This window comes from Streptomyces sp. NPDC001507 (genome assembly GCF_042894765.1).
Taxonomy (GTDB): Bacteria; Actinomycetota; Actinomycetes; order Streptomycetales; family Streptomycetaceae; genus Streptomyces.
This window is the reverse complement of record NZ_JBIAVV010000010.1, coordinates 114206-170552: the sequence shown is the minus strand read 5'-3', so window position 1 is coordinate 170552 and position 56347 is coordinate 114206. Positions and strand designations below refer to the sequence as shown.

Here is a 56347-nt window from a genome sequence, read left to right as displayed (position 1 = left end):
CGGTGTCGAGGAGCTGCTGCACGGCTGGATGGACGGCGACGGCCTGTTCCCGGAGGCCGTCGCGATGCTCACCGAGCAGGAGGTCCGGCCGCCGCAGCGGGTCCGCCCCAGCGAGGAGGCCCGCCGGCTCTACCGCGAGCTGGCCCGCAAGGCCCACCCCGACCTGGTGCAGGACGAGGCCGAGCAGGAGCGGCGCGAGGAGTTCCTCAGCCGGGTCAACGCGGCCTACGCCCGCGGCGACGAGGCCCTGCTGCGCGAGCTGGCCGAGGAGTGGGCGGCCGGCCCGGTCCCGCCGGAGCGCAGGCCGAGCCGGGCCGAGGAGCTGTACGCCCGCCTGGAATGGCTCTCCCAGCGCAAGGAGCTGCTCGGCCTGGTCGCCAAGGAGCTGGAGAACGGCCCCATCGCCGGCCTGCTCCGGCTGGCCCCCGACGACCCCGACGGCCTCCTCGACGAGATCGCCGAGCGGCTCCGCAAGGACGTGACCGAACGCGAGGCGGAACTGGCGGCCCTGCTGACCCAGGAGTAGCCCTCCGCTCAGGTCGGGTAGCGTCGGGGACATGAACTTCGCAGCGCGTGTGCCCACGGTCGAGGTCTCGGACCTCAAGGACGGCGACTTCCTGCTGGACGTCCGCGAGGACGACGAGTGGCAGGCGGGCCATGCCGCCGGTGCCCTGCACATCCCGATCAGCGAGTTCGTGGCCCGCTACGGCGAGCTCACCGAGGCCGCCCCCCAGGACGCGCGCGTGCACGTGATCTGCCGCTCCGGCGGCCGCTCGGCCCAGGTCACGATGTACCTGGTCCAGCAGGGCATCGACGCCGTGAACGTCGACGGCGGCATGCAGGTGTGGCAGGCAGCGGGCCGCGAGGTCGTCACGGACAGCGGCGACCCGGGGTTCGTCGTCTGAGGGAACTTGACGGCTGTGGGCACGGGGGGCGTCCTCAGGGGCGCGGGGAACTGCGCGACCGGCCCCCACCGGCCCGCAGATCACACACGGCCGAACGCCCCCTTCCCCGTCCACTACCCCAGTGGATGCGCTGCGAGCAGATCCCCCAACGCCTCCTCGTGAACCCCGGCCCCCCCGAGCGCCAGCTCGATCTGCTTCGCCCACGCGTGATACCGGTGCAGCACATACTCCGTGTCGGCCCCGAACCCCCCGTGCAGATGCTGCGCGGTCTGCACCACCCGCCGCACCCCCTCGGCCGCCCAGATCTTCGCCACCGCCACGTCCCCGGCCGCCGGCAGCGCCCCGGCCGCCCCCGAGGCGATCCGCCACGCCGCCTGCCACAGCGTCGCCTCCATGGCCCGCAGGTCGATGTACCGGTCCGCGGCCTGCACGGCCACCGCCTGGAACGTGGCGATGGGGTGCCCGAACTGCTCCCGCTTGCCGGCGTACTCACCGGTCATCCGCAGCACCCGCTCACCCACCCCGAGCGCCAGCGCGCACGTCCCGGTCACCAGCAGCTCCCGCAGCCACTCCCAGGCCCCGTCCGCCGCCACCACGTCCCGCGCCGCGACCCGCGCCGACTCCAGCCGCAGCTCCCCGAGCCGTTCCCCACTGGTCGACACCTGCTCGGCGACCGTCACCCCGGCCGAGCCCGAGCCCGAGTCCTCGGCGCCGGCCCCCTCGCCACCCGGCGCCACCAGCGCCAGCACGCTCCGGTCCGCCTCGGTGCGCGCCGGTACGACGACGAGGGCGGCGTCGTACGCCCATGGCACCGCCGTCTGCACGCCGTCCAGCACCCACGTGCCGCCGTCCCGCCGTGCGGTCACCGCCAGCTCGGCCGGGTCGTGCCCGGTGCGTCCGCTCGCGGCGACCGTCAGCACCGGCTCGCCCCGCCCCGCCCGCGCCGCCAGCCGGTCCCGCAACTCCGCCGACCCGTACCTCTGCACGGTCGCCAGGGCCGCGCTGTGCTCCAGTAACGGCACCCTGGCCAGCACCTTCGCCGACTCCCGCAGTACCAGGCACAGCGCGATGGCGTCCAGGCCGGCGCCGCCGTACTCCGCGCCCAGCAGCAGACTCAGCAGATCCGCTTGCGCCAGCCGGTCCCACAGCTCCCGGTCGAAGTGCTCGGAGACGGCGCCTGTGGTCAGCGCCGGGCTCGGCACCGCGTCCGGCGCCACCCCGGCGAACACCCCGCGTGCCGCCTCGGCCGCCGCCAACTGCTCCTCGGTGAAGGTGAAGTCCACGGTCCTGTCCTCCCGGCGGGTCACCGCTGATCTGACGGTCCGTCAAGATAGAACAGGTTCTAGAAGAAGGGAACCCAAAATCCCTGCGATCACCGGCTGTTCCCGTCGTAGGCTGACGGCCGCTCTCCGCCGACGGGGGACGGACACACGAGGGAGGACACATGGGGATCCGAAGCCTGACCCGCACCGAGGCCGAGCACCGGGCCGCACTGGTCACGGTCGAGCGGTACGACATCGACATCGACCTCACCGCCCTGCCCGACGGGCCGGAGGTCCGCTGCGTCTCCACGGTCACCTTCAGCTGCTCCGAGCCGGGGGCGGAGACCTTCGTCGACTGTGCGGCCGAGGTGCGCGCCGCCACCCTGAACGGCAGCCCCCTGACCCCCTCCGGCGACGGGCGGATCCCGCTGCCCGGCCTGGCCGCGCACAACGTGCTGCGCGTCGAGAGCGTCCAGGCCGACACCGCCACCGGCGCGGGCGTGCACAAGGCCACCGACCCCGCTGACGGCGAGGTGTACGTGTGGACGAGCTTCGAACCCGACGAGGCCCGGTTCGTCTGGGCCTGCTTCGACCAGCCCGACCTCAAGGCCCCGCACGCCTTCACCGTCACGGCCCCGGCCGCCTGGACCGTTCTCAGCAACTCCGGTGACCCGCGGATCGAGGAGCAGGGCGCGGGCCGCCGCTGGAGCTTCCCGGACACCCCGCCGCTGTCCGTGTACAACACCGTCGTCAACGCCGGCCCCTTCCACGGGATCCGCCGCGAGACCGACGGCCACGACCTCGGCATCTACGCGCGCCGCTCGCTCGCCGAGGTCCTGGAACGCGACGCCGACGACATCCTCACCCTCACCCGGCAGGGCCTCGCCTTCTACGCGGAGGCCTTTGCGATGCCGTTCCCGCAGCGCAAGTACGACCAGGTGTTCATGCCCGAGTTCGGCGGTGCGATGGAGAACTACGGCTGCGTGACCTGGTCGGACGCCTTCCTGCGGCGGGCCGAGCCGACACCCGCCGAACGCGAGCTGCTCGCGGTGGTGCTGCTGCACGAGATGGCGCACATGTGGTTCGGCAACATCGTCACCATGCGCTGGTGGGACGACCTCTGGCTGAACGAGGCCTTCGCCGAGTTCGCCTGCCACTGGTCCGCCGAGGGGGCCACCCGCTACACGGACGTCTGGGCGGGCCACCTCCTCAACGGCAAGGTCAGGGCGTACCTCTCCGACCAGGGCCCGGTCTCGCACCCGATCCACCAGCCCATCCACGACGTCGCCCAGGCCGCGTCGATCTTCGACAGCATCACCTATCCCAAGGGCGCCTCCGTCCTCCTCCAGCTGATGACCTACGTCGGCGAGGACCGCTTCCGCACCGGCATGGCCGCCTACTTCGCCCGCCACGCCTGGGGCACCACCACCCTCCAGGACCTGATCGACGCCCTCGCCGAGGCCAGCGGCCGCGACCTGACCGGCTGGCGCAAGGCCTGGCTGGAGACCGCGGGCACCGACCGCTTCACCCTGGAGCGCGACGGCGACACCGTCACCCTGCTCGCCGACGGCAGCCCCCGCCCCCAGGTCCTCGCGGTCGGCGCGTACGACCGCGTCGGCGACGCCCTGGAACGCACCGCGCTGGTCCGCGTCGAGGTCACCGAGGCCCGCACCCCGGTCACCGGCATTCCCGCCACGTCCGACCTCCTTCTGGTCAACGACGACGACCTCACCTTCGCCACCACCCGCCCGGACCCCACCGCCCGGGACACCCTCTTCCGCGCGGCGGGCCTGCTGCCCACCGCCATCTCGCGGGGCGTCGCCGCCGCCACCGTCTGGGACATGCTCACGGCCGGCGAGGCCACGGCGGCCGAGGCCGGCCGCTGCCTCACCGCGGTCCTCGCGGCCGAGACGTCCGACGCGGTGATCGAGCCCTACCTCACGCTCGTCACCAACATCGCCGAGCTCTGGGCACCGCCCGCCGAACGCCCCGCGCTGACCGAGGCCGTGGCCGCGGCCTGCCGGCGGCTCGCCGCCGACCCGGGCCGCCGTCAGGTCGCCCTGCGCGGCCTCGCCCGCACCGCGACCGGCGCCGAGGATCTGGCCTGGCTCCGCGAGCAGGCCGGCGACGACGTCGACCTGCGCTGGCGCGCCCTCGTCCGCGAGGCCGAGCTCGGCGGCGACGTCACCGCCGAGTCCGCCGCCCTGCTCGAACGCGACACCGACCCCGACGCCTGGATTCGCGCCCTCACCGTCCGGGCGGCCCTCCCCGATACGGCCGCGAAGGCCGAGGTCTGGCAGCGGCTGGCCGTGGACCGCGAGGTCCCGGTCGCAGCGGTCTCCGCGGTGGCGGCCGCCTTCTGGCGTCCCGGCCAGGACACCTGGCTCGCCCCCTACGCCGAGCGCTACCTGGAGGTGATCCCCGACCTGCAGCAGGGCGGCATGATTCCGGCGATGACCTACACCTCCCAGCTCTTCCCGCCGTATGCCGTCGACGCCGTGTACATCGAGAGGGTCCGTCAGGCGGCCCGGGACGCCTCCCCTGTCGTCCGCAACACTCTTCTGGAACGCTCGGACGCCGTCCGCCGCATGCTCCGTGCCCGGGTCGCGAACGTCTGACCCCGGGCGGGGCAGTCCTGCCGGGTCCCGTCCGATCGCTCGGCTCCGGCCGATCTCATGGTCGCGGGGCCCGGTGCCGACGTTCAACCCCTGTGGAAAACCTCGGCCGCGATCTGTGGACAACTCGCGCAAGCGCGGTCTGCGGACGGGACCGGACGACGTATGACCTGCGCTGATCACGGGCCGGGGGCTCCGGTGCCCTGGACCGGAAGGGCCGACGGCCGTGCCCGGAGTGGTGATGGCCACGCCGTCGGCCTCCTCCCCGGGGCTGCGCCCGGTGGCCGGTGCTGAGTACCGTTCCGTGCGAGTGCCGGGCAGCGGCACACCGCGCGGCGCCGGATCGGGGCCGCCCGGGCGGCGTGGCGGAATCGGGGAACGGGGCGGTATGGACGACGCGTACGACGAGGGCGTGGACGCCCGGCACGGGCCGGACGCCCCGAGCGGGACGCGTGCCGAGCCCGAGCCAGCCCCACCGGACCGTCCGGCCCCTCCGGAGCAGCCGTCCTCCGGCCCACCCCTTCCGCCGGAGTCCGCGGCCGTCCCCCGTACCGGCGTCGCCGCCCTGTCCCCCCGCTACCAGGTCGGCGCGGCCCTCGCCCTCGCCCTGGTCGCGGTCACCGCCTGCGTGCACCTCGGAATGGTGTTCCTGAGCGTGGCACCGGCGAACACGGTGACCAAGCAGCACGGCAAGGCGATCGAGGACTGGGTGTACCCGGAGTTCGAGCAGAACTGGAAACTCTTCGCGCCGAACCCGCTGCAGCAGAACATCTCCGTGCAGGTGCGCGCCGACGTGCTGATGCCGGACGGCACCACGACCACCACCGGCTGGAACGACCTGTCCGCGCAGGACGGCCGGGCCATCGACGGCAGCCTGGTGCCCAGCCACACCGTGCAGAACGAACTGCGCCGGGCCTGGGACTTCTTCACCTCCACGCACGGCAACGACAACCGCCCGATCGGCCTGCGCGGCTCCCTGTCCGAGCAGTACCTGCGCCGGATCGTCGTGATGCGCATGTACAAGGGGGACGCCACGAGCGAGAAGGGCACCATCCAGCGCGTGCAGGTACGGTCGAGCACCACCAACGTGACCCCGCCGGACTGGAGCGGCGAGAAGGTCTCCGACACGCCCGTCTACCGGGTGCTGCCCTGGTGGACGGTCACGGCGGACGAAGCGAACGGCGGTGTGCGGTGAACCGTCTCGCCCTGTGCCTGTCCCGCGCCATCGCCCGGGTCACCGATGCTGCGCTCGGCCCGTACCAGACGGCCGTCGTCCGCATCGGCTTCGCCGCCACCTGGCTGCTGTTCCTGCTGCGCGAGTACCCGCACCGCCAGGAGCTGTACGGCCCGCACGCCACCTGGAGCTTCGACCTCGCCCAGCAGCTGACCGCCGACAACCACGCCTTCACGGCGCTGCTGGCCTCCGACAGCAACACCTTCTTCGAGGTCTGCTACTTCCTCGCCGTCCTCGCCGGCGCGCTGCTGCTGGTGGGCTGGCGGACCCGGGCCACGTCCCTGTTCTTCATGATCGGCGTGCTCTCCCTGCAGAACCGCAGCGTGTTCGTGGGCGACGGCGGCGACAACGTGCTGCACCTGATGTCCTTCTACCTGGTGTTCACGCGCTGTGGCCAGGTGTGGTCCCTGGACGCGCGCCGGGCGGCCCGCGCGGGCGCCGCACGCGCGCGTGGCGAGCGCGTGGCCCCCGACCTGGCGGGCCCCGCCCTGTGGGCGGTCTCGGGACTCGTCCTGCTCGCGGCGGCCTTCACCGGCCGTACCGGAGGCGGCTGGCTGGTCCCGGCCGTGCTGTGGGCGACCTGGGCGGGCACCGCCCTGTGGTGGGCTGCCGACCGCTGGGGGCGCACGTCCGAGCCCCGCATCCTGCTCGACGTCATCGCCAACATCCTGCACAACGGCGCCCTGTTCGTGATCATGGCCGAGGCCTGCCTGATCTACGCCACCGCCGGCTGGTACAAGATCCAGGGCTCCCGCTGGCAGGACGGCACCGCCGTCTACTACCCGCTCCACCTGGACTACTTCTCGCCCTGGCCGGCCCTCGCCGACCTGCTGTCCGGCAACGGCACGATGGTGATGCTGGTGACCTACGGGACGGTCATCGTGCAGGTCGCCTTCCCGTTCACGCTGTTCAACCGGCGGGTCAAGAACGTCCTGCTGGCCGCGATGATGACCGAGCACGCGGTGATCGCGGTCGTGCTCGGCCTGCCCTTCTTCTCGCTGGCCATGATCACGGCGGACTCCGTCTTCCTGCCGACGTCCTTCCTGCACCGGGTCGGCGGCTGGGTGGTACGCGCGCGTGAACGCGTCCTCCGCCGGACCGCCCCGGAGCTGCCCGTGCAGCGCTCGCCGGAGCCCGACGAACAGCCCCGCGTAGGCTTCGGGGCATGACCGACCCCCTGGACCGCTGGGCGCGGCTGGCCGCTTCGGCCGTCCTGCTCGACGGTTTCCACGCCCTCAAGCACGCGCTGCGCTTCGGTGCGGAGGTGCCGGTGGCGGTCACGGCGGACCGGACGGCGACGCTGGCCCTGGCGGCCGAGTTGGCGCCGGACGTACGGGAGGCGCTGGCCGCGCTGCTGACGGAGGTGCCCGCGCGGACGTACGCGTCCCTCGTCCCGCGCCCGCACCCCACGGCCGTGGCCGCCCTGGCGGTACGGCCGTCCCGCGCGGCCAACCTGCGCGAGCTGGCCCGCGTCCCGCGCACGGCCCCCGTCGTGGTCCTCGACGAGCCGCGCAACCTCGGCAACGCGGGCGCGGTGATCCGCCTCGCGGCGGGCTTCGGGGCGACCGGCGTCATCACGACCGGCACCCTCGACCCCTGGCATCCGACGGTGGTCCGCGGCGGCGCGGGCCTCCACTTCGCCACGGCGGTGGAACGGCTGACGGTGCCCGAGCTGCCGGAGGGCCCGCTGTACGCGCTCGATCCGGAGGGCGAGGACATCAGGGGGCTGAAACTCCCTGACGACGCGATCCTCGCTTTCGGCTCCGAGCGGACGGGGCTCTCAGCCGGCCTCCGCGCGCGAGCCGACCACTTGCTGCGGCTGCCGATGCGCCCTCAGGTGAGCAGCTACAACCTGGCGACGAGCGTGGCGATGACCTTGTACCACTGGAGTGCCCTGTAAGAGGGCCGGGCGCAGGCGCCCCGTCAGGGGCGCTGGGGACTCCCCCGGCCGGAGGCCGGGGGAGGAACTGCGCGAGCAGCCCCGACGGCGCCGCACCGGCCCACAACCGTCCGCCACACGTGGCGGCACCGCCCGGCTCGGCACCGCCGACCACCACCGCCGTGGCGGAGCGCCGTTGCGGCGGCCGAGGAGATGGCGGCGACCGACGAATCGATGACGGCCAGGACAGCAACCGATGCCCGCCGGAAACGTCGGCCGCTGCCGCTGCCGCTGCCGCTGCCGCTGCCGCTGCCGCTGCCGCTGCCGCTGCCGCGCCTGCTCCTGCGTCCGCTCCTGTCTTCCGGCACCTGCCGCTGACGCCGGCGGGTCGTGCGCCTAGTGCTCGGCCGCGCTGCCGCTGATGCCGGCCGGTCGTGCGCCTACACCTCGCCCGTGCTGCCGCTGACGTCGGCCAATCGCGCGCTCCGTGCGCCCTCGCCTACGCCTCCCGGCGCACCTCGATCACCCGGAAGCGGTTCGCCACGAACGCCCCGTCGCACAGCGCGGCGTTCGCCGCCGGGTTGCCGCCCGAGCCGTGGAAGTCGGAGAAGGCGGCGGTCTGGTTGACGTACACCCCGCCCACCAGGTTCAGCGACAGCTGGGCCGCCTCCTCCAGGCAGACCTCCTCCACCGCGCGCTCCACGTCGGCGTCGACCGTGTACGCACCGACGGTCATCGCGCCCTTGTCCCGGATCGTCCGCCGCAGCAGCTCGACCCCGTCGGCGGCCGAGTCGACGGCGACGGCGAAGGACACCGGGCCGAAGCACTCGCTCATGTAGGCGGCCTCGTCGTCCGGCTTGGCACCGTCCAGCTTCACGATCACCGGCGTGCGCACGACCGCGCCCGGGAACTCGGGGTTGGCGATCTCGCGGGAGGCGAGGGCGACCTCGCCGAGCCCGGCGGCGGCCTCCAGGCGGGCCTTGACGTCGGGGTTGACGATGGCGCCGAGCAGCGCGTTGGCCCGGGCGTCGTCACCGAGCAGGCCGTCGACCGCACGGGCGAGGTCGGCGACCACCTCGTCGTACGTCCGCGGGCCCTCGTCGGTGCGGATGCCGTCGCGGGGGATCAGCAGGTTCTGCGGGGTGGTGCACATCTGGCCGCTGTAGAGGGAGAGCGAGAAGGCCAGGTTGGAGAGCATGCCCTTGTAGTCGCCGGTGGACTCGACCAGGACCGTGTTGACGCCGGCCTTCTCGGTGTACACCTGCGCCTGCCGGGCGTTGGCCTCAAGCCAGTCGCCGAAGGCGGTCGAGCCGGTGTAGTCGATGATCTTGATTTCGGGGCGGGTCGCGAGCGTCTTGGCGATGCCCTCGCCGGGGTGCTCCGTCGTCAGCGCCACCAGGTTCGGGTCGAAGCCGGCCTCGGTGAGGACCTGGCGGGCTACCTGCACGGTGAGGGCGAGCGGGAGGACCGCGCGGGGATGCGGCTTCACCAGGACCGCGTTGCCGGTGGCGAGGGAGGCGAACAGGCCCGGGTAGCCGTTCCACGTCGGGAACGTGTTGCAGCCGATGAGCAGCGCGATGCCGCGCGGGACCGGCGTGAACGTCTTCGTGAGCGCGAGCGGGTCGCGCTTGCCCTGCGGCTTGCTCCACTCGGCCGTGTCGGGGGTGCGGATCTGCTCCGCGTAGGCGTAGGCCACCGCCTCCAGGCCGCGGTCCTGGGCGTGCGGGCCACCCGCCTGGAACGCCATCATGAAGGCCTGGCCGCTGGTGTGCATGACCGCGTGCGCGAACTCGTGCGTCCGGTCGCTGATCCGCTTGAGGATCTCCAGGCACACCACCGCGCGCGCCTCCGCGCCCGCGTCGCGCCACGCGCGCTGCCCCGCCCGCATCGCCGGCAGCAGTGTGTCGACGTCGGCATGCGGGTAGGTCACGCCCAGCTCGATGCCGTACGGGGAGACCTCGCCGCCGGTCCAGTCGTCGGTGCCGGGCTGGCCGAGGTCGACACGGGTGCCGAGGAGGGCGTCGAAGGCGGCCTTGCCCGCCGCCGCGTCCAGGCTGCCGTGCTCGCCGTAGGCCTTGGGGTGCTCGGGGTGGGGGGACCAGTACGCGCGCGTGCGGATCGCCTCCAGCGCCTGGTCAAGGGTGGGCCGGTGCTTGGCGATCAGCTCGTGCACGGTGAGTTCGGCGGTCATGCGGGACCAACTCCTCGTCTGATGAGCTTCCCCTTGAAGCTCATGACCTGGGCGGAAACGGCCGGACAGAGTTAGAGTAACCGAACGATCGGTCGGGACAAGGGGGCCTGCCGCATCTGTGGAAAACCCCGTGCGGGAGGATCGCGCACATGACAGCACTCGACCTCAGCAGCACCGTGGGAGTCGTCGGCACCGGCACCATGGGCCAGGGCATCGCCCAGGTCGCACTCGTCGCAGGCCATCCCGTCCGGCTGTACGACACCGTCCCCGGGCGGGCCGGGGAGGCGGCCGCGGCGATCGTCGCCCGCCTCGACCGGCTCGTCGAGAAGGACCGGATGACGGCCGCCGCCCGGGACGCCGCCCGCGCCCGGCTGCTGCCCGCCGGCGAGCTGACCGAGTTCGCCGACTGCACGCTGGTCGTGGAGGCCGTCCTGGAGCGGCTGGAGGCCAAGCAGGAGCTGTTCCGGGCCCTGGAGGACATCGTCGGCGAGGACTGTCTGCTCGCCACCAACACCTCCTCCCTGTCGGTGACGGCCATCGGCGGCGCCCTGCGCAACGCCTCCCGCCTGGTCGGCCTGCACTTCTTCAACCCGGCCCCGCTGCTGCCGCTGGTCGAGGTCGTCTCCGGGTTCGCCACCGACGTCACGTCGGCCACGCGCGCGTACGAGACCGCCCGCTCCTGGGGCAAGACGCCGGTAGCCTGCGCGGACACCCCCGGTTTCATCGTCAACCGCATCGCCCGGCCCTTCTACGCCGAGGCCTTCGCGGTCTACGAGGCGCAGGCGGCGGACCCGGCCACCATCGACGCGGTGCTGCGCGAGAGCGGCGGCTTCCGGATGGGCGCCTTCGAACTGACCGACCTGATCGGCCAGGACGTCAACGAATCCGTCACGCACTCCGTGTGGCAGGCGTTCTTCCAGGACGTCCGCTTCGCGCCCTCGCTGGCCCAGCGGCGGCTGGTCGAGTCCGGCAGGCTCGGCCGCAAGACCGGCCACGGCTGGTACGACTACGCGGACGGCGCCGAGCCCGCCGAGCCGCACACCGCCGAGCCCGCCGACCGGCCCGCCTACGTCGTCGCCGAGGGCAGCCTGGGCCCGGCGGCCGAACTGCTCGCGATGATCCGCGAGGCCGGCATCCAGGTCCGCGAGGAGGACGAGGACCACGGCACCCGCCTGGTCCTGCCCAGCGGCGGCCAGCTGGTCCTCGCCGACGGCCAGACCTCGGTGGAGTTCCGGGACGTCGTCTACTTCGACCTCGCCCTCGACTACCGCCGTGCCGGCCGCATCGCCCTGTCCGCCGGCCACGACACCCTGCCCCAGACGCTTTGTGAGGCGATCGGCCTCTTCCAGGCGCTCGGCAAGCAGGTCAGCGTCATCGGCGACGTGCCCGGGATGATCGTCGCCCGCACGGTCGCCCGGATCGTCGACCTCGCGCACGACGCCGTCGCCAAGGGGGTCGCCACCGAGGAGGACATCGACACCGCGATGCGCCTGGGCGTCAACTACCCGCTCGGCCCGTTCGAGTGGAGCCGCCGCCTGGGCCGCGACTTCGCCTACGACCTCCTCGACGACCTCCACCTGCGCGATCCGAGCGGCCGCTACGCGCCCTCCCTCGCGCTCTACCGGCACGCCTACGCCACCGAGAAGCGGGAGGGCGCCTCATGACCACCGCCAAGCGCGACACCTACACCCCCGAGACCCTGCTCTCGGTGGCCGTCCAGGTCTTCAACGAGCGCGGCTACGACGGCACCTCCATGGAGCACCTCTCCAAGGCGGCCGGCATCTCCAAGTCGTCGATCTACCACCATGTCGCCGGCAAGGAGGAGCTGCTGCGCCGCGCGGTCAGCCGGGCCCTGGACGGCCTGTTCGCGATCCTCGACGAGGAGCACGCGCGCGTGGGCCCCGCCGCGGACCGCCTGGAGCACGTCGTACGGCGCATGGTCGAGGTGCTGATCACCGAACTGCCGTACGTGACGCTGCTGCTGCGGGTGCGCGGCAACACCGGCACCGAGCGGTGGGCGCTGGAGCGGCGGCGGGACTTCGACCACCGGGTGGCCGACCTGCTGAAGGCGGCCGCCGCCGAGGGCGACATACGTGGTGACGTCGAGGTGCGCCTGGCGACCCGGCTGGTCTTCGGCATGGTCAACTCGATCGTGGAGTGGTACCGCCCGGACAGCCGCGGCGCGAGCGAGCGGGAGGTCTCCGAGGCGGTCGTCCGGCTGGTCTTCTCCGGCCTGCGCGCGCACTGACGTCAGCCGTCCTCAGCTGTCCTCGGGCTCCAGGTCCTCCTCCTCGAACACCAGCAGGGTGCGGGTGCTGAGCACTTCGGGGATGGCCTGGAGACGGGTCAGCACCAGCTCGCGCAGCGCCCGGTTGTCGGGCGTGTGCACCAGGAGCAGGACGTCGAAGTCACCGCCCACCAGGGCGATGTGGGAGGCGCCGGGCAGCTGCCGCAGCTGCTCGCGCACGGTCCGCCAGCTGTTCTGGACGATCTTCAGCGTGATGTACGCCGAGGTGCCCTGGCCGGCCCGTTCGTGGTCCACCCGGGCGCCGAAGCCGCGGATCACCCCGTCCTCGACGAGCCGGTTGATACGCGCGTAGGCGTTGGCGCGCGAGACATGGACGCGTTCGGCGACCGAGCGTATCGACGCCCGGCCGTCCGCCTGCAGGATCTGCAGGATGTCCTGATCGATGGCGTCCAGCGGGCGCGCGGGCGGCGGCGCCGCCTGATCCTGCGGGCCCTCGGCCATTTGTTCAGGTGCCATGTCCCCCCACCTCCCTACCATGGACGTACTGCGTTCATTCCAGGCTGTGGAGAACCGTTTGTCCACAGCCTGGCGCCGCCTGTAGCCAAAATGTGCCGACGACCGAACAATCGGTAGGTGGGACGGGTCACAGGCGATCCGTCTCCCGTAGCCACCCCCACAAGGAGGTGCCGTCATGACGGTCATGGAGCAGCGCGGCGCGTACCGCCCGGCGCCGCCGCCCGCCTGGCAGCCCCGGACGGACCCAGCGCCGCTGCTGCCCGACGAGCGCCCGTACCGCGTCCTCGGAACGGAGGCGGCCGCCAAGGCCGACCCGGAGCTGCTGCGCCGGCTGTACACCCAGCTCGTCCGCGGCCGCAGGTACAACGCCCAGGCGACCGCCCTCACCAAGCAGGGCCGCCTCGCCGTCTACCCCTCCAGCACTGGCCAGGAGGCCTGCGAGGTCGCCGCCGCGCTCGCCCTCGAGGAACGCGACTGGCTCTTCCCCAGCTACCGGGACACCCTCGCGGTGGTCGCCCGCGGCGTGGACCCCGTCGAGGCGCTCACCCTGCTGCGCGGCGACTGGCACACCGGCTACGACCCCTACGCGCACCGCGTGGCCCCGCTCTCCACCCCTCTCGCCACCCAGCTCCCGCACGCCGTCGGCCTCGCTCACGCGGCCCGCCTCAAGGGCGACGACGTGGTCGCGCTCGCCATGGTCGGCGACGGCGGCACCAGCGAGGGCGACTTCCACGAGGCGCTGAACTTCGCCGCCGTCTGGCAGGCCCCGGTCGTCTTCCTGGTCCAGAACAACGGCTTCGCCATCTCCGTCCCGCTCGACAAGCAGACCGCCGCGCCCTCCCTGGCCCACAAGGCCGTCGGATACGGCATGCCGGGCCGCCTGGTCGACGGCAACGACGCGGCCGCCGTGCACGAAGTCCTCGCCGACGCCGTACGGCACGCGCGCGAGGGCGGCGGCCCGACCCTGGTCGAGGCGATCACCTACCGGATCGACGCCCACACCAACGCCGACGACGCCACCCGCTACCGCGGCGCCACCGAGGTCGACGCCTGGCGCGACCACGACCCGATCCTGCTCCTGGAGCGCGAGCTGACCGACCGCGGACTGCTCGACGAGGACTTCGCCGGCCGCACCCGCGAGGACGCCGAGACCATGGCCGCCGACCTGCGCGAGCGCATGAACCGCGACCCCGAACTCGACCCCATGCACCTCTTCGACCAGGTCTACGCGGAGACCACCACGCAACTGCGCGAACAGCGCGCCCTGCTCCGCGCCGAGCTGGACGCCGAGCAGCAGGACCAGGAAGGCGGGCCGCGATGACGACCGTCGCCGTCAAGCCGGCCACCATGGCGCAGGCGCTCACCCGCGCACTGCGGGACGCCATGGCCGCCGACCCCGCCGTGCACGTCATGGGCGAGGACGTCGGCACCCTCGGCGGGGTCTTCCGGGTCACCGACGGCCTCGCCAAGGAGTTCGGCGAGACCCGCTGCACCGACACCCCCCTCGCGGAGGCCGGCATCCTCGGCACCGCCGTCGGCATGGCCATGTACGGACTGCGCCCGGTCGTGGAGATGCAGTTCGACGCCTTCGCCTACCCCGCCTTCGAACAGCTCATCAGCCACGTCTCCCGGATGCGCAACCGCACCCGCGGCCGGATGCCCCTCCCGATCACCGTCCGCATCCCCTACGGCGGCGGCATCGGCGGCGTCGAGCACCACAGCGACTCCTCCGAGGCCTACTACATGGCCACTCCCGGCCTGCACGTCGTCACCCCGGCCACCGTCGCCGACGCCTACGGCCTGCTGCGCCGGTCCATCGCCTCCGACGACCCCGTCGTCTTCCTCGAACCCAAGCGCCTGTACTGGTCCAAGGACACCTGGAACCCCGAGCATCCGACGGACGTTGAACCCATCGGCCGCGCGGTGGTGCGCCGAACCGGGCGCAGCGCCACGCTCATCACCTACGGCCCGTCCGTACCGGTCTGCCTCGAAGCCGCCGAGGCCGCCCAGGCGGAGGGCTGGGACCTGGAAGTCGTCGACCTGCGCTCCCTGGTGCCGTTCGACGACGAGACGGTCTGCGCCTCCGTACGGCGCACCGGGCGAGCGGTCGTCGTACACGAGTCGGGCGGGTTTGGCGGACCGGGAGGGGAGATCGCGGCACGCGTGACCGAGCGCTGCTTCCACCACCTGGAGGCGCCGGTGCTGCGCGTGGCCGGGTTCGACATCCCCTACCCGCCGCCGATGCTGGAGCGCCACCACCTGCCCGGCGTGGACCGCATCCTGGACGCGGTGGCGCGTCTGCAGTGGGAGGCCGAGGGCTGATGGCACAGGTGCTGGAGTTCAAACTGCCCGACCTCGGGGAGGGGCTCACCGAGGCGGTGATCGTGACCTGGCTGGTCCAGGTCGGCGAAGTGGTCGCGATCGACCAGCCGGTCGTCGAGGTCGAGACGGCCAAGGCGATGGTCGAGGTCCCCTGCCCCTACGGCGGTGTGGTCACCGCCCGCTTCGGCGAGGAGGGCACCGAACTGCCCGTCGGCGCCCCGCTCCTGACGGTCGCCGTCGGCGAGGCGACCACCGTCCCCGAGACGGAGGGCTCCGGCAACGTGCTGGTGGGATACGGCACGGGAACGCCTCCGGCGCGCCGCCGGAGGATCCGCAACACCACCCCGGAGCGGGCGAACGGCACGGCCGACCCGGTCAGTTCCCGGGAGCCGGCGCCCCACACCGCCCTCGCCGAAGCGGAAACGGACCCCCACGCCCAGGTGCCCGCGCCGCCCGGCCGGCTCACCGAGGGCCCCGTCCCGGTGATCTCCCCCCTGGTCCGCCGCCTCGCCCGGGACAACGACCTGGACCTGCGCAGGCTGTCCGGCTCGGGCCCCGACGGCCTGATCCTGCGCGCCGACGTCGAGGACGCCCTGCGGGTCAGCGCGGCCCGCGCCGCCGCCCCCGCCCCCAGGACCCCGGCCACCACCTCGAACGCCCCCTCCGGCATCCGTATCCCCCTCAAGGGCATCCGGGGCGCGGTCGCCGACAAGCTCTCCCGCAGCCGCCGGGAGATCCCCGACGCGACCTGCTGGGTGGACGCCGACGCGACCGAGCTGATGCGCGCCCGCACCGCGATGAACGCGGCGGCGGGCCCGAGGATCTCCCTCCTCGCGCTCCTCGCCCGGATCTGCACCGCCGCGCTGGCCCGTCACCCCGAACTGAACTCCTACGTCGACGTCGAGGCCCGCGAGATCGTCCAACTCGACCACGTCCACCTGGGCTTCGCCGCCCAGACCGACCGCGGCCTCGTCGTCCCCGTCGTCCGCGACGCCCACGCCCGCGACGCCGAGTCCCTGACCGCGGAGTTCGCCCGCCTGACCGAGTCGGCCCACGCCGGCACGCTCACCCCCACGGACCTCACCGGCGGCACCTTCACCCTCAACAACTACGGCGTCTTTGGCGTCGACGGCTCCACCCCGATCCTCAACCACCCCGAGGCAGCCATGCTCGGCGTGGGCCGCATCACCCCGAAGCCCTGGGTCCACGAGGGCGAGCTGGCGGTCCGCCAGGTCGTCCAGCTCTCCCTGACCTTCGACCACAGGGTCTGCGACGGCGGCACGGCGGGAGGGTTCCTGCGATACGTGGCCGACTGCGTAGAACAGCCGACGGTCCTTCTGAGGACACTTTGAGCACCCCTACCTAAAGGGGCGCTGCGGGTACCCCCGGCCGAAGGCCGGGGGAGGAACTGCGCGACCAGCCACACACAACCCGCACCCGCGCACGGCGGCCACACCGCCGCCCCTCACGCGCAGGCGCACGCAACACACCCTGCAGATCCCACCCCTCCCATCGGTTCCCCGTGATCAGAACGCCCCCCATACTCGAAAGGTGACCGCCACCGACCGACCCCCCTACGACGCGATCGTGCTGGCCGGCGGCGCCGCGAGGCGCCTCGGCGGAGCCGACAAGCCCGCCGTCCGGGTGGGCGGGCGCCCCCTTCTCGACCGCGTCCTCGCGGCCTGCGCCGGCGCCCGCCGGACCGTCGTCGTGGCGGCCCCCCGCCCCACCTCCCGCCCGGTCCACTGGACCCGCGAGGAGCCACCGGGCGGCGGTCCGGTCGCCGCCCTCGACGCCGGCCTGCGGCACATCACCGCCGACCGCGCGGTCGTACTCTCCGCAGACCTCCCGTTCCTCGAAGAGGCGACCGTGGAGCGCCTGTTGGCGGCCCTGCACCCGACCGCCGCGGACGGCGCCCTGCTCACCGACGCCGACGGCCGGGACCAGCCGCTCGTCGCGGCCTACCGCACCACCGCACTCCGCCACGCCCTCGCGGTCCTGGCCGGAGACGGCGGCAACGGCCTCACCGGCCTCCCCCTGCGGCGCCTGACCGCCGCGCTGCACCTCACCCGTGTCCCGGACCCCCTCGCGTCCTTCGACTGCGACACCTGGGACGACATCGCCGACGCCAGGGCACGCATCAGGGAGCATGGTCACGTGTTGGATGAATGGATCTCCGCAGTCAAGGACGAACTGGGCATCGACCTGGACGTCGACATCCGCCTTCTGCTCGACCTGGCCAGGGACGCCGCGCACGGCGTGGACCGCCCTGCCGCCCCGCTGACCACCTTCCTCGTCGGCTACGCGGCCGCACAGGGCAAGGGCGGCCCCGAGGCGGTCGCCGAGGCGGCCCACAAGGCCGCAGCGCTGGCCCTGCGCTGGGCGGAAGAGGCCGATGCCGCCACCGACGGGCCGGGCCCCGGCAACCCGGCCCCCGGACCCGGCCGGTGACCGCCCCCGGCACCCGGTCCGGCACCCCCGCCGCCGCGGACACCGACGACGATCTCGACGTCGAGGAGGCACTCGCCCTCGTGAGAGAGCCCCGAGACCCCAGGGAGCCCGGCCCGGACGCGACCGCGGCGCCCTCCGCGCACGGCGGGCACGGGCACGGCGGTCACTCGGCCCACCGGCACCGCGCCACCCCCTGGCCCCAGGCCCGCGAGACCGCCGCGCGCGCCGCCCGGGCCGCGGCCCGGTCCGGAGCCCGCCGCGCCCCCGCCTCGGTACCGCTGGCCGACGCTCTCGGCCTGACCCTCGCCGCCCCGCTGGACGCGCTCACCGACCTGCCCTCCTTCGACACCTCCGCGATGGACGGGTGGGCGGTCGCGGGCCCCGGACCCTGGGACGTCCGGGAGGGAGGCGTGCTGGCCGGGCACGCGCAGCCCGAGCCGCTCACCGACGGCGAGGCGGTCCGCATCGCCACCGGCGCCCGGATCCCGGCGGACACCACCGCGGTGCTGCGCAGCGAGCACGGCCGTCTCGACGCCCAGGGCCGGCTGCACCCCACCCGCGAGGTGGTGCACGGCCAGGACATCCGCCCGCGCGGCCAGGAATGCCGCAGTGGCGACCAGCTGCTGCCCGTCGGCACCCTGGTCACCCCGGCGGTCCTCGGCCTCGCCGCGGCCGCCGGATACGACACCGTCACCGTCGTCCCCCGCCCCCGCGCCGAAGTCCTGATCCTGGGTGACGAGTTGCTCACCGAAGGACTCCCGCATGACGGGCTCATCCGCGACGCGCTCGGCCCGATGCTCCCGCCCTGGCTGCGCGCGCTCGGCGCCGAGGTCACCGCCGTCCGCCGGCTCGGCGACGACGCCAAGGCCCTGCACAAGGCGATCACCTCGTCGACGGCCGATCTCGTGGTCACCACGGGCGGCACCGCATCCGGTCCGGTCGACCACATCCACCCGACCCTGGAACGTATCGGCGCCGAACTCCTCGTCGACGGCGTCAAGGTGCGCCCGGGCCACCCCATGCTGCTGGCCCGCACCAAGGAGAACCAGCACCTCGTCGGCCTCCCCGGCAACCCCCTGGCGGCCGTCTCCGGCCTGCTCACCCTCGCCGAACCCCTGTTGCGCACCCTCGCCGCCCACCCGGCTCCGGAGCCGTACACCGTGCCGCTGGCGGAGGCTGCGCACGGGCACCCGTACGACACCCGGCTCATCCCGGTCGTCCTGCGGGGCGACACCGCGGTCCCGCTGCACTACAACGGCCCGGCCATGCTCCGCGGCATCGCCGCCGCCGACGCGCTCGCGGTCGTGGCACCGGGCGGAGCACAGCAGGGCGCGGAGACGGAACTCCTCGACCTGCCGTGGGCGGCCGCGGGCATCGGGGTCTGTTTCACGTGAAACTTCCCGGCCATGACGTCATCGCCCGCCAGGCGGACGAACACCTGGTGGCCCATCGGGTGAGACTCCCGACGAAGGTGGTGGAGCGCCCGATCCGCCAGGTCGCCAAGCGGGTCTCCATGGCCCTGCTGGTGCTGGTCGCCACCGCGTTGATCGTCTATGCCGACCGCGACGGCTACACCGACAACTCCGACGGCTCGGTCGATCTCCTCGACGCCTTCTACTACGCGACCGTCACCCTCTCCACCACGGGCTACGGTGACATCACCCCGGTCAGCGACAGTGCGCGGCTCACCAACATCTTCGTCATCACGCCCCTGCGGGTGCTGTTCCTGATCATCCTGGTCGGCACCACGCTCGAAGTCCTCACCGAACGCACCCGGGAGGAATGGCGCCTCAACCGCTGGAGGTCGGCCTTGCGGGACCACACCGTCGTCGTCGGGTTCGGGACGAAGGGGCGGTCGGCGATCCAGACCGTCTGTGCGACCGGGCTGAACAAGGAGCAGGTGGTGGTGGTCGACCCGAGCTCCAAGGTGATCGAGGCGGCCACCGCCGACGGATACGCGGGGGTCATGGGGGACGCGACCCGCAGCGAGGTGCTGAAGCGGGCCGAGGTGCAGCGGGCACGGCAGATCATCATCGCGACCCAGCGTGACGACACGGCCGTGCTGGTTACCCTGACGGCCCGGCAGCTCAACAAGGCGGCGAAGATCGTGGCCGCGGTCCGCGAGGAGGAGAACGCGCCGCTGCTCAAGCAGTCCGGCGCCGACGCCGTGATCACCAGCGCCAGCGCGGCCGGCCGGCTGCTCGGGCTGTCCGTGCTCAGTCCGGCCGCCGGCATGGTCATGGAGGACCTCATCCAGCAGGGCAGCGGCCTTGACCTCGTGGAACGACCCGCGGTCAAGGCCGAGGTCGGCAGGACGCCACGGGAGACGGCCGACCTGGTGGTGAGCGTCGTACGCGGCCACCGGGTGCTCGGGTACGACGATCCGGCCGTCGGCACCATCGAGGCGACGGACCGGCTGATCACGATCGTGCGGGCCTCGCCGGGCAGCCGGGTCGCCCCGGACGTACGGCCGCTGCCCCGCGCCTGACCGGACGAGCCGCCGGTGACGTCACCAGCGGGGGCCGGACGGGCGGGGAGTAGCGTCGGCCGCATGTATGCGATCACGATTCCCGAACCTGGTGGGCCCGAGGCGCTGGTGTGGAACGAGGTCCCCGATCCCGTGCCCGGCGAGGGCGAGGTGCTGGTCGAGGTGGTGGCGAGCGCCGTCAACCGCGCCGACATCATGCAGCGACAGGGCTACTACGACCCGCCGCCGGGCGCCTCCCCGTACCCCGGTCTCGAGTGCTCCGGGCGGATCGCCGCGCTCGGCCCCGGGGTCTCCGGCTGGTCGGTCGGCGACGAGGTGTGCGCCCTGCTCGCGGGCGGCGGCTACGCCGAGAAGGTCGCCGTGCCGGCCGGACAGCTCATGCCGGTGCCCGAGGGCCTGGATCTGAAGCAGGCCGCGGCGCTGCCCGAGGTGGCCTGCACCGTCTGGTCGAACGTCTTCATGATCGCCCACCTGCACCCCGGCGAGACCCTGCTCGTGCACGGCGGCTCCAGCGGCATCGGCACCATGGCGATCCAGCTGGGCAAGGCGGTCGGCGCCAGGGTCGCGGTCACCGCGGGCACGAAGGAGAAGCTGGACTTCTGCGCCGAGCTCGGCGCGGACATCCTCGTCAACTACCGCGAGCAGGACTTCGTCGCCGAGGTGAAGCAGGCCACCGACGGCGCGGGGGCCGACGTCATCCTGGACAACATGGGCGCCAAGTACCTGGACCGCAACGTCCAGGCGCTCGCGGTCAACGGGCGGCTCGCGATCATCGGCATGCAGGGCGGTGTGAAGGGCGAGCTGAACATCGGCGCGCTGCTCGGCAAGCGGGCCGCGATCAGCGCGACCTCGCTGCGCGCCCGCCCGCTCGCCGAGAAGGCGGCCATCGCAGCGGCGGTGCGGGAGCACGTGTGGCCGTTGATCACCCAGGGCCATGTCCGCCCGGTCGTCGACCGGGAGCTGCCGATGGCGGAGGCGGCGCAGGCCCATCGGGTGGTCGAGGCCAGCGAGCACATCGGCAAGGTCTTGCTGGTTGCCCCGTAGCCCCGTAGCCCCGTAGCCCCGTCGCCCCGTCGCGCCTCAGCCCCGCCGTACCCGCAGGCCCACGAAGGCGAGGCCGAGCCCGAGGCCGATCAGGACCAGGCCGCTGCCGAGCGGAAGGACCTGCAGCACGGGCTCGGTGTCGTCCTCCTGGCCCGGGCCCATCGCCTGGCCCGACGTCGGGGGCGGCTGGGGCGAGGAGGCGGGCGCCAGGACGGCCTCCCGGGGCGGCTGGGCAGGGGTGGCCGCCGGGCTCCCGACGCCGCTCCCCGCGGACTCCGTCGCCGTCCCTTCGCCGGGACCGCTCTGGTCGTCCCTACCGCCCTGGTCGTCCGGTCTGCCGGAGTCCTCCGGGTCGCCGGGGCCGTCGGGGTCGTCCGGGTCCTGGTCCTCGACCTTCGTCCCCGGTCCCTCGGGCCGCCCCGGTCGCATCCGGCCCTCGCCCGCCACGGTTCCGGCCAGCGACGGCTCGGGGGTGGCCGAGGCGTGGGCGGAGTCCGAGGGCAGCGGCCCGGGGCCGTACCCGACCGCCGTACCGCACGGCAGCAGGACCGCAGCGAGGGCGAGCAGCAGCCGGACGAGCGCGGGCCGTACCTGACCGAGCGGCCGGTCGCCGGCGCGGCGGAGTCGCAGCCTTGGAGTCACGTCGGTGACCTCCTGGAGCACAGTCGTCGTCAGGGCCGACGATCATCAGACTCACATGTGATGACGACTCCGGCATTTCTGATGCGGCCGAAGGGACTACGGGCGGTCCGGGGCTGTTCCGAGGGGTGGATCAGCCCTCATGGGGGGCACCACGGTGGTGAGGTGCAGGGGTGCGAGAGAATGGCGGCATGGAGATGCCGAGGAACGAACGGTCGCCCGAGAATCCGCAGATCCTGGTCGTGGGCCAGGACGGGATGGCACTCGGTGGCGGCAACGGGGACGAGGACTCCCGCGAGGTCCCGGTGACGGAGATGGTGGAGCAGCCCGCCAAGGTCATGCGGATCGGCAGCATGATCAAGCAGCTCCTCGAGGAGGTGCGCGCCGCTCCCCTCGACGAGGCCAGCCGGGCCCGGCTCAAGGAGATCCACGCCAGCTCGGTGAAGGAGCTGGAGGACGGCCTGGCGCCGGAGCTGGTGGAGGAGCTGGAGCGCCTCTCGCTGCCGTTCAACGAGAACGCGACTCCTTCGGACGCCGAACTGCGCATCGCGCAGGCCCAGCTGGTGGGCTGGCTGGAGGGGCTGTTCCACGGGATCCAGACCACCCTGTTCGCCCAGCAGATGGCCGCCCGCGCCCAGTTGGAGTCGATGCGGCGCGCGCTGCCCCCGGGCGTCGGCCACGAGGGCGAGGAGCACGGGCCGGCCGGCCGCTCCGGCGGGCCGTACCTCTAGAGCCCCCGCGGACACCCCCGAAACGGAGCGAAGGGCCCGGCGGACAGCCGCCGGGCCCTTTCTATTGCGCCCCGCGTCAGCACGCCCCGCGTCAGCACGCCCCGCGTCAGCACGCCCCGCGTCGGTGTGCCCGGCACCAAAGCGCCCGCATCAGAGCGCCCCGCGTCCGTGCGCCCGGCATCAGCCCGTCGCCGGGTTGCCCGTCGACACCCTGAGTTCGATGGTCGGCATGTCCTCCGGGGCGACGTCGGTGCCGGCGGACGGGAACTGCTCCATGACCGCGCCGTCGCCGTAGGTGTTCTCGTCCACGGAGACGATCTTCATCCGCCAGCCGGCGGCCTGGAAGCACTCCTTGACCGACTTGATGTACTTGAACTTGAAGTCCGGGACCTGGATCTTGTCCGGGTCGTCGTAGGACTCCTGCGGTTCGGTGCACTCGGTCGACTCGACGGTCTTGGAGGTGTCGGGTCCGCGGTAGCCCGAGGCGTGCGAGGCCGCGGCACTCGCGCTGCTGCCCCCGCCGCCACCGCTGCCACCGGACCCGTCATCGCCGCCGGTGTTCAGCGCCAGCGCGACGACGAGGCCGATCACCGCGACGAGCGACACCGCGATCGACCCGATGACCACCGGCCGGTTGCCTTTCCCGCCGCCCGCGCCACTTCCACCCCCGCCGGACGGCCCCTGGAGCGTGATGTTGTACGGCGGCGGGGTCGACGGCGCCGGCTGGGCGTACCCGGCCGGGGTCTGGTAGCCCGCCTGCTGCGGATAGCCGTAGGCGGGTGCGGGACCCCCGGTCCCGTAGGGATTCGGGGCCGGAGCCGGCTGGTACGGCGTCTGCACCGGACCGGGAGGTGCCGGCGTCGTCTGGCCGACCGGCGGGAACACCGCGGAGCCGACCCCGGCGCCGCTCTGCGTCGGCGGGATGCCCGGAACGATGCTGGGCGCGGCCGGCTGCAGCGAGGCGGCGACCCGCAGGCACTCGTCGCGCATGGACTCGGCGGTCGGGAAGCGCTCGTTCGGGTTCTTCTTCAGCGCGCGGGCGACCAGCGCGTCCACGGCCGGCGGCAGGGCGCGGTTGACCGAGGAGGGAGCGACCGGCTCCTCCTGGACGTGCGCGTAGGCGATCGCCAGCGGCGAGTCCGCGTCGAACGGCAGCCGCCCCGTGACCAGCTGGAACAGCATGATGCCGACCGAGTAGAGGTCGGACCGCGCGTCCACGCCCCGGCCGAGCGCCTGCTCCGGGGAGAGGTACTGCGGGGTGCCGACGACCATGCCGGTCTGGGTCATCGAGGTGACGCCGGACTGCATGGCGCGGGCGATGCCGAAGTCCATCACCTTGACGACGCCGCGCTTGGTCATCATCACGTTGCCGGGCTTGATGTCGCGGTGGACCAGCCCCATCTCGTGGCTGATCTCCAACGCGGCCAGCACGTCGGCGGTGATCTTCAGTGCCTTGCCGGCGGGCATCGCGCCGTGCTGCCGTACGTCCTCCTCCAGCACCGAGCCGAGCGGGCGGCCCTCGACGTACTCCATGACGATGTACGGCATCGTCGAGCCGTCGAGCGCGTCCTCGCCGGTGTCGAAGACGGAGACGATGTTGGTGTGCGTGAGCTTGGCCACTGCCTGGGCCTCGCGGCGGAAGCGCTCGCGGAAGGCCTGTTCCCGGCCGAGTTCGGTGTGCAGGGTCTTGATCGCGACCTGCCGGTCCAGCACCGAGTCGTAGGCCAGGTGCACGGAGGCCATGCCGCCCTCGCCGAGCAGGTCGCGCAGCTGGTAGCGGCCACCGGCCAGAGCCCGCCCCGCGTAACGGCCGTATGCGCCGTCCTGGCTCATTTTCCCCGTCCCCCGCCCGGCACTCGGGCACCCTTGTTGATCGAATGTCCCGTTCCCGGCCAAGTCTGCCGGAGGGCACCGGCACGTCAAGCGCGGTGCCCGTTCCGTGACCGTACGCGAAGGAACGGCCGCGGAAGCGTTACAGGGGGCCTACGTCCGGTACACAGAATTTGCACGACCACGAGTGGTAAGGGTTTGATGGCCGGTCCGTCCACGGGCCGGATCCCGGACCGACGGGTTGCGCGGAGGCTGTAGCGTGGCCGACGGAGACCGTGACAACACCGCGCGCACCGCGGGCAGAAACGACGGCGAGGACCGATGGCACAGACGCACAGCGCCCAGGGCCCGTCCGACCCCGAGGCGACTGGCGGCGGCATGTCAGACGCGCCGGAGATGTGGGGCAACCATGGCCTGGTCGGCGACGGCCGGTACCGGCTGACCCACCGGCTCGGGCGGGGCGGCATGGCCGAGGTGTTCGCGGCCGAGGACGTACGGCTCGGCCGTACCGTGGCCGTGAAGCTGCTCCGGGCCGACCTCGCCGAGGACCCGGTCTCCAAGGCCCGCTTCACGCGCGAGGCACAGTCGGTCGCCGGGCTCAACCACCACGCGATCGTGGCGGTGTACGACTCCGGCGAGGACGTGGTCGGCGGCCAGTCCGTGCCGTACATCGTGATGGAGCTGGTCGAGGGCCGCACCATCCGCGACCTGCTGATCAATGCCGAGGCACCGGGCCCCGAGCAGGCCCTGATCATCGTCTCCGGTGTCCTCGACGCGCTTGCCTACTCGCACCAGCACGGCATCGTGCACCGCGACATCAAGCCCGCCAACGTGATCATCACCCACAACGGCGCCGTCAAGGTGATGGACTTCGGCATCGCCCGCGCGCTGCACGGCGCGTCCACGACGATGACGCAGACCGGCATGGTCATGGGCACGCCCCAGTACCTCTCCCCGGAGCAGGCGCTCGGCAAGGCCGTCGACCACCGCTCCGACCTGTACGCCACCGGCTGCCTGCTCTACGAACTCCTCGCCCTGCGGCCCCCGTTCATCGGCGAGACCCCGCTGGCGGTGGTCTACCAGCACGTCCAGGACATCCCGGTGCCGCCCTCCCAGACCTCCGAGGGCGTGGCCCCACCGGAGCTGGACGGCCTGGTCATGCGCTCGCTCGCCAAGGAGCCCGACGACCGCTTCCAGACCGCCGAGGAGATGCGCGGCCTGGTCCAGTACGGCCTGCAGATGCTGTACGACCAGGGCGGCCACACCGGCACCTGGAACACCGGCCCGGTCACGGTGCACGACGGCCGCCAGACCCCGGCGGCCGGTTTCGCCGGTACGACCGCGATGCCGTACCCGGCGACCGGCGCGGGGACCACGCAGATCCCGCAGCCGATCCTGCCGGGCGGCTACGGGGCCGGGGACGACGGCGGCTTCGAGGGGCACGGCAACAAGGGCAGCGGCCGCGGCAGGCTGTGGATCCTGGCCGTCCTCGCGGTGATCGCCATCGCGGCGGGTGTCGCCCTGGCGCTCAACAAGGGCGGTGGCGGCGACGGCGGCGGCAGCGGTGCGTCGCAGTCCCCGACCGTCTCGCAGACCACCAAGGACGAGACGCCCAGCTCCAGCCCGTCGGACGAGGCCAGCGACACGGCCACGGACACGGCGACCGACGACAGCGGCTCGGGCAACAACGGCAACTCCGACTACACGCCGTCGCAGACCCCGTCGTACACCCAGTCCCAGACCCAGAGCAGCGAGCCGAGCGACCAGCCGAGCGACACGGCGAGCGCCTCGCAGCCGACCGACACCGCGAGCTCGCCGGACACGCAGCCTTCCGACACGACAGGCGCGGGCGGCGACGGCGGCACCGACGCCGGCTCGATCGCGGGCACCGGTGTCGGCGGCGGTTGAAGGACACCGACACCCTTCGGCTGACCGGCCGCCACCGGCCCCCGGCGACGGCTACTGCGCGAACGCGTCGCACACCGCGTCGTACTCCCCGGTCCACCACACGGCGAGCGCCGAGGCGGCCGGGAACTGGGGGTCCGCGCGGGTGTCACCGCGCTCGTAGTGCCAGCGCAGCATCCAGAAGTCGTTGAGCCGCTCCCACCACACGCGGTGCACGGCCGCCGCGAGTTCCGAGGGCGTGGCTCCGGCCGTGCGCCGGTACGCGCGCGCGTACGCCCGCACCTTCCGCAGGTCGAGCGCCCCCGCCGGGCGCACGAAGAAGATCGCGGCGGCGCGGACGGCCTCCTCCGCGCGGGGCTGTACGCCGAGCCGGTCCCAGTCGACGATCGCGGCGGGCGCGTCGTCCTTGTAGAGCAGGTTGAACGGGTGGAAGTCGCCGTGCACCCAGCCCACCGAGGCGCCGCGCGGGGGGCGGCGGGCGGCGTGCTGCTCCAGGAGGGCGCGGCGTTCGAGCAGCCGGTGGCGGGCGAGTTCGTCGAAGGCGTCGGCGGGGCGGTGCCGGCTGACGTGGGCGAGCAGGTCGTCGATGAGCGCGAAGGTGTCGGCGGGGTCGGCGCTCTCGACGGGATGCGGGCCGGTGGCCGGGCGGGTGCGCCCCTTCGGCGGCATCACGCGCTCCAGACAGGCGTGCACGGCGCCGAGGAGCGCGCCGAGCCGCGCGCACTCCCCGCGCGTGAGCTGTCCGCCGTGCCGGTGCCGGCCGTCGATCCAGGGGTGCAGCGCGTAGGCGTGGCCGCCGACGACGGCGACCGTGCGGCCGTCGCGGTCGGCGAGGGGCGGGGCGACCGGGACGCCGAGGGCGGCCAGCCGCAGGGTGGCCAGATGACGCCGCTCGATGGCGGCCGGGTCGGCGGTGTCGGGGTCGAAGTGGTGCTTCAGGAAGTAGCGGCCGCGGGTGGTGCAGAGGCGGTAGCCGCGGTTGAGCAGCCCCTGTTCGACCGGTTCGCAGGCGAGCGCGGAACCGGCGGCGTACCGCCGGAGCAGGGCGCCCAGAGGGGGCGCGTGAGGCGCGAGGGGTGGTACACATGAGCGCGGCACGCGCCAGATGCTAGGGCAAGCGTCAGCGCTGTGAACTGGGCGTTGTCACAGGCAGTCGCCGATGGTCGCTTTCGGTCATGTGACGGACCGCGGCGAATACAAGTGCGAAAGACGGCCTCCGGAGGCGTGGTGCGGGGCGTAGGGTCGCGGCGCCGCACTCGGCGCGCGCCCCGCCATCGGTGACCAGACCGGACACCTCGATGTCTTCCCGTGGCCCCGGCGGGCGGGATAACGTGCCGTAGCTCCGGCCTCCTGCAAGGCTCTGACCAGCGACCTTCCGGCCCTCGACGATTTACTAGGAAACCCAAGCAAAAATTACTTGGATTTCCAAGCAAAATCGCAGGTCAGGAGGGGTTTCACAGAAATGTGGAGCACTGGGTAACGTGCATGTTGCAGGGCGCTCGCCGGGGCACCTGTCACGCCTGTTCCCGGCCGAGTGGCACACACCCCGTGCCACGGGTGTCGGAAGCAGGTGAGCCGCACTGGTTCACCCGGCAACCCCGGGGGCCGGACCGACGGAGGAGCACACGTGAGCGTGGACAGCAGTGCCGCGGGCACACCGCGACGCAGCGCCGCAGGCAAGGCCGGTACCACCGGCAGCAAGACCGGCACCAAGCGCACCACCAGCCGCACCACCACGAAGAAGAGCACCGAACCCGAGCTCGTGCAGCTGCTGACCCCTGAGGGCAAGCGGGTCAAGAACGCCGAGTACGACGCGTACGTCGCCGGGATCACCCCCGAGGAGCTGCGCGGTCTGTACCGCGACATGGTGCTCACCCGCCGCTTCGACGCCGAGGCCACCGCCCTGCAGCGACAGGGCGAACTGGGCCTGTGGGCGTCCCTGCTCGGCCAGGAGGCCGCCCAGATCGGCTCCGGACGGGCCACCCGCGAGGACGACTACGTCTTCCCGACCTACCGCGAGCACGGCGTCGCCTGGTGCCGCGGGGTCGACCCGACCAACCTGCTGGGCATGTTCCGCGGCGTCAACCACGGCGGCTGGGACCCCAACAGCAACAACTTCCACCTCTACACGATCGTCATCGGCTCCCAGACGCTGCACGCCACCGGCTACGCGATGGGCGTCGCCAAGGACGGCGCGGACTCGGCGGTCATCGCCTACTTCGGCGACGGCGCCTCCAGCCAGGGCGACGTCGCCGAATCGTTCACCTTCGCCGCGGTCTACAACGCCCCGGTGGTGTTCTTCTGCCAGAACAACCAGTGGGCGATCTCCGAGCCCACCGAGAAGCAGACCCGCGTCCCGCTCTACCAGCGCGCCCAGGGCTTCGGCTTCCCCGGCGTCCGGGTCGACGGCAACGACGTGCTGGCCTGCCTCGCGGTCACCAAGTGGGCGCTGGAGCGCGCCCGCAGCGGCGAGGGCCCGACGCTCGTCGAGGCCTTCACCTACCGGATGGGCGCCCACACCACCTCCGACGACCCGACCAAGTACCGGGCCGACGAGGAGCGCGAGGCCTGGGAGGCCAAGGACCCGATCCTGCGCCTGCGCCGCTACCTGGAGACCGCAAACCACGCGGACGAGGGATTCTTCGCGGAACTCGAGGCCGAGTCCGAGGCGTTGGGCAGGCGAGTGCGCGAAGCGGTACGGGCCATGCCGGACCCGGACAACTTCGCCATCTTCGAGAACGTGTACGCCGACGGGCATGCGCTCGTCGACGAGGAGCGAGCCCAGTTCGCCGCCTACCAGGCGTCGTTCGCGGACGTAGAGGGGGTCTGACCATGGCAGCGGAAAAGATGGCTCTGGCCAAGGCGATCAACGAGTCGCTGCGCCGCGCCCTGGAGTCGGACCCCAAGGTCCTCGTCATGGGTGAGGACGTCGGCAAGCTCGGCGGCGTCTTCCGGGTCACCGACGGCCTGCAGAAGGACTTCGGCGACAGCCGCGTCATCGACACCCCCCTCGCCGAGTCCGGCATCGTCGGCACCGCGATCGGCCTCGCCCTGCGCGGCTACCGCCCGGTGGTGGAGATCCAGTTCGACGGCTTCGTCTTCCCGGCGTACGACCAGATCGTCACCCAGCTCGCCAAGATGCACGCCCGCTCGCTGGGCAAGGTCAAGATGCCGGTCGTCGTCCGCATCCCCTACGGCGGCGGCATCGGCGCGGTCGAGCACCACTCCGAGTCCCCCGAGGCGCTCTTCGCGCACGTGGCCGGACTCAAGATCGTCTCCCCGTCCAACTCCTCGGACGCCTACTGGATGATGCAGCAGGCCATCCAGAGCGACGACCCGGTGATCTTCTTCGAGCCCAAGCGCCGCTACTGGGACAAGGGCGAGGTCAACACCGAGGCCATCCCGGGCCCGCTGCACAAGGCCCGCGTGGTCCGCGAGGGCACCGACCTCACCCTCGCCGCCTACGGCCCGATGGTGAAGCTCTGCCAGGAGGCCGCCGACGCGGCCGCCGAGGAGGGCAAGTCCCTGGAGGTCCTGGACCTGCGGTCCGTCTCCCCGCTGGACTTCGACTCGGTCCAGGCCTCGGTCGAGAAGACCCGCCGGCTGGTCGTGGTCCACGAGGCACCGGTGTTCTTCGGTTCGGGCGCGGAGATCGCCGCCCGCATCACCGAGCGCTGCTTCTACCACCTGGAGGCCCCGGTCCTCAGGGTCGGCGGCTATCACGCCCCCTACCCGCCGGCCCGCCTGGAGGAGGAGTACCTTCCGGGCCTGGACCGGGTGCTCGACGCCGTCGACCGTGCCCTGGCGTACTGAGGAGAGGGTCGTGACGACGATGACGGAAGCGTCCGTACGCGAGTTCAGGATGCCGGACGTGGGCGAGGGGCTCACCGAGGCCGAGATCCTCAAGTGGTACGTCCAGCCCGGCGACACGGTCACCGACGGCCAGGTGGTGTGCGAGGTCGAGACCGCGAAGGCGGCCGTCGAACTCCCCATCCCCTACGACGGCGTGGTCCGCGAGCTGCGCTTCGCCGAGGGCACCACGGTGGACGTGGGCACCGCGATCATCGCGGTGGACGTGTCCGGCGGAGCGCCGGCCGAGGAGCCCGCCCCGGCCCCGGCCCCGGCCACGGCGCCGGAGCCCGAGAAGAAGCCGGAGGGCCGCCAGCCGGTCCTCGTCGGCTACGGCGTGGCCGCCTCCTCCACCAAGCGCCGCCCCCGCAAGGGCCCGGAGATCACGGTCGCCGAGGCGGCCGTCCAGGCAGCGGTCCAGCAGGAACTCAACGGCCAGGGCCCGGCGCCGGTCGCCGCCCCTGCGCCCGCCGCGGTGGAGGAGCGCCCCCGCCCGCTGGCGAAGCCGCCGGTGCGCAAGCTGGCGAAGGACCTGGGCGTCGACCTGGCCACGGTGACCCCGTCCGGCCCTGACGGCATCATCACGCGCGACGACGTGCACGCGGCGGTGACGGCGCCGACGGCCGTACCGGAGGCTGTGCCGCAGCCGCCGGCCCCTGAGACCGCGGTGACCCCGGCGGCCGCCTCTCCCGGCGACGCCCGCGAGACCCGCATCCCCATCAAGGGGGTCCGCAAGGCGACGGCGGCGGCGATGGTGGGCTCGGCGTTCACGGCCCCGCACGTCACGGAGTTCGTGACGGTGGACGTGACCCGCACGATGCGGCTGGTGGAGGAGCTGAAGCAGGACAAGGACCTGCAGGGCCTCCGGGTCAACCCCCTCCTCCTCATCGCGAAGGCGTTGCTGGTCGCCATCAAGCGCAACCCGGACATCAACGCGTCCTGGGACGAGGCCAGCCAGGAGATCGTGCTCAAGCACTACGTCAACCTGGGCATCGCCGCGGCCACCCCGCGCGGCCTGATCGTGCCGAACATCAAGGACGCCCACGCGAAGACGCTGCCGCAACTCGCGGAGGCGCTCGGCGAGCTGGTCGGCACGGCGAGGGACGGCAAGACGTCGCCCGCCGCCATGCAGGGCGGCACGGTGACCATCACCAACGTCGGCGTCTTCGGCATCGACACGGGCACGCCCATCCTCAACCCGGGCGAGGCGGCGATCCTCGCCGTCGGCGCGATCAAGCTCCAGCCGTGGGTCCACAAGGGCAAGGTGAAGCCGCGCCAGGTCACGACCCTGGCGCTGAGCTTCGACCACCGTCTGGTCGACGGCGAGCTCGGCTCCAAGGTCCTGGCGGACATCGCGGCGATCCTGGAGCAGCCGAAGCGGTTGATCACCTGGGGCTGAGAGCCGACGAGAAGTGAGAGAAGGGCGAGACCGTGACTTCCAGTCACGGTCTCGCCCTTCTTTGACCTGCGTAAACGCTGAGAGTGTAACTTCTGGTTACGGTCTCGGAGACACTCTCGGCCTGATGTGGATAAGCTGAGGGTGGGCGGCCGCAAATTCGGATTGCGACCGCCCACTCCTCTCAGAGCTGGTTGAGCACGTAGACCGGCGCCCCGTCCTCCGCCCCGCCCCGCGAGTGAATGCAGGCGTGCTTGCGCAGCAGTCGGAGACACTCGTTGACGCGGTGCACCGTCAGGCCGGTACGCGCGGCGATCGATTCGAGTGGCTCGCGCAGTTCCCCCTTCTCGACGAGGACAGGGGCGATCACGACGGCCACCGTCCACACGTCCTCGGTCACCGACAATCGCCGCCGCCAGTCGGCGAGTACGGACTCGGTGGTCGGTAGCGCAGTGGGCGGACCGTACGGCTTACGCCTTTCGAGGACGAGGTCGTCGAGCCGGTCGGCGATCCGTTCCATGGCCCGGACCAGGGCCTGCTGCACGGCGAGCGTGCTCCTCTGCAGCTCGATCAGTTCGCGCTGCCCGCTCACGAACTGCTCGTCCAGCTGGAGGTTGTGCGCCTCAAGCCGGACGATGGCATCCGCGACCTGCTCCGGCATGGCGTATGCGACGGGCGCGCCCGGTTCGGTCGGTTGCACCTCGGCCTCTTCGAGGCGGTATGACCCGTCTCGCTGCACGGTCTCGATGACTTCGGCGACCCACTGCTTGAAGGGAGCGCAGGCCGGCTTGGTGCAGGCGTTAACGAGAAGGATGAGACCCTGGAGAGAGATGACATTCAGGTCTCGGCGCCACTCTCTACCTGCGGGAATGCTGAGACCGTAACCTCCAGTTAGGGTCTCGAGAATCTCTCGATGGTCTTCTGGGACATGGTCGGAGAGAGCCTTCTGCGGGTTGGTATGACCCAACCGGTTGCAGACATCCACCGCTGGGAACCAGTGAGCGCCGTCCGGCATGGTCAGCCGTCGTACCCGCGCTCCGGTCGCCGCGTACACGAAGTCGCTCACGTCGATGGCCTCACGCCGACCGGCGGGCCTCGCTTGCTTGTTGGGTTCGTTCATGGGAACCACCTCCGCCGCGGAACCTAGGGCGGAGAAAATCGAATATGCCAGTCAAATACTGCAATGTTCATGAATGCGAGGGAAGAACTCGCGTTCTGCTGCGGTGGGCCGTCCTGGTATGCCAAAGGCCCGCCGCACGGTGTGCGGCGGGCCTTCGTCGGCTCGGTGCGACGTGCGTCAGATCGTCGAGAAGCCGTAGTTGAGGAGCTTCGTCGCGTCCGTCGCGCGCTGTGCGTACGAGGTTGAGGCGAGGACGGTGCCGATGACCGTCTTGCCGTTGCGGGTCGCGGCGAAGACGAGGCAGGCGCCCGCCTCGGGGCCGGAGCCGGTCTTCACGCCGATGGCGCCGCTGTAGCTGGAGAGCAGCGTGTTGGTGTTGGTCCACGTGCCCATGGTGCGGGTGGAACCGGTCTTGGTGATCGTCTTCGCCGTGTACGACTTCGTCTTGACGACCGTGCGGAAGGTGGAGTTCTTCATCGCGCTGCTGGCGATTTTCGTCAGGTCGCGCGGCGTCGAGTAGTTGTTGCCGTTGCCGATGCCATCGAAGGAGTCGAAGTGAGTGTTCTTCAGGCCCAGGTTCTTCGCGGCGGTGTTCATCTTGGAGATGAAGTTGGCGACGCGCTTGGCGCGGGTGGTGCCCGAGCCGTACGTGTCCGCGAGCGCGTAGGCGGCGTCGCAGCCGGAGGGCAGCATCAGCCCGTAGAGCAGTTGGCGGACGGTGACCTTGTCGCCGACGATCAGGTGGGCCAGGGAGGCGTGGTTGGCGACGACGTAGTCGCTGTAGGCCTTCTGGATCGTGACCTTCTTGTTGAGGTCCAGGTTTGACTGAGCGAGCACGACCTTGGCGGTCATGATCTTTGTCGTGGAGCCTGTCGACCGCTTGGTGTCCGCCGCCTTCGTGTACAGCGACTTCGCGTTCGCGTTGTTCATGATGTAGCCGCCCTTGGCCACGATCGTGGGCGCGGTGACGGCCTGGGCGGGCGCCGCGGTGAGGGCCCCGGTCGCCAGCAGCGCGCCGGACGTGACGGCGACGGCGGCGGCCTTGCGGAGGCGAGTGCCCTTAATACCGGTAATCAACTGAAATACCCCGAGTCGAGTCGAGTCGTAATGCCCCTGGCATGCGGCCGAGTTGGGGGTGCCGAAGCGAATGGGGCCGCACGTGTGTGACACGTAAGTAGCACAGATGGTTGTGCGGCTGCTGAGAGCGATTTACATCACGTCCGGATGGTGGACGACCGTGCCGCTTGCGTACGTGTTGTATCTAAGCTGTGGGCATGAGCCTGGCCGTCAAGCAGCCCCCCGCCGCCGACCGCGTCTACTCCCATGTCAAGCAAGGCGTCCTGGACCGCCACTACGAAGGTGGCACGCTCCTCACCGAGGGCGAGCTCGCCGAGGCCGTCGGAGTCTCCCGCACCCCGGTACGGGAAGCGCTGCTGCGGCTCGAGGTCGAGGGCCTGATCAAGCTCTACCCGAAGAAGGGCGCCATGGTGCTGCCGGTCTCCGCGCAGGAGATCGCGGACGTGGTGGAGACCCGGATGCTGGTCGAGGAGCACGCGGTGCGCAAGGCCGTACCGGCGTCGGCGGGGCTGGTGGCCCGGCTCCAGGAACTGCTCGACCGGCAGAAGGCCGAGGCAGCCGCGGGCGACCTGGCCGCCGCGGCCGTCACCGACCGCTGCTTCCACGCCGCGATCGTCCGCGACGGCGGCAACGAGATCCTCTCCCGCCTCTACGACCAGCTGCGCGACCGCCAGCTGCGGATGGGCGTCGCGATCATGCACGCCCACCCCGACCGCATCGCCAAGTCGCTGACCGAGCACGAGGAGATCCTGGACGCGCTGCGCGCCGGGGACGCCGAGAGTGCGGTCGGCCTCGTGCACCGGCACGTCGACTGGTTCGCGCACCTGGCGCGGGGTGAGGTCCGATGAGCCGCGACAGCGTGTCGCTGCCCGGTGATCCGCCGGGCGGCCGCCGGGCCGTGGTGATCTGGAGCACAGGCGTCTCGGTCTACTTCGTCGCCGTCATCTTCCGTACGTCCCTCGGGGTCGCAGGCCTCGACGCGGCCGACCGCTTCCACGTGGGTGCCTCGGCGCTGTCCACGTTCTCGATACTCCAGCTGCTGGTCTACGCCGGCATGCAGATACCCGTCGGCCTGCTGGTCGACCGTCTCGGCACGAAGAAGGTCCTGTCCATCGGCGCCGTGCTGTTCACCGCCGGGCAGCTGGGCTTCGCCTTCTCCCCGTCGTACGGCACCGCGCTCGCCTCGCGCGCGCTGCTCGGCTGCGGTGACGCGATGACGTTCATCAGCGTGCTGCGGCTCGGCACCCGCTGGTTCCCGGCCCGGCGCGGGCCGCTCGTCGCCCAGCTCGCCGGTCTCGTCGGCATGGCGGGCAACCTCGTCTCCACGCTGGTCCTGGCCCGGCTGCTGCACGGCATCGGCTGGACTCCGGCGTTCGCGGGCAGCGCGCTCGCCGGTGCGGTCGTGCTGGTCCTCGTCCTGTGCCTCCTGAAGGACCACCCCGAGGGGTACGAGCCGGAGCCGTTCCCGCACCAGGGTGCGGGGTACGTACGGAAGCAGATCGCCGCGTCCTGGCGGGAGCCGGGGACCCGGCTGGGGCTGTGGGTGCACTTCACCACCCAGTTCCCGGCGATGGTGTTCCTGCTGCTGTGGGGGCTGCCGTTCCTGGTCCAGGCACAGGGGCTGTCCCGCGCCACCGCCGGCGAACTGCTGACCCTGGTGGTCCTCTCCAACATGGTGATCGGGCTCGTCTACGGCCAGATCATCGCCCGCCACCACGCGGCGCGGCTGCCGCTGGTGCTGGGCACGGTCGGGGCGACGGCCGTGGTGTGGGCGGCGACGCTGGTGTACCCGGCCGCCCGGGCGCCGATGTGGCTGCTGGTGGTGCTGTGTGCGGTGCTGGGCGCGTGCGGACCGGCGTCGATGATCGGCTTCGACTTCGCGCGGCCCGCCAACCCGCCCGAGCGACAGGGGACCGCGTCCGGGATCACCAACATGGGTGGTTTCACGGCGTCGATGACGACGCTGTTCGCGGTGGGGGTGCTGCTGGATGCCACCGGTGACGACTACGCGGTGGCCTTCTCGTGCGTGTTCGTGCTGCAGGCGCTGGGGGTGAGCCAGATCCTGCGGTTGCGGGGGCGGGCGGTCCGGCGGGAGCGGGAGCGGCTGGTGGCGAGCCGGGTGGAGACCGTGCACGTGCCTGCGTGATCCCTTCTCCCACCCGCGCACCACCCGTTTGCGGTGGGCCGAGAGGCCGGGCGACCCGTGGGGGTGTTCACCGTCGGCGGGGAGGCTCGGCGACCTGTGGGGGTCCTCGCCGTCGGCGGCTTTCCGGGGGCCGGGTCAAGTCGTCGTGGGTACGAGGGTCAGGTAGGTCAGGCCCAGTACGCCTCGGTACGTCAGCCAGGCCGAGCGGTGGGTGTCCAGGCGGGCTCGGGTCTCCGGCGCCAGCGGGTGGCCGGGGTTGGCTGCCAGCCATACCTCCGTGTCCGCCTGGTAGGCCGACTCGAACTCCTCCCACTCCGCAAGGCTCGCCGTCTCGATCCACTCCGGGCGGAAGCCGGCGGCCACCGCGAGGTCGGTCAGGGTGGCCAGGTCGTGGTGGTCGGTGGCCGAGGCGCCCGGCCACATTCGGGCCAGCTCCCCCTCGGTCGGCGTGCGCTGCCAGAAGCCCTCGCCGAGCAGGACGCGCCCGCCGTCGGCCACCAGCCGCCGCAGCTCCCGCAGGGCCGGCCCGAGACCGTCGCCCAGCGCCTGGCTCGCCCCGAGGCACAGCACCACGTCGGCCGGGCCGCGCCGGGTGCCCACGGCGGACTCCCGGACGAACCTCACCCGTTCCGTGAGTCCCCGCGCCTTGGCGTTGTGCCGCCCGCGCCGTAGGTCCTCCTCCCGCAGATCCACCCCGAGCCCCTGTGCCTGTGGCAGTGCGTCCAGCAGGCGGAGCATCAGCTCGCCCCAGCCGCAGCCGATGTCCAGCACGGTGGAGGGTCGGGTCGCGGCGAGGCGCCGGACCATCCCGGTCGCGCGAGCCTCGGAGAGCGGGCCGTGGAAGGTGAGCCGGGTGAGCCGGGGCGGGAGGTCGTCATGCGGTGTGGGGGCGACTGTCATGGCGGGCACGGTAGATCCCGGGGGCCGGCCCGGAACACCGATTTACCGCGGCCCCCGCTACCGCGGCTACCGGCTACCGCAGCCCCCCGCTACCGAGGCCCTCGCTACCGAGGCCCCCGCTACTGCGTGACCGCGAAGTTGCGCAGGATCGCCGCCGTCAGCTCCGGTTCGCCCTCCGCCTTCACCCGGTCCGCGACCGCGTCCGGGGTGGTGCGGCCGCAGGCCAGGCGGACGTAGGTCTCCCAGTCGAGGGTGAAGGTGGCGGCGGGGCCGAGGGCGGGGGCGGTTTCGAGGGTGCCGCGGCCCTGGATGTCGACGCGGATGGTGCGCATGAACTCGACGGGGCCGTGCACGTCCAGGACGACCGCCGAACTGCGCGGGGCGTTCGCCTTCTCGGCGACGACGGCGGGCAGCGCGGCGAGCAGCACGTCACGGGCGATGTGGGCGCCGGGGGAGTCGAGGTTGCCGGGGCGTCCGAGGGCGGCCCGCAGATCCTGCTCGTGCACCCACACGTTGAACGCGTGGCCGCGCATCGACTCCTCGAGGGTGAGCTCGCTGCCGAGCGGGCCGCGGACCTTGGCGCCCGGGTCCCGCGACTCGTTCCGCAGCTGGCGGTTGCGGCGGATGATCACGTACTCCAGCTCGGAGGTCATCTCCGGCGCGGTGTGGTGGCGGCGGACGTCGACCTGCATCTCCATGTAGCGCTGCTGGTCGTTGGTGACGTGGAAGAGGTCGCGCGGCAGGGTGTGGATGGGGCGCGGGTCGCCGAGCATCTCGCAGTCCAGGCCGATGACGTGGGAGACCACGTCCCGCACCGACCAGCCCGGGCACGGGGTCCGCCGGTTCCACTCGCCCTCGACGAGCGGCGTCACCAGCTCGGATATCGCTTCGATGGAGTGGGTCCAGGCGTCGGCGTAGGGCTGGAGGGTGGGATGCAGACTCACGGAACGGGACCCCTCGGCGGTCGGTACTCGGGCAGGTGATGGCGGCGCTGCCAGCGGGAGGTGGCTGCTGTCGGCGGGTGTCTTGAAACGCTAAGTTACGCTGCTGTGAGGCACCCCGGCAGTGCTTTCGTGTGACGATCGTAGGCCCGTGTGGACGGCTCGAATGCCAGGACGGTGGTAGTGTGCGCGCCTCGCTCATCCAGATCGATGTAAACGAGGGCGAATCGGTCGAATCTCGTCGGCAGCGCGTGACCACACTGGTACGCGAACAGGCGGACGCCGATCTCGTCGTACTGCCCGAACTGTGGACGACGGGTGCGTTCGCCTACGAGGAGTTCGCCGCGGAGGCCGAGCCGCTCGAAGGCCCGACGTACGAGGCGATGGCGAAGGCGGCGAGCGACGCGGGTGTCTGGCTGCACGCCGGCTCGATCCCCGAGCGGGCTCCGGCCGACAGCGGCTCCGCCGCGGAGGACGGCCCCCTCTACAACACGTCGCTCGTCTTCTCCCCCTCCGGTGAGCTGGCCGCGGCCTACCGCAAGATCCACCGCTTCGGCTTCGACAAGGGCGAGGCGGTGCTGATGGGCGCGGGACAGGAGCTGGTGACGGTCCGGCTGCCCGGGACCACACTCGGCCTGGCCACCTGCTACGACCTCCGTTTCCCCGAACTCTTCCGCGGACTCGTCGACGCCGGCGCCGAGACGCTGGTGGTCCCGGCGGGCTGGCCCGAGCGGCGACGCGCGCACTGGACGCTGCTGGCCCAGGCGCGGGCGGTCGAGAACCAGGCGTTCGTGCTCGCGTGTGGAACGGCCGGGACGCACGCCGGAGTTCCGCAGGCCGGTCACTCGATCGTGGTCGATCCGTGGGGCGAGGTGCTGGCCGAGGCGGGCACCGGCGAGGAGATCCTCACCGTCGACCTCGACCCGGCCAGGGTCGCCGTGACCCGTGAACAGTTCCCGGCCCTCAAGGACCGCCTCCTCGGCCTGGCCCAGCCGCGCCACCGCTAGCCCCCTAATCCCCGTCCCGTTCCTTGTCGGCGAGGTGGATCACGCACACCGCCACCGCGATCAGCAGCGCCGGGTCCGCGTCGTCCCGTACGACGTCGACGCCGTAGGTCTCCCGCACGTGCAGCCAGCGCCGGGAGATCACGGCCAGCAGTTCGCCGTCGTACTCGATGGCGAACTCCCGGTCGAGGATCTTGCCGCTGACGTCGAGTTCGGTGCCGTCGACCAGGCGGACCCGGTAGTGGTTGCGCAGCAGCGACAGCCGCTTGCGCCTGATGGTGGCCAGGGGCTCGCCCTCGCGTTCGATCACCATGGTGTCGCGCAGGGCGAACATCTTCTGGTGGAAGTCGACGAGCACGCGCCCGTGCCGGTCCTTCAGCTCGAACGTGTCGCGCACCCGCATGGCCTTGCCGTCGACGAGGAAGACCTTGTCGCCGCGCTCGTCCTCGATCCAGTAGTCCTCACCGAAGCCGAGGAGCCGGTCGCGTACCAGGAATCTCATACCCGTACCCCTTCCCGCCCCGCCGGCCCGAAACGCCGCCGGTAGTCCGAGGGGCTGAGTCCTGTCTCGCGCCGCAACCGCGCCCGCAGGTTGGCCGCGGTGCCGAGGCCGCTGCGCGCCGCCACCACCTCCAGCCGTTCCTCCCCGCGCTCGATCAGACGGCAGGCGAGGGCCACCCGTTCCCCCGTCAGCCACGCCAACGGGGTGCTGCCCAGCTGGGCGCGGAACCGGCGGTGCAGGGTGGCGGGGGAGACGGCGGCCCGTGCGGCCAGGTCCGCCACGGTCAGCGGCTGTCCGAGCCGCTCCTGCGCCCAGGCCAGCAGCGGGCCGAGCGACTCGTCCGGTACGTCGGGCACCGGCCGTTCCACGAACTGCCGCTGTCCGCCGTCCCGGTGCGAGGCGAACACCAGCCGCCGGGACACCGCGTTGGCGATCTCGGCGCCGTAGTCCTGCCGCCAGATGTGCAGCCCCAGGTCGAGCGCGGCCGCGCTGCCCGAGGCGGTGAGCAGGTCGCCGTCGTCGACGAAGAGCACGTCCGGCCGGAGGAGCACCCGGGGATGCAGTTCCCTGAAGGCGTCCGCCCAGCGCCAGTGTGTGGTGGCCGGCCGTCCGTCCAGCAGCCCGGCCTCGGCGAGCGCGAAGGTCCCGGTGCAGAAACTCACGATCCGCGCCCCACGCGCGTGCGCGCGCCGGACGGCGTCGAGAACGTCGGCACCGCGCGGTACTACGTTGTCGGGCCGTCCCGGTACGACGACCGTGTCGGCCTCGTCCACGGCCTCCAGAGCCGCCACCCCGCTGAGAGTGAAGAAGCCGTGGTTCATGCGCACCTCGCGCGTGGGCGCGCAGAGCGTCACCTCGTACGGCGGCACGGGTTTCCCCAGCTCGGGCCGAGGCAGCCCGAACAACTCGGTGGCGACCCCGACCTCGAACGGATTGGTGCCCGCGTCGACGATCACGGCCACCCGATGGGTCGGCCGTGTGGACTGAGAGGATCCTTGCGGCATGTGCGATTTCTAGCACTCACGCGGCCGTCGGCCGACGGCCGAAGATCAATGCATGACCAGTGAACCCGTCCTGCTCGCGCACGCCCTCGCCTCCTTCGACGCGCTGTGGAGCCCCCGCATCGTCACCGCCGTCAACGACTACGACGTCCGCGTCGCCAAGGTCGAGGGCGAGCACCTCTGGCACGTGCACGACCACACCGACGAGTTCTTCCTGGTCCTGGAGGGCGAACTGCACATCGGCCTGCGGGAGCCGGCCGGCGAGCGCACGGTCGTCCTCCCGAAGGGCTCGGTCTTCACCGTCCCCCGGGGTACCGAGCACAAGCCGCACGCGCGTGTGCCCACCGAGATCCTGCTGATCGAGCCCACCGGAACCCTCACGGTGGGCGACCGGCACGACGAGGTTCCCGGGCACGTGGAGGCGACGACCGGACACGTCCTCACCTGACCGGGCCGCGGATTCTCCCGGTCCAACGGGTGTCCGGGAGGCGAAGTCCCCGTGCGTGTCCGGAAGCCGCCCAACCAACGGGGCGGGCTCCGAGTCCGACAGTGCGTAGTGCGCGCAATCGCGCACGGTCCTCTCGGAGGTCTCCATGGATGTTCGTCCCGTCCGCCGCCGGGTCATACGCGCCGTCCCGGCGATGACGCTGGCTCTCGGTGCGGCCATGGCCGCGGCACTCACCACCGCCGGCACCGCCGACGCCGCGACGGCACCGGCCACCGCCGCGGTCAACCAGTACGACTGGCAGCTCACCTACAAGGCCGCAGCCGCTCAGGCCAACAAAGCCACTGTCACCGCATCGCTCACCGCGGACCGCACGGGCATCGTCTATGTGATCGACGACGTGGTCCCGATCAGCGCGGGCCATGACTGCACCTACCTCGACAGCGCGGACCACACCAAGGTTTCCTGCAGGGTCACCCTCGTGGACAGTCAGGACCCGTACGCCGCGCTGATCGTGAGCCTGGGCGACCGGGACGACATGCTCGCCTACAGGAACGCCACCGACCAGATCTACTTCTACGCCCAGATCTCACTCGGCACGGGCAACGACAAGGCCACCGACTCCGGTCGCCTCGACGGCGCCTACGTCTCCGGCGGCACGGGCAACGACACCATCACCGTGGGCAAGGAGGGTCTCGCCTGGGGCGACGACGGCAACGACACGATCAACGCGAGCGGCGGCGACAACATCGTGCAGGGCGGCAAGGGCAACGACGTGCTGCATGGCGGCAGCGGGGCCCAGTACCTGTCCGGCGACGACGGCAAGGACACCATCACCGGCGGGGCCGGCGCGGACACCCTGTACGGCGGCAAGGGCGACGACGTCCTGTACGGCAACAGCGGCAACGACGTCCTGTACGGCAACAGCGGCAACGACAGGCTGTACGGCGGTCCCGGCAGCGACAGGCTCTCCGGCGGTCCCGGCCGGAACGTGGTGCACCAGGACTGAGTGGACCGACGGGTCCGGGGCCCGAAGCCGGGCCCCGGACCCCAGGAAGGTCCTGAGTTTCATTGCCTTTGTCGCTGGAACGCGTAGGCGAGACAGCCCCGCGGGGCACGAATGAGCAAGAACGGCACGTGCAGGAATAGCGCCACGCGCGCGCGTGGTTGGCTTGAACCATGGCGAAACGCGTACGTGTCCGCGCCCCCGAGCTGATCGGCAAGGGCGGCTGGATCAACACCGGTGGCAAGCAGCTCAGCCTCGCGGAGCTCCGCGGGCGCATCGTCATTGCCGATTTCTGGACATTTTGTTGCGTGAACTGTCTGCACGTCCTCGACGAGCTGCGTGAGCTGGAGGAACGGCACCGGGACACCGTGGTGATCGTCGGGGTGCACTCGCCCAAGTTCGTCCACGAGGCCGAGCACCAGGCGGTCGTCGACGCCGTGGAGCGGTACGGCGTGGAGCACCCGGTCCTTGACGACCCGGAGCTCGCGACCTGGAAGCAGTACGCGGTCCGGGCCTGGCCGACGCTGGTCGTGATCGACCCGGAGGGGTACGTCGTCGCCCAGCACGCCGGCGAGGGGCACGCGCACGCCATCGCGCGGCTGGTCGAGGAGCTGGAGGCGGAGCACGAGGCGAAGGGCACCCTGCGCCGCGGCGACGGCCCGTACGTGGCGCCGGAGCCGGAGCCGACCGCCCTGCGTTTCCCCGGCAAGGCCCTGCTGCTGCCCTCGGGGAACTTCCTGGTCAGCGACACCACCCGGCACCAGCTGGTGGAACTGGCCGAGGACGCGGAGACGGTCGTTCGGCGGATAGGCTCCGGCACGCGCGGTTTCGCCGACGGCACGGGGGAAACCGCCGCCTTCAACGAGCCGCAGGGCCTCGCGCTGCTCGACGACGGCTCGGTCGTGGTCGCCGACACCGCCAACCACGCCCTGCGCCGCCTCGACCTGGTCACCGGTGCGGTGAGCACGCTCGCCGGCACCGGCCGGCAGTGGTGGCAGGGCTCCCCGACCGCCGGCCCGGCACGCGAGATCGACCTGTCCTCTCCCTGGGACGTGGCGGTCTTCGGCGGCAAGGTGTGGATCGCCATGGCCGGCGTCCACCAGCTGTGGACGTACGATCCGGCGACCGGGACGGTCGCGGTCGCCGCCGGTACCACCAACGAGGGGCTGGTCGACGGGCCGGCCGCCGAGGCGTGGTTCGCCCAGCCGTCCGGCCTCGCGGCCACCGCCGACCGGCTCTGGCTCGCCGACTCCGAGACCAGCGCCCTGCGCTGGGTTGATCCGGACGGACACGTCCACACGGCCGTCGGCACCGGCCTCTTCGACTTCGGCCACCGGGACGGCGCCGCCGGGCAGGCCCTCCTCCAGCACCCGCTGGGCGTCACGGCCCTGCCCGACGGCTCGGTCGCCGTGTCCGACACCTACAACCACGCGCTGCGCCGCTACGACCCGGCGACCGGCCAGGTCACCACCCTGGCGACGGACCTGCGGGAGCCCAGCGACGCGGTGCTGGCCGGCGACGAGATCGTGGTCGTCGAATCGGCCCGGCACCGGCTGACCCGGCTGCGGCTGCCCGAGGAGGCGGTCCGGGTGGAGTCGGTCGCCCACCGCACCCAGCGCGCGGCGACCGAGGTCGCTCCGGGCAGGCTCCGGCTGGACGTCGTCTTCCAGGCCCCGGCGGGCCAGAAGCTGGACACCCGGTACGGCCCGTCGACGCGCCTGCTGGTGTCGTCGACCCCGCCGGAGCTGCTGCTCAAGGGCGAGGGCGCCGACACCGACCTGTCGAGGGAGCTCGACCTGAACCCGGCGATCACGGAAGGCGTCCTGCACGTCTCGGCGACGGCCGCGTCCTGCGACGACGAGGCCAACGACTACCCGGCCTGCCATGTGCACCAGCAGGACTGGGGGGTGCCGGTGCGGATCACGGAGGGTGGGGCGAGTCGTCTTCCGCTTGTTCTGGCCGGGATGGATCAAGACACCTAGGAACAGCGCCCTGAAAGGGGCGCTGGGGGAGGAACTGCGCGACCAGCCCCCACGCGCCCGCAGTCAGAACACGAACGGACCGGCTACCGCCTCCGCGGAACCAGCTTGAACACCGCAACCCCGGCCGCCACCAAGGTCGTGGCCGCCACCACCATCGCCATGCTGTTGATCCAGAGCCCGGTGGCGGCCAGGGTCGCACCGCCCGCGCCCACCGTGCCCGCGCCGATCACTCGTCCGTACATCGTGTTTCTCCTATGCGAGTTGCCATGTGGGGGGCGGGGTCGGTGAGGGTGCCCGGCAACGGGCTCACGTCGCCACCCACTTCTCCTCGCTGCGGCGCACCAGCCCCCACAGCGAGGTGAAGTAGACGGCGTGCTGGAAGAGGTCGTAGAGCATCTCCGGGATCATCAGCGCGGCGACCAGGACGGCCTTCGGGCCGGCCCGCCGTACGGAGACGGTCTTCTCGACGATGAAGATCATGCCGATCGCCGTCCAGAACGGCGACAGGCCCGGCCAGCCGTACAGCGAGGTGTACGAGGCCATGTAGGTCAGGTAGACCAGGAAGGACAGCGCGCCGAAGCCCATGAGGAACTGCTGCATGAAGTAGCGGGCGGTGACCCGGGTCCAGCCGTAGTCGCGGAGGTTCTCCAGCGCGCCGCGCTGCCAGCGCAGCCGCTGGTGCCAGAGCTTGGGGAGAGTCGGCATGACCTCGGTGGTGACCGCGCAGCCCGCCGGGGACATGGCCCGGTAGCCGAGGGTCTTGACCGCCTTGGTCATCTCGTCGTCCTCGGTGAGCGAGGCGAGGCTGTAGTAGCCGGTGCCGCCGCCTAGTTCGCCGGTGCGGCGGGCCGCGCGGACCTCGCGCAGCACCCGGGCGCGGAACATCGTGCCGGTGCCGGTGAGGACCTGCGCCCGGCCGCCGGTGCGCTCCAGCTCCCAGGCGTAGCGGTGGAACTCCATGCGCTGCAGCAGGCCGAGGAAGCCGCCGCCGTCCTCGCCGTAGAAGACGCCGCCGACCGCGCCGACCTTGCGGTTGAAGGTGGCGAGCGCGGTCTCGACGAACCAGGGGTTGAGGACGGTGTCGGCGTCCTGGACGAGCAGCAGGTCCCGGTCGTCCAGGTGCGGCAGCACCCAGGCGATGGCCTGGTTGAGGGCACCGGCCTTCTTGTGGGCGTTGCCCTGGGTGGGGAAGACCTGGGCACCGTGGGCGGCGGCGACGCCGGCCGTGTCGTCGGTGCAGTTGTCGGTGACGACGACGATCAGGTCGGGGCGCCGGGTCTGTTCCCAGAGGCCGTCGATCGCGGCGGAGATACGTTCCTGCTCGTTGTGTGCCGGGATCAGGACGGCGAGCCTGGGTCTGTCGCCCGGTTCCTCGGGCGCGGCGTGGGCACGGCGCGTGGCGTGACGGCGCACGGCTCGGTACCCCCTGTCGTGAAGACCTCGGTGGGACCGGAAGCCGAACTTCCGGGCCCGTCAGTGATCAGAAGTCTTCACGAAACCTGTACAACTTCGGTAGTTGAAAGCTGTAACGGATTGCTCACGGTTGCCTGTGATGACCCTGTGGGGGCGGCGGTGTCCGTTACGCGCCGTACCCGTCGCCGTATCCGTCACGGTGGTGATGGTGCCGTTCCTCCTCGACCACTGTCGTCGGCGGCACCATGACGCGCCGGCGGCTCGCGATGCTGCTGAACGTGGCGACGCCGATGATGCCGACGGCCATCAGGATCAGTCCGACGACGTCGAGGTTGACGCCGTTCATGTGCCAGTCGGTCGCAAACGTGAGGATGGCCCCCACGGCTATGAGGATGATGCACCCGCCGAGCCCCATGAGCGTTGCCTTCCCTTCAGGTTCGGTGGTGGTTCCGGTCCACTCCGGGTACCCAGGGGCGAGCGGGACATGTGCACCTAGCCTTCCAGGAACGCCACCAGCGCGTTCGCCAGCAGGAACGGGTCGTCGGCGCCGCACAGTTCGCGTGCGCTGTGCATGGAGAGGATCGCCGCGCCGATGTCGACGGTCCGGATGCCGTGCCGGGCCGCGGTGATCGGGCCGATCGTGGTGCCGCAGGGCATCGAGTTGTTGGAGACGAAGGTCTGGAACGGGACCCCGGCCTTCTCGCAGGCGGCGGCGAACACCGCCCGGCCCGAACCGTCCGTGGCGTAGCGGTTGTTGACGTTGACCTTGAGGATCGGGCCGCCGTTGAGGCGTGGGTGGTGGGTCGGGTCGTGCCGTTCCGCGTAGTTGGGGTGGACGGCGTGACCGGTGTCGGAGGAGAGGCAGACGGTGCCCGCGAAGGCTCTCGCCCGGTCCTCGTACGACCCGCCGCGCGCCAGCACCGAACGCTCCAGCACGCTGCCGAGCAGCGGGCCGTCCGCGCCGGTGTCGGACTGAGAGCCGGTCTCCTCGTGGTCGAAGGCGGCGAGGACGGGGATGCAGGGCAGGTCGGCGCCGCCCGTCGCCACGGCCGCCAGCGCCGCCGTACCGGCGTGCACGGAGAGCAGGTTGTCCATCCGGGGGCCGGCGAGCAGGTCGTGGTCGCGGCCCAGGTAGGCGGGCGGTTCGACGGTGTAGGTCATCAGGTCCCAGCCGGTGACCGAGCCGGCCGGCAGGCCCGACTCCTGCTCCAGGAAGGCGATCAGGTCGCCGTCGCGGACGTCGTCGCCGAGGCCCCAGACGGGCTGGAGGTGGCGCTGCTTGTCGAGCTTGAGACCCTCGCCGCTGACCGAACGGTCGAGGTGGATGGCGAGTTGGGGCACCCGCAGCAGCGGCCGGTCCACGTCGACGAGGCGGGTGGAGCCGTCGCGCAGGCTGAGCCGGCCGGCCAGGCCCAGGTCCCGGTCGAGCCAGGAGTTCATGAGCGGTCCGCCGTAGATCTCCACCGCGACCTGGCGGAAGCCGTGCGCCCCGCTGTCCGGGCGGGGCTTCACCCGCAGGTTGGGGGAGTCGGTGTGGGCGCCGACGATCCGGAACGGCGTGTGGGGCGCGGCGCCCTCCGGGACGTACCAGGCGATGATCGCGCCGCCGCGCAGCACGAACTTGCCACCGGCGGTGCCGTCCCAGGCGTCCGTCTCGGCGACCTGCCGGAAACCGGCCTTCTCCAGCCGTGCGCCGGCGCTCGCCACGGCGTGGTACGGCGTGGGGCCGGCCGCGAGGAAGGACATCAGGTCGTCGGTGTGGCCGCGATCGAAGCGGGAGGGTTCGCTCATGTGCTTCACCTTAACGACGTACGGTGGCCCGCTCCCCCGGAGAGGGAGCGGGCCACCGCGGCGGACCGGGTCGGCCGGGAGGGTCAGAAAGCGGCCTCGTCCAGCTCCATCAGGTCGAGGTCGACGTCGGCCGCGACCTTGCGGGCCAGGGTGACGCCCGGCAGCACGTTGGCCGCGAAGAACTTCGCCGCCGCGATCTTGCCGGTGTAGAAGGCCTTGTCCTTGCTGGACGCCGTCTCCAGCTTCTCGGCGGCGATCGCGGCGCCCTTGAGCAGCAGGTAGCCGACGATCACGTCACCGGAGGCGAGCAGCAGGCGGGTGGTGTTGAGGCCCACCTTGTAGATGTTCTTGACGTCCTGCTCGGTGGCCGCGAGGTCGGTCAGCATCAGGCCGACGATCGCCTCCAGCTCGACGGCGGCCTTCGCGAGGTGCTCGCGGGCGCCCGCCAGCTCCTCGCCGCCGGTGCCCAGCGCGAGGAACTTCTTGATGTCCTCGGCGAGGGAGTTCAGCGCCGCGCCCTGGTTGCGGACGATCTTCCGGAAGAAGAAGTCCTGGCCCTGGATGGCGGTGGTGCCCTCGTACAGGGTGTCGATCTTGGCGTCGCGGATGTACTGCTCGATCGGGTACTCCTGGAGGAACCCGGAGCCGCCGAACGTCTGCAGCGACTGGGCGAGCTGCTCGTAGCCCTTCTCGGAGCCGTAGCCCTTGACGATCGGCAGGAGCAGGTCGTTCAGCGCGTGCTCGGCCTTCGGGTCCTCGCCGTTCGCCTCCTTGACGGCGATCGCGTCCTGGATCGAGGCGGTGTAGAGGACCAGGGCGCGCATGCCCTCGGCGTACGCCTTCTGCGTGATCAGCGAGCGGCGGACGTCGGGGTGGTGGGTGATGGTGACCTTGGGCGCGGTCTTGTCCATGAAGTTCGCGAGGTCCGGACCCTGGACGCGCTCCTTGGCGTACTCCAGCGCGTTCAGGTAGCCGGTGGACAGCGTGGAGATGGCCTTCGTGCCGACCATCATGCGGGCGAACTCGATGATCCGGAACATCTGGCGGATGCCCTCGTGCTTGTCGCCGATCAGCCAGCCCTTGGCCGGGTGGCGGTCGCCGAAGGTCATCTCGCAGGTGTTGGAGGCCTTCAGGCCCATCTTGTGCTCGACGTTCGTCGCGTAGACGCCGTTGCGCTCGCCCAGCTCGCCGGTCTCGAAGTCGAAGAGGTACTTCGGGACGAGGAAGAGGGACAGGCCCTTGGTGCCGGGGCCGGCGCCCTCGGGACGGGCGAGGACGTAGTGGAGGATGTTCTCCTCCATGTCGTGCTCACCCGAGGTGATGAAGCGCTTCACGCCCTCGATGTGCCAGGAGCCGTCCTCCTGCTGGACCGCCTTGGTACGGCCGGCGCCGACGTCCGAACCCGCGTCGGGCTCGGTGAGCACCATGGTCGAACCCCAGGTGCGGTCCACGGCGATCTGCGCCCACTTCTTCTGCTCCTCGGTGCCCTCCTCGAAGAGGATGCGGGCGAACGCCGGGCCGGAGGAGTACATCCACACGGCCGGGTTGGCGCCGAGGATCAGCTCCGCGTACGACCAGATCAGCGACGGGGGAGCGGTCGTGCCGCCGATCTCCTCCGGCAGGCCGAGGCGCCAGTACTCGGAGTCCATGAAGGCCTTGTAGCTCTTCTTGAAGGAGGCCGGGACCGGGGCGGTGTTGGTCTCCGGGTCGAAGACCGGGGGGTTGCGGTCGGCGTCGGCGAAGGACTCCGCGAGCTCGTTCTCGGCGAGCCGGGTCAGCTCCTCCAGGACGCTCTTCGCGGTGTCCGTGTCCATCTCGGCGAACGGGCCGGTGCCGTACAGCTTGTCGCGCCCGAGCACTTCGAACAGGTTGAATTCGATGTCGCGGAGGTTGGACTTGTAGTGCCCCATGGTGACGGCTCCGTATCCGGATCGGCGAGGCACTGAATCCTCGCGCAAGCTTTCACATACCAACGAGTAGCTCCGATGATGCTACCCGTCGGTAATAAGACGCAACCCCGTCGGGTGAAGTGTGAGAAGGGTCTACCTTCTCGCGGACGCCGCGTGTCTCGGTAGGCTTGCGCGCATGTATGGATACGGCCAGCCCATGGACGGTGGGGCCGCGCAGCAGCAGTACGCCCAGCCGCAGCAGCAGATGCCGGGCGGACTCGGCGGCTACGGCCAGCAGGCGCCCCTCTATCCCGAGCCGTCCCCGCCGTCCCTCGCGGACGCGGTCCGTGCCTTCACCACCGGTCAGGTGACCGCGGAGGACTTCCAGCAGGTCTTCGCCACGTCCAAGGTGTACTGCCCGCGCGGCGACAACCCCGGGTTCCTGGCCCTGCACAACACCCAGCAGCCGGTGATCCCGATGTTCACCTCGCTGAAGGAACTGCGCCGGTACGCGGGCAAGGAGTCCAAGTACTTCGTGATCACCGGCGCGGAGGTGATCGACCTCCTCCCGACCGGCTACGGCTTCGTCCTGGACATGGAGGGCGAGCACCGGATGGTCTTCGACGCCAAGGCGGTCGAGCAGATGGTGGAGTTCGCGATGCGGCGGATGTACGGCTAGCGCTTCGCCGGCAGGGCCGCGATGGGCGGTCGGTTGTCTGCAGCGCCGTCGTGGCTGGTCGCGCAGTTCCTCGCGCCCCTGATGGGGCGCTGTTCTTCTGCCCTCTGAAAACTCGGCCCCTGTTTGTCACAGCCATGCCATAGGCTGCCTCCAGGCAGCCGCGCCCCGTGTGCAACCGCTCTTGTGCGGTCGTGTCCGGGCGCCGCGCGGCGCTCTCATCCGCCCGGCGAACCCGGGTTCTCACTGGGGGTTTCATCACTGTGCGCATGCGCAGCACTTCGGTCGCGACGGCGCTCGCGGTCGTCTTCAGCTCGGCGGCGCTGAGCGTCGTGGCGGCGGGGACCGCCTCGGCCGCCGGCACCACCGTCACCAACATCGGCGGGTTCGTCGTGGACGGCCCGCTCCAGCGGGTGTTCGTCGGCGACGCGGCGAACGGCCGGATCCTCGCCTCCGACTACAACGGCATCCTCGTCGACTCGAACGCCGGCCTGGGCAGCGTCAGCGACCTGGCCCTTTCGGACGACGGCAGCACCCTGTACGCGGCCCTGCCCAACACCCACCAGATCCTCGCCCTGGACCCGGCCACGCTGGACGTGAAGACGACGTACAGCATCCCGACCGACACCGGCCCCCGCCACCTGGCCTTCACCGGCGGCAAGGCGTGGTTCTCGTACGGCGACCAGTGGGACGGCGACATCGGCTCCATCGACCCGTCGGTGGACCCGGCGGGCGGGACCGACCCGGTGGCGATGGCGCAGTTCCCGACCGAGGGCACCTCCCTCGGCCTGTGGGGCCAGGCGCTGCTGGACACCGACCCGAACCGGCCGGGCGTGCTGGCCGTCGGCCAGACCGGCATCTCCACCGACTCCATGGCCGTCCTCGACGTCTCGGACGGCGCGCCCAAGGCCACCGCCTGGTACTTCGGCGACTACACCCTGAACAACGGCATCGGGGACATCGACCTCGTCCCCGGCGCCGACCAGGTGCTGATCAACGGCACCGACCGGGACGCGTGGGCGGACGGCAAGTTCAGCAAGGCCGGCTCCTACCCCGGAGCGTGGGGCGCCGACATCGCGCCGAACGGACTGGTCGCCCAGTTCAACGCCGGCAAGGTCGCGGTCTACCGGCCCGACACCACCACGCCGCTGCGCACCTACTCCGCCGGCTCCACCGACTACGCCGCCGGAAACCTGCGCTGGGCACCGGACTCCTCGCGGATCTTCGCGCTGGTCCCGAACGGCGGCACCTTCACGCTCAAGGCCCTGACCCAGCCCACGCTCAACGTGCCGACGCTCACGGTCAACGCCCCGAGCTCGGCGCCCCGCGCCAAGAAGCTCACCGTCACCGGAAAGCTCTCGGCGACGGTCCCGCTGCCCGTCGGCGCCAAGCTCTCCGTGACCCGTACCGACATCGAGAGCCCCAGCGGGAAGGCGCTCGCCGCCGTCACCGTCAGGGCGGACGGCACGTACTCCTTCGCCGACACCCCGCCGGCCGGCGGCACGGTCACCTACAAGGTGACCTACGCGGGCGACGCCGGCCACACCACGGCCACCGCCTCCGACAAGGTCGCGGTCTCGCGCGCGGGCACGAGCCTGAGCCTGAACAACAACGGCAAGCTGTACAACTACGGCACCGACGTGAAGTTCACCGCGCACCTGGGGACGACGTACAAGAACCGCACGGTCAAGATCTACGCGGACCCCTTCGGCGGTGACAAGGGCAACAAGCTGATCAAGAGCGGCAAGGTGGACTCCCACGGGAACATCGCCGCCTGGGTGGACATGACCCGGGACACGGCCGTCTCCGCGGTCTTCGACGGCGACGCCCGCTACGCGCCCAAGACCGCGAAGGCCACGGCCTACGCGCGGGTCAAGATCTCCACCTCGCTCTCCAAGTACTACAAGACGGCGAAGATCGGTTCGACGTCGTACCGCTGGTTCCACAAGAACACCAGCCCGGTGTTCAACACGACCATGACCTACTACCCGGGCCGTGAGCATCGCGTGGACCTGGAGGTCTACTACCAGGGCAAGTGGTACGCGACGGACTCCGAGTACTTCGCGCTCGGCACGAACGGCAAGACGTCCGTGCAGCTCGACGCTCCCGGCCAGTCCGGCATCCGGGCGCGGATGCGGTCGGTGTACGTCAACGGCTCGTCCGGCGACACCGTGAACTCCACGACCTACGGTGCGTGGAACTACCTCTACTTCAGCAACTGATCCACTGATCGGGGAATGACCGGGCCCGGAGGGAATGTCCTCCGGGCCTTCTCCGTTAGGGGTGGCAGAAAGTTCAACGCTCAACTAAACTGGGCGCACAAGGAGGAGCCAACATGCCTGCAGTGACCGTGGAGAACCCGCTCACCCTGCCTCGGGTGGCCGCACCGGCCGACGCCGTGGCCCGTCCCGTGCTCGCCGTAACGACCGCGCCGAGCGGTTTCGAGGGCGAGGGTTTCCCGGTGCGCCGGGCGTTCGCGGGGATCAACTACCGCCACCTCGACCCGTTCATCATGATGGACCAGATGGGTGAGGTGGAGTACGCGCCGGGTGAGCCCAAGGGCACCCCCTGGCACCCGCACCGTGGTTTCGAGACCGTCACCTACATCATCGACGGCGTCTTCGACCACCAGGACAGCCAGGGTGGCGGCGGCACCATCACCAACGGCGACACCCAGTGGATGACGGCCGGCTCCGGCCTCCTCCACATCGAGGCCCCGCCGGAGTCCCTCGTCGTGTCCGGCGGGCTCTTCCACGGCCTCCAGCTGTGGGTGAACCTCCCCGCCAAGGACAAGATGATGGCGCCGAGGTACCAGGACATCCGCGGCGGCCAGGTGCAGCTGCTGACCACCCCGGACGGCGGTGCGCTGCTGCGCGTCATCGCGGGCGAGCTGGACGGCCACGCCGGTCCCGGCATCACCCACACCCCGATCACGATGATCCACGCGACCGTCGCCCCTGGCGCCGAGGTCACCCTGCCCTGGCGCGAGGACTTCAACGGCCTCGCCTACGTGCTGGCCGGCAAGGGCTCGGTGGGCGCCGAGCGCCGCCCGATCCACCTCGGCCAGACCGCCGTCTTCGGCGCGGGCTCCTCCCTCACCGTCCGCGCGGACGAGAAGCAGGACTCGCACACGCCGGACCTGGAGGTCGTGCTGCTCGGCGGCGAGCCGATCCGCGAGCCGATGGCCCACTACGGCCCGTTCGTCATGAACACCAAGGACGAGCTCATGCAGGCCTTCGAGGACTTCCAGAAGGGCCGCCTGGGCACGATCCCGGCGGTGCACGGGATGACCGAGACGGGCCCGCAGGCATAAGCAAGAGAGCCGACCGGGAGGCCTGCCGCCACCAGGCACCAGGCCTCCCGCCACCGACCGCGCCCTCTCACCGCCCGAGTCACCTTCGCCCCTTTCCTTTCGACCTCGCCTCTTCATCGGCCGAGTCACCTTCGCCCCTTTCCTTTCGACCTCGCCTCTTCATCGGCCGAGTCGGGTGGTGGGTGGGCGAAGGTCTCCGGCGGTCCAGGGGGCGGAGCCCCCTGGTACGGCGGGCGGAGGTGCGTTCACCCGGCAGGGGGTGTACGGCGGGGCATGCACCGGCCTCGCATGGTCCGCTAGGACTCGTGCAGCTGTTGCCCGAGCCCGTGCGCCGTTTCGCCGCGTGGTGTGCCGTGCTGCTGCTGGCCGCCGGAGTCGGCTACGTCGGCATCCGGCTCTGCTCCGAGTTCCGCACCGCGGTGACCCCGGTCCTGCTCGCCCTGCTCGGCACCGCCCTGCTCGGCCCGCTGTACCGGCGGCTCGTACAGATCGGCGTGCAGCGCTCCCTCGCGGCCGGACTCACCTGCGTCGCGGTCGTCGCCGTCGCCGGCGGTGCCGTCTACATCGTGGTCGCCGCCCTCGTCGACACCGGCGACCAGATCGTCGCCTCCCTCAAGCAGGCCGCGAAGTCCCTCGCCCAGCACTTCGGCGCCGCCGGGACCTCGGTCGGCGACCTGGCCGGCAGCGCCAGAAACCTGCTCGCCAAGTTCGGCGGCACCGCCGCCTCCAACGTCATCAGCGGTGTCAGCGTGGTCGGCGAGGGCATCGCCATGGCCGTCCTCGCGCTGCTCCTCGTCTTCTTCTTCCTGCGCGACTCGGACCGGGTCGTCGGCACGATCAGGGCCTTCGCACCCGGCGCCAGCGCCGACATGGTCGAGGCCATGGCCCGCAGGGCCTTCGAGGGCATCGAGGGGTTCATGCGCGGCACCACCGTCATCGCCTTCATCGACGCCGTCTGCATCACCGTCGGCCTGCTGGTCCTGCGCGTACCGGGAGCCGTCGGGCTCGGCGCCCTCGTCCTCGTCGGCGCCTACATTCCCTACCTCGGCGCCTTCATCTCCGGCGCGGTCGCCGTCCTGGTCGCCCTCGCCGACCGCGGCTTCGTCATCGCGCTGTGGGCGCTGGGCGTCGTACTCGCTGTGCAGGTGCTGGAGGGGCACGTGCTGCAGCCCATGATCCAGAGCCGGACCGTGCAGATGCATCCGGCGGTGGTGATGCTGACGATCACGGCCGGGGCCTCCGTCGCCGGGATCCTGGGCATGCTGCTGGCCGTACCGCTCACCGCGGCCGCCTTCGGGGTCGTCCACGAACTACGCGCCCGCTACGCCGCCGGCTAGGCCGCGGCCGGCCAGGGCACGCCCCCGCTACGACGTGCCGCCCTCGTACAGCTCGAACCAGGTGCTCTTGCCCTGCCCACGCGGGTCGACGCCCCAGGCGTCCGCCAGGATCTCGATCAGGACCAGGCCGCGGCCGGAGGAGGCCAGTTCGCCGGGCCGGCGCTTGTGCGGGAGGTCGTCACCGGCGTCCGTGACCTCGACCCGCAGCCGCCGTTCGGGGGCCTGGCCGGCGACCTCGGCGAGCAGCAGCGCGTCCGCGTCGGTGTGGACGAGGACGTTCGTGAGCATCTCGGAGACCAGCAGCACCGCCGAGTCGACCTGGTCGGGCGAGTCCCAGTCGTGCAGCAGCTCGCGCACGTGCTGGCGGGCCTCGGCGACCCGCTCGGGCTCGTCCTGGGCCACCGACATCAGGGTGCGGCGGACCCGCGGCCGTACGGTCAGCGGCTCGTCTCCGCGGCCGCCGCCCGGCCGGGACAGCAGCAGCACCGCTATGTCGTCCTCGCGGCGGTCGGCCAGCGGCCCGGTGGTGTGGTGCGAGGAGGGTCCGTGCACGGCCTGGACCAGGCTGTCGGCCAGTTTCTCCAGGTCGCCGTCGCCGTGGTCCTCCATGATCGCCCGGATCCGCTGCCAGCCGCTCTCCATGTCGTGGCCGCCGGTCTCGATCAGCCCGTCGGTGCAGATCATCATGGTCTCGCCGGGTTCGAGGGCGAACCGCGTCGTCGGATAGTCGGCGTCCGGGTCGATGCCGAGCGGCAGCCCGCCCGCCGTCGGCCGCCGCAGCACCGTGCCGTCGGCCATCCGGATCGCCGGGTCGAGATGGCCCGCACGGGCGATCTCCAGCACCCCGGTCGCCGGATCCGCCTCGACGTACAGGCAGGTCGCGAAGCGCAGGTCGGTGTCGTCCTCGGCGTCGGTGATCCCGTGCAGGAAACGGGAGGCCCGGGAGAGCACCGCGTCCGGGCGGTGGCCCTCGGAGGCGTAGGCGCGCAGTGCGATCCGCAGCTGGCCCATCAGGCCCGCGGCCCGTACGTCATGGCCCTGGACGTCGCCGATGACCAGGGCATGCCGGCCGGACGGCAGCGGGATCATGTCGTACCAGTCGCCGCCCACCTGGAGCCCGCCGCCGGTCGGTATGTAGCGGGCGGCCGTGTCCATGCCGGGTATGTCGGGGCCCAGCGTCGGCAGCATGGAACGCTGCAGGCCGTCCGTCAGCTCCCGCTCCGAGTCGGCGATACCGGCCCGGGACAGCGCCTGTGCCAGCATCCGGGCCACCGTGGTGAGCACGGACCGCTCGTCGGGGGTGAAGGACACCTGGTAGGTGAAGCCCGCCATCCAGGCGCCCATGGTCCGCCCGGCCACCGTCAGCGGCAGGAAGGCCCAGGACTGCCGGCCGAAGCGCTCGGCCAGCGGCCAGGTCACCGGGTAGCGGGACCTGTACTGCTCGGCGGAGGAGAGGTAGACGGCCCGGCCGGTCCGCACCACCTCGGCCGCCGGGTAGTCCGTGTCCAGCGGCATGCTGCTGAAGGGGCTGTCCTCGTCGATCTGCTGGCCGTGGTGGCCGATCATCATCAGCCGGTCGCCCTTGACCCCGAAGACGACCAGCCCGTCCGGGGAGAACCCGGGCATCGACAGGCCCGCGGCGACCCGCAGCACCTCCTCCGTGGACCGCGCCTCGGCCAGCGCCCGGCCCGCGTCCAGCAGGAACGCCTCCCGGGAGCGCCGCCAGTCGCCGGTGACCGGATGCTGCACGGCGGTGCCGGGGGACGGTTCGGAGACCTCCTGGATGGTGCCGGTCACCCGGTACACGCGCTCCTCGGAGTCGTACACCGGTCGAAAACGGCTGCGTACGGTCCGGATCAGCCGGCCCTGCTCGTCCATGACCCGCAGCCGGACCTCCCCGAGGGTGCCCTCAACCGCGGCCAGCCGGGTGATGCTGGTGTTCTCGTTCCAGTCCACGGGGTGGAAACGGGACCGGACCAGGGCCTCCGACAGGACGGACGGTTCCGCGGGCAGCCCGATCAGCCGGGCCGCCTCCGCGTCCGCGGTGACCAGCCCGGTGGCGGTGTCCCAGTGCCACAGCCCGGTCGCGAGGGCGGCGAGGACGTCCTCCACGGCGGGCAGGGGCTCGCCAGTTCGCATTGCCCCACTTTAAGAAGATGAGATCGCGGAGTGCCACTGTTTCAGGGCCGCATTAATGGTGGGGAGCCGATCTTTGGGTGCCCGGTACCCTTGATGGGTCCGGGCCCCGTGCCCGTCCCGGTCGAGGAGAGCACCTCGGCGACCACGAAGACGAAGAAGA

Annotated in this window: 49 protein-coding genes (1 of these 49 only partly in view); 31 read left to right on the top strand and 18 right to left on the bottom strand. The window is 71.7% G+C overall.

The features are described 5' to 3' along the window. Positions 1-526: the 3' portion of a hypothetical protein gene (locus ACFY0K_RS30585; RefSeq protein WP_351956759.1), read on the top strand. The gene continues 287 nt to the left of window position 1, outside the view; only the last 526 of its 813 coding nucleotides appear in the window; its start codon lies off the left edge, out of view; the stop codon is at positions 524-526. 49 nt (positions 527-575) lie between these two features. After that, complete coding sequence (locus tag ACFY0K_RS30580) at positions 576-905, top strand: rhodanese-like domain-containing protein (protein ID WP_390642731.1); 330 nt, start codon at positions 576-578, stop codon at positions 903-905. Between the two features lie 113 nt (positions 906-1018). On the opposite strand, the gene ACFY0K_RS30575 is transcribed toward ACFY0K_RS30580, so the two are convergent. Then, positions 1019-2188, bottom strand: coding sequence for an acyl-CoA dehydrogenase family protein (locus tag ACFY0K_RS30575; protein ID WP_390642534.1), 1170 nt, complete (start codon positions 2186-2188; stop codon positions 1019-1021). Positions 2189-2349: 161 nt separating this feature from the next. Between ACFY0K_RS30575 and pepN the strand changes: the two genes are divergently transcribed. The 5 genes from pepN (at position 2350) to ACFY0K_RS30550 (ending at position 8273) form a co-directional block, all read left to right on the top strand. Beyond that, on the top strand, positions 2350-4785 hold the full coding sequence (gene pepN / locus ACFY0K_RS30570) for an aminopeptidase N (RefSeq protein WP_390642533.1): 2436 nt from the start codon (positions 2350-2352) through the stop codon (positions 4783-4785). A gap of 385 nt (positions 4786-5170) precedes the next feature. Beyond that, on the top strand, positions 5171-5977 hold the full coding sequence (locus tag ACFY0K_RS30565; RefSeq protein ID WP_390642532.1) for a DUF5819 family protein: 807 nt from the start codon (positions 5171-5173) through the stop codon (positions 5975-5977). Beyond that, on the top strand, positions 5974-7185 hold the full coding sequence (locus tag ACFY0K_RS30560) for an HTTM domain-containing protein (protein WP_390642531.1): 1212 nt from the start codon (positions 5974-5976) through the stop codon (positions 7183-7185). Before ACFY0K_RS30565 ends, ACFY0K_RS30560 begins: the two co-directional genes overlap by 4 nt. After that, positions 7182-7916, top strand: coding sequence for a TrmH family RNA methyltransferase (locus ACFY0K_RS30555; RefSeq protein WP_390642530.1), 735 nt, complete (start codon positions 7182-7184; stop codon positions 7914-7916). The genes ACFY0K_RS30560 and ACFY0K_RS30555 overlap by 4 nt, the downstream gene beginning before the upstream one ends. A 192-nt stretch (positions 7917-8108) precedes the next feature. Continuing rightward, positions 8109-8273, top strand: a complete 165-nt coding sequence (locus ACFY0K_RS30550; protein WP_390642529.1) for a hypothetical protein — start codon at positions 8109-8111, stop codon at positions 8271-8273. 121 nt (positions 8274-8394) lie between these two features. Here ACFY0K_RS30550 and paaN read toward each other — a convergent pair whose 3' ends face one another. Then, complete coding sequence (gene paaN / locus ACFY0K_RS30545; RefSeq protein ID WP_390642528.1) at positions 8395-10086, bottom strand: phenylacetic acid degradation protein PaaN; 1692 nt, start codon at positions 10084-10086, stop codon at positions 8395-8397. Positions 10087-10235: 149 nt separating this feature from the next. On the opposite strand from paaN, the gene ACFY0K_RS30540 reads away from it, so the two are divergent. Beyond that, positions 10236-11750 carry a 3-hydroxyacyl-CoA dehydrogenase gene (locus ACFY0K_RS30540; RefSeq protein ID WP_390642527.1) on the top strand — a complete coding sequence of 505 codons (1515 nt, stop codon included), beginning with the start codon at positions 10236-10238 and terminating at the stop codon, positions 11748-11750. Next, on the top strand, positions 11747-12334 hold the full coding sequence (locus ACFY0K_RS30535; protein WP_351956750.1) for a TetR/AcrR family transcriptional regulator: 588 nt from the start codon (positions 11747-11749) through the stop codon (positions 12332-12334). Before ACFY0K_RS30540 ends, ACFY0K_RS30535 begins: the two co-directional genes overlap by 4 nt. Positions 12335-12346: 12 nt before the next feature. Here the strand turns inward: ACFY0K_RS30535 and ACFY0K_RS30530 are convergent, their stop codons facing one another. Next, positions 12347-12850 (bottom strand): Lrp/AsnC family transcriptional regulator, encoded by a 504-nt coding sequence (locus tag ACFY0K_RS30530; protein WP_390642526.1) that lies wholly within the window; start codon positions 12848-12850, stop codon positions 12347-12349. Positions 12851-13025: 175 nt separating this feature from the next. On the opposite strand from ACFY0K_RS30530, the gene pdhA (ACFY0K_RS30525) reads away from it, so the two are divergent. The 7 genes from pdhA (ACFY0K_RS30525) to ACFY0K_RS30495 all read left to right on the top strand — a co-directional run bounded on the left by pdhA (ACFY0K_RS30525) (position 13026) and on the right by ACFY0K_RS30495 (position 21155). After that, positions 13026-14171: a pyruvate dehydrogenase (acetyl-transferring) E1 component subunit alpha gene (gene pdhA / locus ACFY0K_RS30525; protein WP_390642525.1), complete on the top strand. Its 1146-nt coding sequence runs from the start codon at positions 13026-13028 to the stop codon at positions 14169-14171. Then, on the top strand, positions 14168-15172 hold the full coding sequence (locus tag ACFY0K_RS30520) for an alpha-ketoacid dehydrogenase subunit beta (protein WP_294004403.1): 1005 nt from the start codon (positions 14168-14170) through the stop codon (positions 15170-15172). Before pdhA (ACFY0K_RS30525) ends, ACFY0K_RS30520 begins: the two co-directional genes overlap by 4 nt. Continuing rightward, positions 15172-16524 carry a dihydrolipoamide acetyltransferase family protein gene (locus ACFY0K_RS30515; RefSeq protein ID WP_390642524.1) on the top strand — a complete coding sequence of 451 codons (1353 nt, stop codon included), beginning with the start codon at positions 15172-15174 and terminating at the stop codon, positions 16522-16524. The genes ACFY0K_RS30520 and ACFY0K_RS30515 overlap by 1 nt, the downstream gene beginning before the upstream one ends. A gap of 199 nt (positions 16525-16723) precedes the next feature. After that, positions 16724-17623 (top strand): NTP transferase domain-containing protein, encoded by a 900-nt coding sequence (locus tag ACFY0K_RS30510; protein ID WP_390642523.1) that lies wholly within the window; start codon positions 16724-16726, stop codon positions 17621-17623. After that, complete coding sequence (locus tag ACFY0K_RS30505) at positions 17620-19017, top strand: molybdopterin molybdotransferase MoeA (protein WP_390642522.1); 1398 nt, start codon at positions 17620-17622, stop codon at positions 19015-19017. The genes ACFY0K_RS30510 and ACFY0K_RS30505 overlap by 4 nt, the downstream gene beginning before the upstream one ends. Then, positions 19014-20111 carry a potassium channel family protein gene (locus ACFY0K_RS30500; RefSeq protein ID WP_390642521.1) on the top strand — a complete coding sequence of 366 codons (1098 nt, stop codon included), beginning with the start codon at positions 19014-19016 and terminating at the stop codon, positions 20109-20111. Before ACFY0K_RS30505 ends, ACFY0K_RS30500 begins: the two co-directional genes overlap by 4 nt. 63 nt (positions 20112-20174) lie before the next feature. Further along, a complete protein-coding gene (locus ACFY0K_RS30495; RefSeq protein ID WP_351956743.1) occupies positions 20175-21155 on the top strand; it encodes an NAD(P)H-quinone oxidoreductase in 981 nt (326 codons plus the stop codon). A gap of 36 nt (positions 21156-21191) precedes the next feature. On the opposite strand, the gene ACFY0K_RS30490 is transcribed toward ACFY0K_RS30495, so the two are convergent. Continuing rightward, complete coding sequence (locus ACFY0K_RS30490; RefSeq protein WP_390642520.1) at positions 21192-21797, bottom strand: hypothetical protein; 606 nt, start codon at positions 21795-21797, stop codon at positions 21192-21194. 188 nt (positions 21798-21985) lie between these two features. Here ACFY0K_RS30490 and ACFY0K_RS30485 point away from each other — a divergent pair, with 188 nt between their 5' ends. Continuing rightward, a complete protein-coding gene (locus ACFY0K_RS30485; RefSeq protein ID WP_093500720.1) occupies positions 21986-22525 on the top strand; it encodes a bacterial proteasome activator family protein in 540 nt (179 codons plus the stop codon). A 180-nt stretch (positions 22526-22705) separates the two neighbouring features. Here the strand turns inward: ACFY0K_RS30485 and ACFY0K_RS30480 are convergent, their stop codons facing one another. Next, positions 22706-24358, bottom strand: coding sequence for a protein kinase (locus ACFY0K_RS30480; RefSeq protein WP_390642519.1), 1653 nt, complete (start codon positions 24356-24358; stop codon positions 22706-22708). Positions 24359-24676: 318 nt separating this feature from the next. On the opposite strand from ACFY0K_RS30480, the gene ACFY0K_RS30475 reads away from it, so the two are divergent. After that, a complete protein-coding gene (locus ACFY0K_RS30475; protein ID WP_390642518.1) occupies positions 24677-26263 on the top strand; it encodes a protein kinase in 1587 nt (528 codons plus the stop codon). A gap of 51 nt (positions 26264-26314) precedes the next feature. Here the strand turns inward: ACFY0K_RS30475 and ACFY0K_RS30470 are convergent, their stop codons facing one another. Next, positions 26315-27358: a phosphotransferase gene (locus ACFY0K_RS30470; RefSeq protein ID WP_390642517.1), complete on the bottom strand. Its 1044-nt coding sequence runs from the start codon at positions 27356-27358 to the stop codon at positions 26315-26317. Positions 27359-27887: 529 nt separating this feature from the next. Between ACFY0K_RS30470 and pdhA (ACFY0K_RS30465) the strand changes: the two genes are divergently transcribed. Genes pdhA (ACFY0K_RS30465) through ACFY0K_RS30455 form a run of 3 tightly spaced genes read left to right on the top strand, consistent with a single transcriptional unit; the run spans position 27888 to position 31508 of the window. Continuing rightward, positions 27888-29090: a pyruvate dehydrogenase (acetyl-transferring) E1 component subunit alpha gene (pdhA, locus tag ACFY0K_RS30465; RefSeq protein ID WP_351956737.1), complete on the top strand. Its 1203-nt coding sequence runs from the start codon at positions 27888-27890 to the stop codon at positions 29088-29090. Between the two features lie 2 nt (positions 29091-29092). Continuing rightward, on the top strand, positions 29093-30073 hold the full coding sequence (locus tag ACFY0K_RS30460) for an alpha-ketoacid dehydrogenase subunit beta (RefSeq protein ID WP_351956736.1): 981 nt from the start codon (positions 29093-29095) through the stop codon (positions 30071-30073). Between the two features lie 10 nt (positions 30074-30083). After that, positions 30084-31508 (top strand): dihydrolipoamide acetyltransferase family protein, encoded by a 1425-nt coding sequence (locus ACFY0K_RS30455; RefSeq protein WP_390642516.1) that lies wholly within the window; start codon positions 30084-30086, stop codon positions 31506-31508. 181 nt (positions 31509-31689) lie between these two features. Here ACFY0K_RS30455 and ACFY0K_RS30450 read toward each other — a convergent pair whose 3' ends face one another. Further along, positions 31690-32625 carry a Bro-N domain-containing protein gene (locus ACFY0K_RS30450; protein WP_352355662.1) on the bottom strand — a complete coding sequence of 312 codons (936 nt, stop codon included), beginning with the start codon at positions 32623-32625 and terminating at the stop codon, positions 31690-31692. A gap of 177 nt (positions 32626-32802) precedes the next feature. Next, entirely contained in the window at positions 32803-33702 is a 900-nt protein-coding gene (locus ACFY0K_RS30445) for a D-alanyl-D-alanine carboxypeptidase family protein (RefSeq protein ID WP_390642515.1), read from the bottom strand. A 197-nt stretch (positions 33703-33899) separates the two neighbouring features. Here ACFY0K_RS30445 and ACFY0K_RS30440 point away from each other — a divergent pair, with 197 nt between their 5' ends. Next, positions 33900-34550, top strand: coding sequence for a GntR family transcriptional regulator (locus ACFY0K_RS30440; protein WP_390642514.1), 651 nt, complete (start codon positions 33900-33902; stop codon positions 34548-34550). Then, positions 34547-35848, top strand: coding sequence for a nitrate/nitrite transporter (locus tag ACFY0K_RS30435; protein ID WP_390642513.1), 1302 nt, complete (start codon positions 34547-34549; stop codon positions 35846-35848). Before ACFY0K_RS30440 ends, ACFY0K_RS30435 begins: the two co-directional genes overlap by 4 nt. 135 nt (positions 35849-35983) lie before the next feature. Here the strand turns inward: ACFY0K_RS30435 and ACFY0K_RS30430 are convergent, their stop codons facing one another. Together ACFY0K_RS30430 and ACFY0K_RS30425 are read right to left on the bottom strand one after the other, a co-directional pair. After that, on the bottom strand, positions 35984-36748 hold the full coding sequence (locus tag ACFY0K_RS30430) for an SAM-dependent methyltransferase (protein WP_390642512.1): 765 nt from the start codon (positions 36746-36748) through the stop codon (positions 35984-35986). Between the two features lie 119 nt (positions 36749-36867). Further along, positions 36868-37692 (bottom strand): maleylpyruvate isomerase family mycothiol-dependent enzyme, encoded by an 825-nt coding sequence (locus ACFY0K_RS30425; RefSeq protein WP_390642511.1) that lies wholly within the window; start codon positions 37690-37692, stop codon positions 36868-36870. Between the two features lie 182 nt (positions 37693-37874). Here ACFY0K_RS30425 and ACFY0K_RS30420 point away from each other — a divergent pair, with 182 nt between their 5' ends. After that, the gene (locus tag ACFY0K_RS30420) at positions 37875-38696 is read left to right on the top strand and encodes a carbon-nitrogen family hydrolase (protein ID WP_390642510.1); all 822 of its coding nucleotides are present in this window, start codon (positions 37875-37877) and stop codon (positions 38694-38696) included. 4 nt (positions 38697-38700) lie between these two features. Here the strand turns inward: ACFY0K_RS30420 and ACFY0K_RS30415 are convergent, their stop codons facing one another. Continuing rightward, the gene (locus tag ACFY0K_RS30415) at positions 38701-39195 is read right to left on the bottom strand and encodes an LURP-one-related/scramblase family protein (protein WP_390642509.1); all 495 of its coding nucleotides are present in this window, start codon (positions 39193-39195) and stop codon (positions 38701-38703) included. Then, on the bottom strand, positions 39192-40199 hold the full coding sequence (locus ACFY0K_RS30410; RefSeq protein ID WP_390642508.1) for a GlxA family transcriptional regulator: 1008 nt from the start codon (positions 40197-40199) through the stop codon (positions 39192-39194). Before ACFY0K_RS30410 ends, ACFY0K_RS30415 begins: the two co-directional genes overlap by 4 nt. Positions 40200-40251: 52 nt before the next feature. On the opposite strand from ACFY0K_RS30410, the gene ACFY0K_RS30405 reads away from it, so the two are divergent. The 3 genes from ACFY0K_RS30405 (at position 40252) to ACFY0K_RS30395 (ending at position 43629) form a co-directional block, all read left to right on the top strand. After that, positions 40252-40644: a cupin domain-containing protein gene (locus ACFY0K_RS30405; protein ID WP_390642507.1), complete on the top strand. Its 393-nt coding sequence runs from the start codon at positions 40252-40254 to the stop codon at positions 40642-40644. 145 nt (positions 40645-40789) lie between these two features. Next, entirely contained in the window at positions 40790-41650 is an 861-nt protein-coding gene (locus tag ACFY0K_RS30400) for a calcium-binding protein (protein WP_390642506.1), read from the top strand. Positions 41651-41820: 170 nt separating this feature from the next. Then, a complete protein-coding gene (locus ACFY0K_RS30395) occupies positions 41821-43629 on the top strand; it encodes an NHL domain-containing thioredoxin family protein (RefSeq protein WP_390642505.1) in 1809 nt (602 codons plus the stop codon). A gap of 83 nt (positions 43630-43712) precedes the next feature. Here the strand turns inward: ACFY0K_RS30395 and ACFY0K_RS30390 are convergent, their stop codons facing one another. The 5 genes from ACFY0K_RS30390 to ACFY0K_RS30370 all read right to left on the bottom strand — a co-directional run bounded on the left by ACFY0K_RS30390 (position 43713) and on the right by ACFY0K_RS30370 (position 48743). Further along, positions 43713-43871 carry a hypothetical protein gene (locus ACFY0K_RS30390; protein WP_388909245.1) on the bottom strand — a complete coding sequence of 53 codons (159 nt, stop codon included), beginning with the start codon at positions 43869-43871 and terminating at the stop codon, positions 43713-43715. A gap of 64 nt (positions 43872-43935) precedes the next feature. Continuing rightward, on the bottom strand, positions 43936-45042 hold the full coding sequence (locus tag ACFY0K_RS30385; protein WP_390642504.1) for a glycosyltransferase: 1107 nt from the start codon (positions 45040-45042) through the stop codon (positions 43936-43938). Positions 45043-45208: 166 nt separating this feature from the next. After that, a complete protein-coding gene (locus ACFY0K_RS30380; protein WP_351956724.1) occupies positions 45209-45457 on the bottom strand; it encodes a DUF6458 family protein in 249 nt (82 codons plus the stop codon). Between the two features lie 77 nt (positions 45458-45534). Beyond that, positions 45535-46833, bottom strand: coding sequence for a M18 family aminopeptidase (locus ACFY0K_RS30375; RefSeq protein WP_390642503.1), 1299 nt, complete (start codon positions 46831-46833; stop codon positions 45535-45537). 83 nt (positions 46834-46916) lie between these two features. After that, positions 46917-48743, bottom strand: a complete 1827-nt coding sequence (locus ACFY0K_RS30370; RefSeq protein WP_390642502.1) for an acyl-CoA dehydrogenase — start codon at positions 48741-48743, stop codon at positions 46917-46919. 175 nt (positions 48744-48918) lie between these two features. Here ACFY0K_RS30370 and ACFY0K_RS30365 point away from each other — a divergent pair, with 175 nt between their 5' ends. The 4 genes from ACFY0K_RS30365 (at position 48919) to ACFY0K_RS30350 (ending at position 54048) form a co-directional block, all read left to right on the top strand. Then, positions 48919-49401, top strand: coding sequence for an SseB family protein (locus tag ACFY0K_RS30365; RefSeq protein WP_093500683.1), 483 nt, complete (start codon positions 48919-48921; stop codon positions 49399-49401). 266 nt (positions 49402-49667) lie between these two features. Then, positions 49668-51620 carry an Ig-like domain repeat protein gene (locus ACFY0K_RS30360; protein ID WP_390642501.1) on the top strand — a complete coding sequence of 651 codons (1953 nt, stop codon included), beginning with the start codon at positions 49668-49670 and terminating at the stop codon, positions 51618-51620. 113 nt (positions 51621-51733) lie between these two features. Beyond that, positions 51734-52711, top strand: coding sequence for a pirin family protein (locus tag ACFY0K_RS30355; protein ID WP_351956720.1), 978 nt, complete (start codon positions 51734-51736; stop codon positions 52709-52711). Between the two features lie 305 nt (positions 52712-53016). Continuing rightward, on the top strand, positions 53017-54048 hold the full coding sequence (locus tag ACFY0K_RS30350; protein ID WP_390642500.1) for an AI-2E family transporter: 1032 nt from the start codon (positions 53017-53019) through the stop codon (positions 54046-54048). A 27-nt stretch (positions 54049-54075) separates the two neighbouring features. On the opposite strand, the gene ACFY0K_RS30345 is transcribed toward ACFY0K_RS30350, so the two are convergent. Next, complete coding sequence (locus ACFY0K_RS30345; protein WP_390642499.1) at positions 54076-56187, bottom strand: SpoIIE family protein phosphatase; 2112 nt, start codon at positions 56185-56187, stop codon at positions 54076-54078. Positions 56188-56347: the final 160 nt, after the last annotated feature.

Excerpts from the sequence above, each read along its gene's own strand:
- ACFY0K_RS30480 (WP_390642519.1), bottom strand. The coding sequence starts at position 24,358 with ATGAGCCAGGACGGCGCATACGGCCGTTACGCGGGGCGGGCTCTGGCC.
- ACFY0K_RS30540 (WP_390642527.1), top strand. The coding sequence starts at position 10,236 with ATGACAGCACTCGACCTCAGCAGCACCGTGGGAGTCGTCGGCACCGGC.
- ACFY0K_RS30355 (WP_351956720.1), top strand. The coding sequence starts at position 51,734 with ATGCCTGCAGTGACCGTGGAGAACCCGCTCACCCTGCCTCGGGTGGCC.
- ACFY0K_RS30395 (WP_390642505.1), top strand. The coding sequence starts at position 41,821 with ATGGCGAAACGCGTACGTGTCCGCGCCCCCGAGCTGATCGGCAAGGGC.
- ACFY0K_RS30515 (WP_390642524.1), top strand. The coding sequence starts at position 15,172 with ATGGCACAGGTGCTGGAGTTCAAACTGCCCGACCTCGGGGAGGGGCTC.
- ACFY0K_RS30450 (WP_352355662.1), bottom strand. The coding sequence starts at position 32,625 with ATGAACGAACCCAACAAGCAAGCGAGGCCCGCCGGTCGGCGTGAGGCC.
- ACFY0K_RS30435 (WP_390642513.1), top strand. The coding sequence starts at position 34,547 with ATGAGCCGCGACAGCGTGTCGCTGCCCGGTGATCCGCCGGGCGGCCGC.
- ACFY0K_RS30555 (WP_390642530.1), top strand. The coding sequence starts at position 7,182 with ATGACCGACCCCCTGGACCGCTGGGCGCGGCTGGCCGCTTCGGCCGTC.
- ACFY0K_RS30370 (WP_390642502.1), bottom strand. The coding sequence starts at position 48,743 with ATGGGGCACTACAAGTCCAACCTCCGCGACATCGAATTCAACCTGTTC.
- ACFY0K_RS30535 (WP_351956750.1), top strand. The coding sequence starts at position 11,747 with ATGACCACCGCCAAGCGCGACACCTACACCCCCGAGACCCTGCTCTCG.
- ACFY0K_RS30380 (WP_351956724.1), bottom strand. The coding sequence starts at position 45,457 with ATGGGGCTCGGCGGGTGCATCATCCTCATAGCCGTGGGGGCCATCCTC.
- ACFY0K_RS30410 (WP_390642508.1), bottom strand. The coding sequence starts at position 40,199 with ATGCCGCAAGGATCCTCTCAGTCCACACGGCCGACCCATCGGGTGGCC.
- ACFY0K_RS30460 (WP_351956736.1), top strand. The coding sequence starts at position 29,093 with ATGGCAGCGGAAAAGATGGCTCTGGCCAAGGCGATCAACGAGTCGCTG.
- ACFY0K_RS30530 (WP_390642526.1), bottom strand. The coding sequence starts at position 12,850 with ATGGCACCTGAACAAATGGCCGAGGGCCCGCAGGATCAGGCGGCGCCG.
- ACFY0K_RS30475 (WP_390642518.1), top strand. The coding sequence starts at position 24,677 with ATGGCACAGACGCACAGCGCCCAGGGCCCGTCCGACCCCGAGGCGACT.
- pdhA (WP_390642525.1), top strand. The coding sequence starts at position 13,026 with ATGACGGTCATGGAGCAGCGCGGCGCGTACCGCCCGGCGCCGCCGCCC.
- ACFY0K_RS30405 (WP_390642507.1), top strand. The coding sequence starts at position 40,252 with ATGACCAGTGAACCCGTCCTGCTCGCGCACGCCCTCGCCTCCTTCGAC.
- pepN (WP_390642533.1), top strand. The coding sequence starts at position 2,350 with ATGGGGATCCGAAGCCTGACCCGCACCGAGGCCGAGCACCGGGCCGCA.
- ACFY0K_RS30415 (WP_390642509.1), bottom strand. The coding sequence starts at position 39,195 with ATGAGATTCCTGGTACGCGACCGGCTCCTCGGCTTCGGTGAGGACTAC.
- ACFY0K_RS30485 (WP_093500720.1), top strand. The coding sequence starts at position 21,986 with ATGGAGATGCCGAGGAACGAACGGTCGCCCGAGAATCCGCAGATCCTG.
- ACFY0K_RS30520 (WP_294004403.1), top strand. The coding sequence starts at position 14,168 with ATGACGACCGTCGCCGTCAAGCCGGCCACCATGGCGCAGGCGCTCACC.
- ACFY0K_RS30565 (WP_390642532.1), top strand. The coding sequence starts at position 5,171 with ATGGACGACGCGTACGACGAGGGCGTGGACGCCCGGCACGGGCCGGAC.
- ACFY0K_RS30550 (WP_390642529.1), top strand. The coding sequence starts at position 8,109 with ATGGCGGCGACCGACGAATCGATGACGGCCAGGACAGCAACCGATGCC.
- ACFY0K_RS30365 (WP_093500683.1), top strand. The coding sequence starts at position 48,919 with ATGTATGGATACGGCCAGCCCATGGACGGTGGGGCCGCGCAGCAGCAG.
- ACFY0K_RS30430 (WP_390642512.1), bottom strand. The coding sequence starts at position 36,748 with ATGACAGTCGCCCCCACACCGCATGACGACCTCCCGCCCCGGCTCACC.
- ACFY0K_RS30400 (WP_390642506.1), top strand. The coding sequence starts at position 40,790 with ATGGATGTTCGTCCCGTCCGCCGCCGGGTCATACGCGCCGTCCCGGCG.
- ACFY0K_RS30495 (WP_351956743.1), top strand. The coding sequence starts at position 20,175 with ATGTATGCGATCACGATTCCCGAACCTGGTGGGCCCGAGGCGCTGGTG.
- ACFY0K_RS30360 (WP_390642501.1), top strand. The coding sequence starts at position 49,668 with ATGCGCAGCACTTCGGTCGCGACGGCGCTCGCGGTCGTCTTCAGCTCG.
- ACFY0K_RS30375 (WP_390642503.1), bottom strand. The coding sequence starts at position 46,833 with ATGAGCGAACCCTCCCGCTTCGATCGCGGCCACACCGACGACCTGATG.
- ACFY0K_RS30390 (WP_388909245.1), bottom strand. The coding sequence starts at position 43,871 with ATGTACGGACGAGTGATCGGCGCGGGCACGGTGGGCGCGGGCGGTGCG.
- ACFY0K_RS30345 (WP_390642499.1), bottom strand. The coding sequence starts at position 56,187 with ATGCGAACTGGCGAGCCCCTGCCCGCCGTGGAGGACGTCCTCGCCGCC.
- paaN (WP_390642528.1), bottom strand. The coding sequence starts at position 10,086 with ATGACCGCCGAACTCACCGTGCACGAGCTGATCGCCAAGCACCGGCCC.
- ACFY0K_RS30440 (WP_390642514.1), top strand. The coding sequence starts at position 33,900 with ATGAGCCTGGCCGTCAAGCAGCCCCCCGCCGCCGACCGCGTCTACTCC.